This window comes from Stenotrophomonas sp. 05L413 (genome assembly GCF_056397945.1).
In genome coordinates, this window is sequence record NZ_JBFTOL010000010.1 from 1 (window position 1) to 40,418 (window position 40,418).

The 40,418-nt window shown below is 67.4% G+C and carries 40 protein-coding genes; all 40 read left to right on the forward strand.

The genetic code is table 11. The annotated features are described in order from the left end of the window. The coding region (locus AC1DIQ_RS18420; protein WP_478050565.1) for a flagellin at window positions 1–942 on the forward strand (942 nt) is incomplete at its 5' end. Window positions 943–1,396: 454 nt separating this feature from the next. Further along, the gene (gene fliD / locus AC1DIQ_RS18425) at window positions 1,397–2,779 is read left to right on the forward strand and encodes a flagellar filament capping protein FliD (RefSeq protein ID WP_121036753.1); all 1,383 of its coding nucleotides are present in this window, start codon (window positions 1,397–1,399) and stop codon (window positions 2,777–2,779) included. Between the two features lie 128 nt (window positions 2,780–2,907). After that, complete coding sequence (gene fliS / locus AC1DIQ_RS18430; RefSeq protein ID WP_121036752.1) at window positions 2,908–3,324, forward strand: flagellar export chaperone FliS; 417 nt, start codon at window positions 2,908–2,910, stop codon at window positions 3,322–3,324. Then, window positions 3,321–3,617: a hypothetical protein gene (locus AC1DIQ_RS18435; protein WP_121036751.1), complete on the forward strand. Its 297-nt coding sequence runs from the start codon at window positions 3,321–3,323 to the stop codon at window positions 3,615–3,617. The genes fliS and AC1DIQ_RS18435 overlap by 4 nt, the downstream gene beginning before the upstream one ends. Continuing rightward, window positions 3,614–4,195 carry a PilZ domain-containing protein gene (locus AC1DIQ_RS18440; protein ID WP_478050566.1) on the forward strand — a complete coding sequence of 194 codons (582 nt, stop codon included), beginning with the start codon at window positions 3,614–3,616 and terminating at the stop codon, window positions 4,193–4,195. The genes AC1DIQ_RS18435 and AC1DIQ_RS18440 overlap by 4 nt, the downstream gene beginning before the upstream one ends. Before the next feature lie 87 nt (window positions 4,196–4,282). Beyond that, entirely contained in the window at window positions 4,283–4,915 is a 633-nt protein-coding gene (locus tag AC1DIQ_RS18445) for a response regulator (protein WP_121036749.1), read from the forward strand. 263 nt (window positions 4,916–5,178) lie between these two features. Next, the gene (rpoN, locus tag AC1DIQ_RS18450) at window positions 5,179–6,591 is read left to right on the forward strand and encodes an RNA polymerase factor sigma-54 (protein ID WP_121036748.1); all 1,413 of its coding nucleotides are present in this window, start codon (window positions 5,179–5,181) and stop codon (window positions 6,589–6,591) included. 14 nt (window positions 6,592–6,605) lie between these two features. After that, window positions 6,606–6,983: a response regulator gene (locus AC1DIQ_RS18455; RefSeq protein ID WP_026070040.1), complete on the forward strand. Its 378-nt coding sequence runs from the start codon at window positions 6,606–6,608 to the stop codon at window positions 6,981–6,983. Then, the gene (locus AC1DIQ_RS18460) at window positions 6,980–8,476 is read left to right on the forward strand and encodes a sigma-54 dependent transcriptional regulator (protein WP_121036747.1); all 1,497 of its coding nucleotides are present in this window, start codon (window positions 6,980–6,982) and stop codon (window positions 8,474–8,476) included. Before AC1DIQ_RS18455 ends, AC1DIQ_RS18460 begins: the two co-directional genes overlap by 4 nt. Before the next feature lie 295 nt (window positions 8,477–8,771). Continuing rightward, complete coding sequence (gene fliE / locus AC1DIQ_RS18465; RefSeq protein WP_121036746.1) at window positions 8,772–9,134, forward strand: flagellar hook-basal body complex protein FliE; 363 nt, start codon at window positions 8,772–8,774, stop codon at window positions 9,132–9,134. A 12-nt stretch (window positions 9,135–9,146) separates the two neighbouring features. Beyond that, on the forward strand, window positions 9,147–10,787 hold the full coding sequence (gene fliF / locus AC1DIQ_RS18470) for a flagellar basal-body MS-ring/collar protein FliF (protein ID WP_478050567.1): 1,641 nt from the start codon (window positions 9,147–9,149) through the stop codon (window positions 10,785–10,787). 13 nt (window positions 10,788–10,800) lie between these two features. Continuing rightward, on the forward strand, window positions 10,801–11,787 hold the full coding sequence (fliG, locus tag AC1DIQ_RS18475; protein WP_026070041.1) for a flagellar motor switch protein FliG: 987 nt from the start codon (window positions 10,801–10,803) through the stop codon (window positions 11,785–11,787). Next, window positions 11,784–12,419, forward strand: a complete 636-nt coding sequence (locus AC1DIQ_RS18480) for a FliH/SctL family protein (RefSeq protein ID WP_282259446.1) — start codon at window positions 11,784–11,786, stop codon at window positions 12,417–12,419. Before fliG ends, AC1DIQ_RS18480 begins: the two co-directional genes overlap by 4 nt. Continuing rightward, window positions 12,416–13,795, forward strand: coding sequence for a FliI/YscN family ATPase (locus AC1DIQ_RS18485; protein WP_121036743.1), 1,380 nt, complete (start codon window positions 12,416–12,418; stop codon window positions 13,793–13,795). Before AC1DIQ_RS18480 ends, AC1DIQ_RS18485 begins: the two co-directional genes overlap by 4 nt. Window positions 13,796–13,798: 3 nt before the next feature. Further along, on the forward strand, window positions 13,799–14,257 hold the full coding sequence (gene fliJ / locus AC1DIQ_RS18490) for a flagellar export protein FliJ (protein ID WP_179458999.1): 459 nt from the start codon (window positions 13,799–13,801) through the stop codon (window positions 14,255–14,257). Then, window positions 14,257–15,423, forward strand: a complete 1,167-nt coding sequence (locus tag AC1DIQ_RS18495) for a flagellar hook-length control protein FliK (RefSeq protein ID WP_478050573.1) — start codon at window positions 14,257–14,259, stop codon at window positions 15,421–15,423. Before fliJ ends, AC1DIQ_RS18495 begins: the two co-directional genes overlap by 1 nt. 116 nt (window positions 15,424–15,539) lie before the next feature. Continuing rightward, window positions 15,540–16,058, forward strand: coding sequence for a flagellar basal body-associated FliL family protein (locus AC1DIQ_RS18500; protein ID WP_121036740.1), 519 nt, complete (start codon window positions 15,540–15,542; stop codon window positions 16,056–16,058). Window positions 16,059–16,066: 8 nt separating this feature from the next. Continuing rightward, window positions 16,067–17,074 (forward strand): flagellar motor switch protein FliM, encoded by a 1,008-nt coding sequence (fliM, locus tag AC1DIQ_RS18505; protein ID WP_121036739.1) that lies wholly within the window; start codon window positions 16,067–16,069, stop codon window positions 17,072–17,074. Then, window positions 17,071–17,409 (forward strand): flagellar motor switch protein FliN, encoded by a 339-nt coding sequence (fliN, locus tag AC1DIQ_RS18510; protein ID WP_121036738.1) that lies wholly within the window; start codon window positions 17,071–17,073, stop codon window positions 17,407–17,409. Before fliM ends, fliN begins: the two co-directional genes overlap by 4 nt. Continuing rightward, entirely contained in the window at window positions 17,406–17,807 is a 402-nt protein-coding gene (gene fliO, locus AC1DIQ_RS18515) for a flagellar biosynthetic protein FliO (protein WP_461769785.1), read from the forward strand. The genes fliN and fliO overlap by 4 nt, the downstream gene beginning before the upstream one ends. A gap of 2 nt (window positions 17,808–17,809) precedes the next feature. Then, window positions 17,810–18,592 carry a flagellar type III secretion system pore protein FliP gene (gene fliP / locus AC1DIQ_RS18520; protein ID WP_461769784.1) on the forward strand — a complete coding sequence of 261 codons (783 nt, stop codon included), beginning with the start codon at window positions 17,810–17,812 and terminating at the stop codon, window positions 18,590–18,592. A gap of 39 nt (window positions 18,593–18,631) precedes the next feature. Beyond that, window positions 18,632–18,901 carry a flagellar biosynthetic protein FliQ gene (locus tag AC1DIQ_RS18525; RefSeq protein WP_019184809.1) on the forward strand — a complete coding sequence of 90 codons (270 nt, stop codon included), beginning with the start codon at window positions 18,632–18,634 and terminating at the stop codon, window positions 18,899–18,901. 10 nt (window positions 18,902–18,911) lie between these two features. Next, window positions 18,912–19,703 carry a flagellar biosynthetic protein FliR gene (fliR, locus tag AC1DIQ_RS18530; RefSeq protein WP_478050568.1) on the forward strand — a complete coding sequence of 264 codons (792 nt, stop codon included), beginning with the start codon at window positions 18,912–18,914 and terminating at the stop codon, window positions 19,701–19,703. Window positions 19,704–19,909: 206 nt separating this feature from the next. Next, window positions 19,910–22,003, forward strand: coding sequence for a putative bifunctional diguanylate cyclase/phosphodiesterase (locus AC1DIQ_RS18535; RefSeq protein WP_478050574.1), 2,094 nt, complete (start codon window positions 19,910–19,912; stop codon window positions 22,001–22,003). Window positions 22,004–22,129: 126 nt separating this feature from the next. Further along, window positions 22,130–23,260: a flagellar biosynthesis protein FlhB gene (gene flhB, locus AC1DIQ_RS18540; protein ID WP_461769783.1), complete on the forward strand. Its 1,131-nt coding sequence runs from the start codon at window positions 22,130–22,132 to the stop codon at window positions 23,258–23,260. Then, complete coding sequence (gene flhA / locus AC1DIQ_RS18545) at window positions 23,257–25,359, forward strand: flagellar biosynthesis protein FlhA (protein ID WP_478050569.1); 2,103 nt, start codon at window positions 23,257–23,259, stop codon at window positions 25,357–25,359. Before flhB ends, flhA begins: the two co-directional genes overlap by 4 nt. Before the next feature lie 149 nt (window positions 25,360–25,508). Then, a complete protein-coding gene (gene flhF / locus AC1DIQ_RS18550; protein WP_478050570.1) occupies window positions 25,509–27,161 on the forward strand; it encodes a flagellar biosynthesis protein FlhF in 1,653 nt (550 codons plus the stop codon). Then, window positions 27,148–28,035 (forward strand): MinD/ParA family ATP-binding protein, encoded by an 888-nt coding sequence (locus AC1DIQ_RS18555; protein ID WP_019182906.1) that lies wholly within the window; start codon window positions 27,148–27,150, stop codon window positions 28,033–28,035. The genes flhF and AC1DIQ_RS18555 overlap by 14 nt, the downstream gene beginning before the upstream one ends. Continuing rightward, entirely contained in the window at window positions 28,032–28,778 is a 747-nt protein-coding gene (locus tag AC1DIQ_RS18560) for an RNA polymerase sigma factor FliA (protein WP_019182907.1), read from the forward strand. The genes AC1DIQ_RS18555 and AC1DIQ_RS18560 overlap by 4 nt, the downstream gene beginning before the upstream one ends. A 16-nt stretch (window positions 28,779–28,794) precedes the next feature. Beyond that, window positions 28,795–29,187 carry a chemotaxis response regulator CheY gene (gene cheY, locus AC1DIQ_RS18565; protein WP_179459007.1) on the forward strand — a complete coding sequence of 131 codons (393 nt, stop codon included), beginning with the start codon at window positions 28,795–28,797 and terminating at the stop codon, window positions 29,185–29,187. Continuing rightward, the gene (locus AC1DIQ_RS18570) at window positions 29,187–29,801 is read left to right on the forward strand and encodes a protein phosphatase CheZ (protein WP_121036727.1); all 615 of its coding nucleotides are present in this window, start codon (window positions 29,187–29,189) and stop codon (window positions 29,799–29,801) included. Before cheY ends, AC1DIQ_RS18570 begins: the two co-directional genes overlap by 1 nt. Before the next feature lie 5 nt (window positions 29,802–29,806). Next, complete coding sequence (locus AC1DIQ_RS18575; protein ID WP_478050571.1) at window positions 29,807–31,639, forward strand: chemotaxis protein CheA; 1,833 nt, start codon at window positions 29,807–29,809, stop codon at window positions 31,637–31,639. Window positions 31,640–31,718: 79 nt separating this feature from the next. Then, on the forward strand, window positions 31,719–32,459 hold the full coding sequence (locus tag AC1DIQ_RS18580; protein ID WP_121036725.1) for a flagellar motor protein: 741 nt from the start codon (window positions 31,719–31,721) through the stop codon (window positions 32,457–32,459). 1 nt (window position 32,460) lies between these two features. Further along, window positions 32,461–33,462: a flagellar motor protein MotD gene (gene motD, locus AC1DIQ_RS18585; protein WP_121036724.1), complete on the forward strand. Its 1,002-nt coding sequence runs from the start codon at window positions 32,461–32,463 to the stop codon at window positions 33,460–33,462. 5 nt (window positions 33,463–33,467) lie between these two features. Then, window positions 33,468–34,250 carry a ParA family protein gene (locus tag AC1DIQ_RS18590; protein WP_088435041.1) on the forward strand — a complete coding sequence of 261 codons (783 nt, stop codon included), beginning with the start codon at window positions 33,468–33,470 and terminating at the stop codon, window positions 34,248–34,250. Further along, a complete protein-coding gene (locus AC1DIQ_RS18595; protein WP_121036723.1) occupies window positions 34,247–35,260 on the forward strand; it encodes a chemotaxis protein CheW in 1,014 nt (337 codons plus the stop codon). The genes AC1DIQ_RS18590 and AC1DIQ_RS18595 overlap by 4 nt, the downstream gene beginning before the upstream one ends. Window positions 35,261–35,330: 70 nt before the next feature. After that, window positions 35,331–35,639, forward strand: a complete 309-nt coding sequence (locus AC1DIQ_RS18600) for an STAS domain-containing protein (RefSeq protein WP_121036722.1) — start codon at window positions 35,331–35,333, stop codon at window positions 35,637–35,639. Continuing rightward, a complete protein-coding gene (locus AC1DIQ_RS18605; protein WP_088435039.1) occupies window positions 35,636–36,001 on the forward strand; it encodes a response regulator in 366 nt (121 codons plus the stop codon). The genes AC1DIQ_RS18600 and AC1DIQ_RS18605 overlap by 4 nt, the downstream gene beginning before the upstream one ends. Before the next feature lie 45 nt (window positions 36,002–36,046). Then, complete coding sequence (locus AC1DIQ_RS18610) at window positions 36,047–38,014, forward strand: chemotaxis protein CheA (protein WP_282259418.1); 1,968 nt, start codon at window positions 36,047–36,049, stop codon at window positions 38,012–38,014. Between the two features lie 392 nt (window positions 38,015–38,406). Then, window positions 38,407–40,418, forward strand: a 2,012-nt coding sequence (locus AC1DIQ_RS18615; RefSeq protein WP_478050572.1) for a methyl-accepting chemotaxis protein, incomplete at its 3' end; no start/stop codon positions are given.

The window sequence follows — 40,418 nt, forward strand, 5'->3', positions numbered from 1 at the left end:
GCGACCAACTCCGCCAGCGATCGCAAGGCCCTGCAGGCCGAAGTGACCCAGCTGGTCAGCGAAATCGACCGCGTTGCCAAGCAGTCGGAGTTCAACGGCACCAAGCTGCTTGATGGTTCGTTCTCGAGCCAGCTGTTCCAGGTGGGTGCGAATTCCGGCCAAGCCATTGCAATCGACAAGGTAGTCGACGCCAAGGCGAATGCTTTGGGCGGAAGCGTTTTCGACAGCGCCACCCTGACGCTCACCGCCGGCACGGCAGGCGTGGCGGGCCAGGAAGTGACCATCAAGGGTCCCACGCTCACGGGCGGCGGCCTGCCGACCGCAGGCGTGGCAATCGGTGACATCACGTTCGTCAGCACTGGCGTTGCTGCAGATGACTTGGCAGCAGCCAACAAGGCAACCATCGCCGCAATCAACGGCAAGATCGGCGAGACGGGCATCTATGCTGAGCTCTTGCCGGCAGACGCCGCCGCGACTCCGGCCCGACCGACTGACTCGATCAAGCTCACCTCGGTGAAGGAGAGCGTGGACAGCGATGGCAAGTTCAGCGCGATCAAGGCAGCCGTAACGACTGGGGGTAACTTCACCACCAGCGCCATCGCCGGCACCGCAACTGCGCCTGCTGCTAAGCAGCTCAGCGATGTCAACATCAGTGACGTCGACAGTGCTCAGCAGGCCATCACAATCGTTGATAAGGCTCTTGGTTCCATCAACAGCACCCGTGCAGACCTCGGCGCCATCCAGAACCGCTTCACCTCGGTGGTGGCCAACCTGCAGACCTCGACCGAAAACCTGTCCGCGTCGCGCAGCCGCATCAAGGACACGGATTTCGCCAAGGAAACCGCAGAGCTGACCCGCACCCAGATCCTGCAGCAGGCCGGTACGGCCATGCTGGCCCAGGCCAACCAGGTGCCGCAGAACGTGCTCAGCCTGCTGCGCTGATCCACGGCTGCATCGTCCCGCCGCCGGCTCCGGCCGGCGGCGCGGGCAACACGAGGCATCGCAAAGCATGCGCAGGAACGGGCCATGGCCATGGACCGGACTCTCTCTCCCGGTCGCCACATCGTCGTGGCCATGGCCCGCCCCTGCGGCAGAACTGTTATCAGCGCTGTTTGTTTGACTGAACACCCCGGGTGGCTTCGTCTCCCCCCGCTTTTCAGTAGCCTGACCCCTCCTCTGCATTGGAGGAGGGTTTTTTACAGACCACCTATCAGAGGCGCGGACCGCCGCCCCTGCCCCAGGGCTCCTGCAACCGGCGTGCCAAACCCGCCCTTGCCCTGGCTGGCACAACTCCTGCATCAACGTGGTTCTAAAGACCCGGCGGCTACGGCCGCTACTTTCGTTGATGGCATCGCCCTGCGACTTCACGGCAGCGGCTACAAACAGGAGATACAACGTGGCGGACTTCGGTTACGGCGGCATCGGTTCAGGACTGGATATTTCCGGCATGGTCAGCAGCCTGGTGGCGGCCGATCGCAAGCCGGCGGACAACGCACTGAACCTGCAGCAGTCCAAGGCCAAGATGCAGCTCTCGGCAATCGGCACGGTCAAATCCGCGTTCGACACGCTGAATACGGCACTGAAGGCACTGAAGGCCAATACGGCGTTCGACGCACGCACGTTCACGGCCAGCAAAGCCGGTACCGACGAGATCTTGACGGTCAGCGGCACCAACTCCGCTGCGGCTGGCACGCACCTGATCAATGTGGAAAAGCTTGCTACCGCACACAAGCTGATTTCGGACACCGCGATACCGAAGACAGACACCTTCGGCGCCGGAACCCTGACGCTCACCGTAGGCGTCGGCGACAAGCAGAAGACGCTGGACATCAACGTCGAAGCCGACGACACGCTCAGCTCGATCCGGACGAAGATCGAGAAAGCCGGCCGCGCCTCGGGCGTACAGGCCACGCTCATCGCGTCGGGCGATAACCAGATTCTGTCCCTCTCGCAGGAGAAGTCGGGCGCCGCCAACGCCATTACGCTGACTGCCTCACCAGGCAACACCAAGCTGGCCGACCTCGCTGCCAGCCTGAAGGAGCGTACACCGGCCGCAGACGCCAAGCTGACCATCGACGGCGTGGCCATCACCAGCAGCGAAAACACCGTCACTGACGTGGTGCCCGGCCTCACCCTGAACCTGAAAAAGGAAGGCGAAAGCACCGTCACCATCACCACCGACGTTGCCGCGGCACGCAAGGTGATGCAGGACTTCGTCACGGCGTACAACGGCGCGATCGCGGCAATCAACACCGCGACCAAGTACGACATCGAGAACAAGGAGCCCTCCTCGCTGACCGGCGATGCGCAGATGCGCGGCGCCTCCAGCCAGCTGCGCAGCATGATGGGCGGCATTCTCAAGGACCTCTCGGCCGCCGGCCTGGATCCCAAGAAGATCGGTCTGCAGACCCGTGCCTATCCCAACGCTGATGGCAGCCTGGTGCTGGATACCGCCAAGTTCGACGCGGCCCTGGTCAATCAGGGCGGCGCCGTGCGTGAGGCGTTCACCGGCGATGACGGTGCGGCGGCGAAGTTGTTTGCGATGGTGGATGGCTACGTCAGCACCACCGTCGGCAAGGAAGGCGCGTTCGTTTCGCGCACCAAGAGCATCAACACCACGCTGACCGATATCGACAAGCGCCGCAAGGCGCTGGATGTCCGCATGGAAGGCGTGTCCGAACGTTACAAAAAGCAGTTCCTCGCGCTCGATGCCCTGATGAGCAAGATGAGCCAGACCATGAGCAGCCTCACCTCGCAGCTCTCCCAGCTCAGCGGCTGATGCATGCCGGCCGCGGACTCAAGTTGAACCGGTCCGCGGCCGATATCACTGGCAGGACACCCCGCAGGCTCCACCCGGTGCCGACGATGTCGCGAACCTCGCGGCCCCGCATGAAGGAGACATGATTGATGTACGGTTCCAACCGTCAATTCACCGAGCAGTACCGCAAGGTCGGCGTGCAGAGTTCGGTTACCGATGCCGACCCGCACAAGCTGGTCGCGTTGCTGCTGGCCGGTGCCTGCGAACGCCTTCGGCTTGCCCTGGCCTGCATGGAACGCGGCGACCAGGCACGCAAAGGCAAGGCGATCGGCGAGGTCTGCGCGATCGTCGGCCACCTCAATGGCTCGCTGGACCATGAGGCCGGCGGCGAGATCGCCGGCAACCTGTCCTCGCTGTATGACTACGTGATGCAACGGTTGACCGAAGCCAATCTGCACAACGATCCGGCCGCATTGTCCGAAGCCCTTGAACTGCTGGGCGAGATCGATGCGGCCTGGAATGCCATCCCGCAGCAGCAGCGCCAGACCGCGCAGGTCGCCCCGTGACCTCGCTTGGCGCGCTGAACGCCCGTCTGGATGCGCTGGAAACCGCGCTGCACGCCGAGAACTTCGACGAAGCGGGCCTGCAGCTGGATGCGCTCGACGCGGCCCAGCGTGACTACCTGGCCGGCCCCTCTGCCGGCTTCGATGTTCCTGGTCTGTCCTCGCTGCAGGCACGCCAGCAGCGCATCATGCTGTTCATGATGCGGCAGCGCGAAGAGGCCAGCCGGCACATCCACAACGGCCACCAGTCCCTTCGCGCCGCGCAGGCGTACCTGACCGCAGAATCCCTGTCATGACCGAGCTTCGCACCAGCGCCATCCATCACCCGGCCGAAAGCGAGCTGTTCGATGAGACGCTGAGCTGCGAACTGGCGCTGCCGGCCGAATTCCGCATCGGCAGCGCGGTGATCCGCCCCGGCACCGCCGAAACCCTGCTGCGCAGTGTGGCGCTGGTTGAAGACGCCCGCGGCGACGACGGCCATGACGACCGCAGCGATGCCACGCTGCAGGTGCAGCGGCTGGAGGCCAAGCTGGATCTGGTCATGGTGCTGCTGGGCCGGCTGGTGCGGCAAAGCAGCCAGGACCTGCCGCTGCGCCCCCTGCGCTGGTCGCGCCGTGGCATCCGCCTGGAACAGGGCGCGCGCAGTGGCGCCGCACCAGGCAGCATGGGCGTGATCCGCCTGCAGCCCTGCGACTGGCTGCCCGACCACATCGACCTGCCCGTGGTGATCGTGGCCGAAGCCGCCAATGGCGCCGGCGCGCATTACCTGTGGCTGCGTTTTGAAGGGCTCAGCGATGCGCTGGAGATGGCCCTGGAGCGGCATCTGTTCCGCCTGCACCGCCGCCAGATCGCCGAAGCACGACGATTGCGCTGACCGTACGCTCGCGACTGTGACGCATTCGGCTTGGCGGTGGGCCTTCACTCCGTTAAGGTGACGGCCTCCCCGCTCCCCTAGCAGCCTGTGCGCGTTCTCATCGTCGATGATCACACCCTGGTCCGTGCCGGCCTCAGCCGCCTGCTGCAGGGCTTTGCCGACGTCGAGGTCATCGCCGAGGCCAGCAACGCCGAACAGGCGCTGCAACTGAGCGTGCAGCATTCCCCGGACGTCGTCCTGATGGACCTGTCCCTGCCGGGCCGCACCGGCCTGGAAGCCCTGAGCGACATCCTGCTGCGTACGCCCGGCTCGCGCGTGGTGATGATGACCATGCACGACGACGCGGTGCACGTGCGTGATGCGCTGGACCGGGGCGCGGTCGGTTTCGTGGTCAAGGATGCCGCCCCGCAGGAGCTCGAACTGGCGCTGCGCGCCGCGCATGCCGGCCAGGTGTTCCTGAGCCCGCAGATCTCGGCCAAGATGCTTGCCCCGATGCTGGGCAGGGAAAAGCCGGTGGGCGTGGCAGCCCTCTCGCCGCGCCAGCGCGAGATCCTGCGCCAGATCGGCAAGGGCGAGAGCAACAAGGAAATCGCCGCGGACCTGGGCATCAGCGTCAAGACGGTGGAGACCCATCGCGCCCGCATGATGGAGTCGCTGGGCTGCCGCCGTGCCAATGATCTGGTGCTGCTCGCCGCCCGTCACCAGCACGAGCTGGAGTGATCTGCGCCGGTTCTCCGGCACACAGGCCTTGCCCGCCGCGCATGGCGACGGATTTTTGAAGCCCGACCCGACCGGCGGCACGGAAGGACAAGGTCTCGCCCCCGGACACCCGTCAAAATACCGCGCCGATGTAGGGGTTCCCCCTACACACTGTCAGGGATTTGACGACCCGACTCAGGAACCCCCTGATTCCCGGCGTACGGGAAGAGAAGCAAGATGTGTTCCATAACGCACCGGGGAGTCGGTGCGAACGGGACATCACTTTGAAAGCCTCCATGTCGACCCAGATGGGTCAGCAGCTTCACCTCACCCCGCAACTGCTGCAGTCGATCCGGCTGCTCCAGCTCGACGGCATGCAGCTGGAGCTGGAAATCCGCCGCGCGCTTGAGACCAACCCGCTGCTCGAGATTGAAGAAGCCCCGGAGCCGGCGGCCGCCGAGACTGCCGAAGCCACCACCACCCAGGACGTGGCCGCCTTCGACGAACTGCCCGAAAGCACTATGTGGGATGTGGCCGGTGCCGGTTGGCAGGACGGTGACGATGACCGCATGCAGCGCGTGGCGGCCGGGGAATCCTCCGATCCGCAGCTGCGTGCCCTGCAGCGCCTGGCGATGGAGCTGGATGACCGCGAACTGACCGTGGCCGGTTTCTGGCTGGAGCACTGCGACGACGCCGGCTATCTGGATGCCCCGCTTGCCCAGCTGACCCTGCTCGCCAGTGCGCGCTGCGATGTGGACGCTGCCGGTGTGGAAGCGGTCCGCCAGCAGATCCTGCACGGCGATCCAATCGGCCTGGCCGCGCAGGACCTGTACGAATGCCTGAGCGTGCAGCTGCGCGCCCTGCCCGGCCGCGTGCCGGCCCGCCACCTCGCCCAGCGTGTGCTCGACGACGGCCTGACCGCGCTGGCCGCACACGATTACCCGGCCCTGGCCCAGCAGCTGGACGCCGAGGTCGCCGACATCCATGAGGCCGTCCGGCTGATCCTGTCGCTGCAGCCGCGCCCGGGCGAGAGCCTGTTGCCGGACAGCAATGGCGTGGTGATTCCGGACGTGGTCGCCTGGCATGCCGATGGCCAGTGGCGCGTCGCGCTGAATCCGGCCACCAGCCGCCGCCTCAGCATCAACCCGCAGTACGAACAGGCCCTGGCCGAGACCAGCGAAGCTGCACAGCCACTGCGCGACATGCTGCAGGAAGCGCGCTGGCTGACCCGCGGCCTGTCGATGCGTTACGACACGCTGCTGCGCACGGCCCGCGTGATCATCGAACGCCAGGCCGGCTTCCTGACCCGTGGCGAAGAAGCCATGGCGCCGCTCACCCTGAAGGAAGTGGCCGACGAGATCGGCATGCACGAGTCCACCGTTTCGCGCATCACCACCGGCAAGTACCTGCAGACCCCGCGCGGCACGCTGGAGCTGAAGCACTTCTTCGCGGTGCGCCTGGAAGGTGCCAGCGTCTCCGGCCAGGCCGTCAAGGCCATGGTGCGCCGTCTCATCGAATCCGAACCGGCGGCGCGCCCGCTCGCCGATGAAGCCATCGCCGGCCTGCTTTCGCGCCAAGGGGTGAACATCGCCCGCCGTACCGTTGCAAAATACCGCGAACAACTGGACATCGCCCCGGCGCGCGAACGCCGCCGCAGCCATGCCAGCACCCCGCACCTCCTGGCCCGGGTGGGCTGAAGGAAATGGAAGACATGAACAAGCTCACCGTCCTGCTGGTCGACGACCACGAGGGTTTCATCAACGCCGCCATGCGCCACTTCCGCAAGGTCGATTGGCTCGATGTGATCGGCAGCGCCGCCAATGGCCTGGAAGCGATCGAACGCTCCGAGTCGCTGCGCCCGAAGGTGGTGCTGATGGATCTGGCCATGCCGGAGATGGGCGGCCTGCAGGCGACCCGCCTGATCAAATCCCAGGATGACGCGCCGTACATCGTCATCGCCAGCCACTTCGATGACGCCGAACACCGCGAGCATGCCCTGCGCGCCGGGGCCGACAACTTCGTCAGCAAGCTGTCCTACATCCAGGAAGTGATGCCGATCCTGGAAGGCCTGAAGGGGAACGGATCATGAGCGAATCACGCATCCTGGTACTGGACAACGACGCCGTCCGCGCCGAGCGCACCGTCGCCCTGCTGGAGTTCATGGATTTCAACCCGCGCTGGGTGGCCGATGCCAACGATTTCGACATCACCCGCCACCGCCCGAACGACTGGATGGCCGCGATCATCGGTGGGCTGGACACTTCCGAGCGCAGCGACGCGCTGTTTGCCTGGCTGGGCAAGGGTGCCCTGCCCCCGCCGGTGATGCTGATCGACGGCGACACCACTGCCTTCGCCCAGCAGTTCGGCCTGCACGAGGCCAATGTGTGGCCATTGGAAGCGCCGCTGCGCCACGCGCAGATGGAAGGCCTGCTGCGCCGTGCCAGCCTCAAGCGCCTGGATGCCGAGCACCAGGCCGGCGCCGTGCAGGACCAGGGGCCAACCGGCGATGGCGCGGCCGTCACCCAGCTGCGCCGGATGATCGAACAGGTCGCCGCGTTCGACACCACCGTGCTGGTGCTGGGCGAATCGGGCACCGGCAAAGAAGTGGTCTCGCGCTCGATCCACCAGCGCTCGCCGCGCCGCGACGGCCCGTTCGTGGCGATCAACTGCGGCGCCATTCCGGCCGACCTGCTGGAAAGCGAATTGTTCGGTCACGAAAAGGGCGCCTTCACCGGCGCACTGAGCGCCCGCAAGGGTCGTTTCGAAATGGCCGAGGGCGGCACCCTGCTGCTGGATGAAATCGGCGACATGAGCCTGCCGATGCAGGTCAAGCTGCTGCGCGTGCTGCAGGAGCGCAGCTTCGAGCGCGTCGGTGGCAACCAGACCATCCGTTGCAACGTGCGCGTGATCGCCGCCACCCACCGCGATCTCGAATCGCGCATCGCCGACGGAAAGTTCCGCGAGGATCTGTTCTATCGCCTCAACGTGTTCCCGATCGATGTGCCGGCCCTGCGCGAGCGCAGCGAAGACCTGCCTGCACTGGTCACCACCATCGCCGGCCAGCTGGCCCGTACCGGGCGTGGCGAAGTGCGGTTCACCGGCGAAGCGCTGCAGGCCCTGGCCGCCTACGAGTGGCCCGGCAACGTGCGCGAGCTGACCAACCTGGTCGAGCGCCTCGCCGTGCTGCACCCCAGTGGCAACGTGCGCGTGCAGGACCTGCCGGCCCGCTACCGCGGTGACTTCGCTGCCGCCGCGCCGGTGGCCGTCGCTGCGCCAGCCGCCGTGGCCGACGAACGCCTCGACCTGCGCAGCTTCTCCTTCCACACTCCGGGCGCCCAGAGCACCCCGGCCCTGGACAGCGGCATCGGCCCCGTCAGCCGCGCGCCGGCCCTGCCCGACGATGGCCTGGACCTGCGCAACCACATGGCCAACATCGAGTTGAACCTGATCAACGAAGCGCTGGAACGCACCCAGGGCGTCGTCGCCCACGCCGCCCAGCTGCTCGGCCTGCGCCGCACCACCCTGGTGGAAAAGCTGCGCAAGTACGGCATCGAACGCGACCAGACCGAACTGGCTGGCTGAGCCGATCAACACATGGAAACCAGACGCCCGGGCATGTCCCGGGCTTTTTTGTGGTTCTGCTCGCACGTATCGCGCAACCTCCGCCGGTTTTCCGGCGTCGACTCTCCGGCACGCCAGCGCGTCACACCGCCGCTCGGCCGCTCCCCGGCGCCTCACGAACATCACGGCCGCGCCTGCAGGCGCCGCTGAATACGCAAACCCGCGCCACCCCTACAAAACTGAACCACCCATCCGTTTCGGCACAGCACTTGCAACGTATTCCCGTGTAACCCACCCCTGCTTCGGAACGTTCCAGATGTCGCACTCCGTCACCTCGATCCTTTCTCAGATCCGCACCTTCCAGACCCAGATGGGCCAGCCCACCGTCAGCCCGCTGACGGAGGTGCCGCGCAGCAATGCCATCCAGGGCCTGGTATCCCCCCAGGAGATCCAGGGCCCCAGCTTCACCGAAACCCTGCGGGGCGCCATCGCCGGCGTCAACGATGCGCAACAGAAATCCGGCGCCCTGGCCAAGTCCTTCGAACTGGGTGAACCCGGTGCGGACCTGGCCAAGGTCATGGTCGCCTCGCAGCAGTCCCAGATCGCCTTCCGCGCCACCGTGGAAGTCCGTAACCGTCTCGTCCAGGCTTATCAGGACGTGATGAACATGCCGCTGTAAGGATAGAAACGCATGGCCCTGTCGCTCTCCAAAGAATCGCTGAACACCGAAAAGGCTGGGCAGTGGTTCGACCGGCTGCAAAGCCTGCAGATCACCCGTCGGCTCGGCCTGATGGCGATGATCGCCGTGGCCGTGGCGGCAGGGCTGTTCGTGTTCTTCTGGTCGCAGAAGCCGGGCATGGTGCCCCTGTACACCGGTCTGGACCAGAAGGCCACGGCCGAGGCCACCGACCTGCTGCGCGCGGCACAGATTCCCTTCCAGCTGGATCCCGCCACCGGCGGCATCACCGTGCCGGAAAAGAACCTGCACGATGCCCGCCTGAAGCTGGCCGGCTCCGGCCTGACCGACAGCGGCCGCCTGGGCTTTGAACTGATGGAGCGTGACCCCGGCTTCGGCGTCAGCCAGTTCATGGAAAACGCCCGCTACCAGCACTCGCTGGAAACCGAGCTTTCCCGCACCATCAACACGCTGCGCCCGGTCCGCGATTCGCGCGTGCATCTGGCCATTCCCAAGCCCAGCGCCTTCACCCGCCAGCGTGACGTGGCCAGCGCCTCGGTGGTGCTGGAGCTGCGCGGTGGCCAGCAGCTTGAACGCGGCCAGATCGATGCGATCGTGCACATGGTCGCGGCCAGCATTCCGGACCTGGCGCCCGAGCGCGTCACCGTGGTCGACCAGAGCGGGCGCATGCTCAGCGTCTCCGACCCGAACAGCGAAGCGGCCATGAACGCCGCGCAGTTCGAGCAGGTGCGCCGCCAGGAAACCTCGTTCAACCAGCGCATCCGCGAGCTGCTCGAGCCGATGACCGGTCCCGGCCGCGTCAACCCGGAAGTCAGCGTGGACATGGACTTCTCGGTGATGGAAGAAGCCCGTGAGCTCTACAACGGCGAGCCGCAGAAGCTGCGCAGCGAGCAGATGAGCGAAAACAGCAGCAACGTGCCCGGTCCGCAGGGCGTGCCCGGCGCGGCCAGCAATACCCCGCCCGGCCCGGCCGCCGCGCCGGCCACGGCGCAGGCGCCGACGGAATCCTCCAAGAACGCGACCCGCAACTACGAGCTGGACCGCACCCTGCAGCACACCCGCCAGCCAGCCGGCCGCATCAAGCGCGTCTCGGTGGCGGTACTGGTGGACAACGTGCCGCGCGCCGGTGCCAACGGCAAGATGGCCGACCAGGCCCTCTCGGCGGCCGAGCTGACCCGCATCGAAGCGCTGGTCAAGCAGGCGGTCGGCTTCGATGCCGAGCGTGGCGACACGGTCTCGGTCATGAATGCCCCGTTCGTGCGCGAAGTCACCCCGGTCGAAGGGCCGAAGTGGTGGGAGCTGCCGCAGGTGCAGGACGCATTGCGCCTGCTGCTCGGCGCGATCGTGGTGCTGGCCCTGGTGTTCGGTGTGCTGCGCCCGGCGCTGCGCTCGATCACCGGCCAGACCAAGTCCAACGATGACGAGCTGGAACCCCATAGTGCCGATGTGCAGCTGGTCGACGATGGCGAAGGGCTGCCGGCGATCGGCAGCGAGCGCCTGCACGCGGCCGGACATGAACCGCTGGCGCTGCCGGTGGACTCTTACGAGGAACGACTGCGCATGGCGCGTGAAGCTGTAAAGACCGATTCCAAGCGCGTGGCCCAGGTGGTCAAGGGCTGGGTGGCCAATGATTGATGCACCTCCCCCGCTGACCGGCGTTCAGCGCGCCGCCGTCCTGCTGCTTTCGCTGGGTGAACTGGACGCGGCCGAAGTGCTGCGCCACATGGAGCCCAAGGAAGTCCAGAAGATCGGCATCGCCATGGCGACCATGACCGACATCACCCGCGAGCAGGTCGAGCGGGTCATGGACCAGTTCGGCAGCGAGCTGGGCTCCAAGACCTCGCTGGGCGTGGGCTCGGACGACTACATCCGCAACATGCTGGTGCAGGCGCTGGGCACCGAAAAAGCCGGCAGCCTGATCGACCGCATCCTGCTGGGGCGCAACACCACCGGCCTGGACGCGCTGAAGTGGATGGATCCGCGTGCCGTGGCTGACCTGGTGCGCAACGAGCACCCGCAGATCATCGCCATCGTGATGGCCCACCTGGAAACCGACCAGGCCGCCGACGCGCTCAAGCTGCTGCCCGAACGCACCCGCGTGGACGTGCTGCTGCGTATCGCCACGCTGGATGGCATTCCGCCGAACGCGCTCAATGAGCTCAACGAGATCATGGAGCGCCAGTTCGCCGGCAACCAGAACCTGAAGTCATCCAACGTGGGCGGCGTGCAGTGTGCGGCCAACATCCTGAACTTCATGGACAGCGGCCAGGACCAGGCAATCCTCGGTGAGATCGCCCGCATCGATGCCCCGCTGAGCGGCCGCATCCAGGACCTGATGTTCGTGTTCGACGATCTGGTGGACCTGGACGACCGCGAACTGCAGCTGGTGCTGCGCGAAGTCAGCGGCGAGCGCCTCGGCCTGGCCCTGCGCGGCGCCGACATCAAGGTGCGCGACAAGATCACCCGCAACATGTCCCAGCGTGCCGCTGAAATCCTGCTCGAAGACATGGAGGCCCGCGGCCCGGTGCGCCTGTCCGATGTGGAAGTGGCGCAGCGCGAGATCCTGGCGATCGTCAAGCGGATGGCCGATGAAGGCACCGTCACCATTGGCGGCAACGCGGAGGCCATGCTGTGAACAACGCCGTGCGCTGGCTTGCCCCGGACCTGCTGGCGGTGCCCGAGCCGCCGCCGGAACAGCAGTTCGAACTCACCGAACCGGATCCGGACCACGAGCCGGAACCGCTGCTGCAGCTGCCGACCCTGGAAGAAATCCAGGCGATCCAGGACAACGCCGAGAAAGACGGCTTTGATCACGGTCACGCCGAAGGCCTGGCCCAGGGCCAAGCGGAAGTGCGCCGGCTGATCGCCCAGATCGAAGGCATCCTGGACAACTTCAGCCGGCCACTGGTGCGGCTGGAGAACGAGGTGGTCGCCGCACTGGGCGAGCTGGCGGTGCGGGTGGCCGGCAACCTGGTCGGGCGTGCCTACGAGGCCGAACCGGAACTGCTGGCGCAGCTGGTCAACGAGGCCCTGGATGCCGTCGGTGGCGCGAGCCGCGACGTGGAAGTCCGCCTGCATCCGGACGACATCGCTGCGCTGGCGCCGGTGCTCAACCTGGCCCCGAACCAGCGCCTGACGCCGGATCTGAGCCTGAGCCGCGGCGACCTGCGCGTGCATGCCGAGGCCGTGCGCATCGACGGCACGCTCGACGCTCGCCTGCGCGGCGCCCTGGATGCGGTCATCCGCAAAGCCGGAACCACCCCATGAACACCGAGACCCTGCCCCCGCCCGCCGATTGGACTGCCGCACGCAACCTGCGGCTGGCTTCGCGGCTGGACAACATCCGCCCCGATACCGCCCATGGCCGCGGCCTGATCCGCGAAGGCGTGCTGCGCCGTGCGGTCGGCCTGACGCTGGAAGCAGTCGGCTGTGAAGCGCCGATGGGCGCCAGCTGCAAGGTCGAAGTGGCCGACGGTGGCTGGGTCGATGCCGAAGTGGTCGGCTTCGCCGGCGAACGCACCTACCTGATGCCCAGCGCCGAACTGCACGGCCTGCTGCCCAATGCGCGGGTGGTGCCCTCGCTCGGCCGGGGCGGTGTGGAAGTGGGCGAAGGCCTGCTCGGGCGCGTGATCGACAGCGACGGCGTGCCGCTGGATGGCAAGGGCCCGATCCGCGCCGAAGGTACCGTCGGCATGGCCGGCGTCTCGATCAACCCGCTCGCACGCGAGCCGATCACCCAGCCGCTGGACGTGGGCGTGCGCGCGATCAACGCCCTGCTGCCGATCGGCCGTGGCCAACGTGTCGGCCTGTTCGCAGGCTCCGGTGTCGGTAAATCGACCCTGCTGGGCATGATGACCCGCTACACCGCCGCCGATGTCATCGTGGTCGGCCTGATCGGCGAGCGTGGCCGCGAAGTCCGCGATTTCGTGGAAAGCACGCTGGGCGAAGAAGGCCTGCGCCGCGCCGTGGTGGTGGCCAGCCCGGCCGACCGCCCGCCCTTGGCCCGCCTGCACGGTGCCTACCGCGCGACCGCGATCGCCGAGTGGTTCCGCGACCAGGGCTTGAACGTCCTGCTGCTGATGGATTCGCTGACCCGCTTCGCGCAGGCCCAGCGCGAAATCGGCCTGTCGGTCGGTGAGCCGCCGACCACGCGCGGCTATCCGCCGTCCGTGTTCGCCAAGCTGCCGGCCCTGGTCGAGCGCGCCGGCAACGGTGCCAAGGGCCGCGGCTCGATCACCGCGTTCTACACCGTGCTGACCGAAGGCGATGATCCGCAGGATCCGATCGCCGATGCCGCACGCGCGATTCTTGACGGCCACATCCTGCTCTCGCGCCGCGTCGCCGACAGCGGTCTGTACCCGGCCATCGACGTGGAATCCTCGGTCAGCCGCGTGGTCACGGAAATCGCCGACGAGCCGTGGCGGCTGCGCATCCGCAAGCTCAAGCGGCTGGTCTCGGCGTATTCGTCCAACCGCGACCTGATCGCGATCGGTGCGTATCAGCGCGGCAACGACCCGGCGACCGACGAGGCGCTGGAGCGCTGGTCGGACATTGTTGAATTCCTCGGCCAGGACGTCGGCAAAGCCGCCGACCTGCCGCACAGTCAGGCCGCCCTCAAGCGGCTGGTGGAACCAGAGAGTTAAGCCATGATCCAATCCAAGCGCTTCGACCCCTTGCTGAAACGAGCCCAGGACCACGAAGACGAGGTCGCCCGCGACCTGGCCGAGCGCCAGCGTGCGCTCGACACGCATGTGTCGCGCCTGGATGAGCTGCGCCGTTATGCCGAGGAGTACGCCGGTGCCCAGATGTCGGCCACCAGCCCGGCCCAGCTGATGAACCGCCGCGCCTTCCTGGATCGCCTGGACAGTGCGGTCGCCCAGCAGCGCCAGACCGTGGACAACAACCGCGAGAAGGTGGACGCCGAGCGCGCCCGCCTGTTGCTGGCCAGCCGTGACAAGCAGGTGCTGGAACAGCTCGCCGCCAGCTACCGCGCGCAGGAGAAGGTGGTCACCGACCGCCGCGACCAGCGCGAGATGGACGACCTCGGCGCCCGCCGCTCGCGCCAGGCGCAGCGCGAAGACAGCGAGAACGGAGGCACCCCGTGATGCCCCCCGCCCTGCTCGGCGGCGCCGCATCCGCACAGAATGCGGGCGGCACCTCGGCCAGCCCCCGCGCGGACAGCGCCAGCGGCACCGACCGTCGGGACTTTGACGCGCTGCTCAAGCCGGGCAATGAGGCACCGCGCAACGACACGCCGCGCAGGTCGGGCAGCAGCCGCGATGCGGCCAAGAGCACCACCACTACCACCACTCCGCCCGGCCAGGACAAGGACGCAGCGACGCGCCCGGCCACGCCCGGCGCCAAGAAGGCCGACGACAAGGTCGCCACCACCGATGCCACTGCCACAGCACCGGCCACGGCGGAGAAGCCGGCCGCCGAACCGGCCGACGACACCGAAGCCGCATGGCCACCGCTGGGGCTGGCCGGGCTGGCATTGAACGGTCTGCCGGTACCGGCGCCCCCGCCGGTCACGCCCGTCACACCCGTGGCGACCGGTGCCGCCGCGGGCGCCAATGCGGCCCTGCCGGCCTTGGCCACCGCAGCCCCGGACGCCAACACCACCACCCCGGCGCTGGCCGCCGCGCCATCCACCGACGGCAGCATCGCCCTGCCCGCCTTGGCCACCGACGCCGCGCCGGCCGACGATGCCCCGCTGCTCAAGACCTTCACGGACGCCTTGAACGCGGCCACCAACGACGGCCCCGATGCCCCTGCCAGCCCGCTGCTGCATGCGCTGCAGGGCATGACCGAGGCCAAGCCCACGGTGGCCAGCCTGTTCACCGGCTCGCCTACCGCCACCCCGCACCTGGGGGGTGAGGATTTCGACGATGCCGTCGGCGCGCGCGTCGGTTGGCTGGCGGACCAGAAGATCGGCCACGCCCACATCAAGATCACCCCGAACGACCTCGGTCCGATCGAGGTGCGCCTGCAGCTGGACGGCGACAAGGTCCATGCGACCTTCACCAGCGCCCACGCCGACGTGCGCCATGCACTGGAAAGCAGCCTGCCGCGCCTGCGCGACCTGCTTGGCGAGCAGGGCTTCCAGCTTGGCAATGCCGATGTAGGCCACGAGCAGAACGCGCCCGATGGCGGACGTGGCGATGGCCGCGGCGGAATGAACGGCGACGACGGAGAACCGGCGCTGGCCGACACCACGCTGTCGCCTTCGCAGTTGATCCGCCAGCGCGGCCTGGTCGACGCCTACGCGTGATCGCACGCGGCGGCGCGGGCCCAACCGCGCCGCCAGAAACCCGACACGCGTCATCTTCAGCATTCAGGCACGACCTTTGCATGTAGGCAGGAAGCAATCCTCTGGAGCTTCCCCTCGTGGCCGCAGCCGCCGATAAAACCAAGAAATCCGCCGACAAGGACAAGACCGCCAAGCCGCGCAGTCCGCTCCTGGTCACCGCCCTGGTCGCGGTGCTCGCCGCTGGCGCCGCCGGCGGCGGGGTCTGGTACTTCACCCAGTCCAAGCACGATGACAAGGCCGCCAAGCCGGCCGCCAGCAAATCCGCGGTGCCTGCCCCGGCCCAGTACTTCGGCCTTGAGCCACCGTTCGTGGTCAACCTCAACAGCAGCTTCGACGGCCCGCGCTACCTGCAGGTCGAAGTGCAGCTGATGAGCCGCGACCCGGCCGCGATGGAGGCGATCAAGCTGCATGCGCCGGCCATCCGCGCCAAGCTGCTGATGCTGTTCTCCCAGGTCGAGCCGAGCGACATCGCCGACCGCGCCGGCAAAGAGCGCCTGCAGGCCAGTTCGCTGGCTGAAGTGCAGAAGCTGCTCAAGGCCGAGACCGGCAAGCCCGGTGCCGACGAATTGCTGTTCACCAGTTTCGTGACCCAGTAAGGGCGACCATGAATGACCTGCTTTCCCAGGACGAGATCGATGCCCTGCTGCATGGCGTGGACTCCGGTGCGGTCGAGACCGACATCGATGCGCCCACGCCCGGCGAGGCGCGCTCGTACGATTTCGCCAGTCAGGACCGCATCATCCGCGGCCGCATGCCAACCCTGGAAATGGTCAACGAGCGCTTCGCGCGCCTGTGGCGCATCGGCCTGTTCAACCTGATCCGCCGCTCGGCCGAGCTCTCCGTGCGGGGCATCGAGCTGATCAAGTTCAACGACTACATGCACTCGCTGTACGTGCCGACCAACCTCAACCTGATCCGCTTCAAGCCGCTGCGCGGGACCGGGCTGATCGTGTTCGAGCCGACGCTGGTGTTCGCGATCGTGGACAACTTCTTCGGCGGTGATGGGCGCTACCCGACCCGCATCGAAGGCCGCGAGTTCACCGCCACCGAGATGCGCGTGATCCACCTGCTACTCAAGCAGACCTTCGCCGATCTGCAGGAAGCCTGGGCACCGGTGATGGATGTGGAGCTGGAGTACATCAACTCCGAGATCAATCCGCACTTCGCCAACATCGTGACGCCGCGCGAGTACGTAGTGGTGTGCCGCCTGCATGTCGAGCTTGACGGGGGTGGCGGCGACATCCACGTCACCCTGCCCTACTCGATGCTCGAACCGATCCGCGAGCTGCTTGATGCGGGCATCCAGAGCGACCGCAACGACCGCGACGCCAGCTGGGGCGTGATGCTGCGCGAGCAACTCAACATCGCCGAGGTCACGCTCTCCACCGTCCTGGCCACCAAGCGCATGAGCCTGCGCGACCTGACCAAGCTGAAGATCGGCGACGTGCTGCCCATCGAGCTGCCCAAGCAGGTGCCGGTGTGCGTGGAAAACGTGCCGGTGTTCACCGGCGAGTTCGGCGTCGCCAACGGCTTCAACGCGGTGAAGATCACCGCCACCCATCCCCCGGGCACCCGCCCACGCGTTCCCGTACTGCAGGAAGACCCGCAATGAACGATATCGAATCCAACGCGCCGGCACCGGCGCAGTTCACCCAGCTGCAGTCCGATGACACCACGGTCGGCGACGAGCTCAACCTGGATGTGATCCTGGATGTGCCAGTGACGCTGTCGCTGGAAGTGGGCCGCGCCCGCCTGCCGATCCGCAACCTGCTGCAGCTCAACCAGGGCTCGGTGGTGGAACTGGAGCGCGGTGCCGGCGAATCGCTGGACGTGTTCGTCAACGGCACCCTGATCGCCCATGGCGAGGTGGTGGTAATCAACGACCGCTTCGGCGTGCGCCTGACCGACGTGGTCAGCCCGAGCGAACGGATCCGGAGACTGCGTTGAGTGCCGGGCTGCTGATCGCGGCCGGCGCCTCGACCGTCAAGGTCGGCCAGCATGCCGCCACTGCACCGGGCATGTTCGGTGCGGTGCTGGCACTGCTCGGCGTGCTGGCGTTGATCATCGGGCTGGGCTGGCTGCTCAAGCGCATGCCCGGCAGCGGCTTCCGCCCGGCCGAAGGGCTGCGCGTGGTCGCCAGCCTGACCGTCGGCGCGAAAGAGCGCGTGGTGGTGGTCGAGGTCAATGGCACCCAGCTGCTGCTGGGTGTCACTGCCGGCGGCATCAACACGCTGCATCAGCTACCCGAACCCCTGCCGGCCCCGACGCCGGCACGCCTTCCCGATTTCAAACACCTCCCGAATTTCGCCCAGCTGCTGCAACAGCGGCTGCGCAAGGAACCCTGACCATGCGTGGCCCCCGTACTTCCTGGACCCGATACCTGCCGCTGTTGCTCATCGCCCTGCTGTGCGCGCTGCCGGCCCTGGCCTGGGCCGCACCCGGCGTACCGGGTGTGCCGGCGCTGCCGGATGTGAATGTCGGCAAGATCGGCGGGCAGCCGGTCAGCCTGCCGCTGCAGACGTTGCTGCTGATGACGGCGATCACCCTGATTCCGTCGATGCTGCTGGTGCTGACCGCGTTCACCCGCATCATCATCGTGCTGGGCCTGCTGCGCCAGGCGCTGGGCACCGGCCAGACCCCGTCCAACCAGGTGCTGCTCGGCCTGGCGCTGTTCCTCACCGCGATGGTGATGCTGCCGGTGTGGCAGAAGGCGTGGGGCAGCGGCATGGCGCCGTACCTCAACGGCGAGATCGATTTCCAGACCGCCTGGACCCTGACTACCCAGCCGCTGCGCGCCTTCATGCTGGCGCAGATCCGCGAGACCGATCTGATGACCTTTGCCGGCATGGCCGGCCACGGCACCTACGACAGCCCGGATGCCATCCCGTTCCCGATCCTGGTCGCCTCGTTCGTCACCAGCGAGCTCAAGACCGCCTTCGAAATCGGCTTCCTGATCTTCATTCCGTTCGTGATCATCGATCTGGTCGTGGCCAGCGTACTGATGTCGATGGGCATGATGATGCTCTCGCCGATGCTGGTCTCCGCCCCGTTCAAGATCCTGTTGTTCGTGCTGGTGGATGGCTGGGTTCTGGTGGTGGGCACGTTGGCCGCCAGCTTCAATGCGGTCTGACCGCCCCGCCCTGTTGATCGATACGGACCCGAGACTGACATGACGCCCGAACTTGCCCTGACCGAACTGCGTGGTGGCCTGATCACCGTGCTGTGGGTTGCCGGCCCGCTGCTGCTCACCGTGCTGATCGTCGGCGTGGTGGTTGGCGTGGTCCAGGCCGCGACCCAGCTCAACGAACCCACCATCGCCTTCGTCGCCAAGGCCGCGGCATTGACCGTGGTGCTGTTCGCCCTCGGCAGCCTGCTGATCGGCCACCTGGTCGAATACACCACGCTGCTGTTCCAGCGCATTCCGCATCTGATCGGCTGAGGCAGCCGCCGTGGATTCCGCGACCCAGATGGCCGCCGATGGCCTGCAGGCCTTCGGCATGATCGGCACGATCCTGTGGACCATGCTGCGCATCGGCGCGATGCTGATGGCCATGCCGCTGATCGGTACGCGCGCGGTGCCGTCACGGATCCGCGTGCTGCTTGCCGGCGCATTGGCGATCGCGCTGTCGCCGATGCTGCCGCCGGTGCCCGAATGGACCGGCTTCGATGCGGCTGCGGTGCTGACCATTGCCCGCGAACTGGCGATCGGTGTCTCGATCGGCTTCGTGCTGCGCCTGGTCTTCGAGGCCGGTGCCATGGCTGGCGAGCTGGTCGCCCAGGGCACCGGCCTGGCCTTTGCACAGATGAGCGATCCGCTGCGCGGCGGCAGTTCCGGCGTGATCGGGCAGTGGTTCTATCTGCTGTTCGGCCTGCTGTTCTTCACCGTCAACGGCCACCTGGCGCTGATCTCGCTGTTGATGGACAGCTACAAGGCCTTGCCGATCGGCACCTCGCTGCCCGATCCGCAGGCATTCCTGAGCATCGCCCCGACCTTCCTGCTGCAGGTGTTCCGTGGCGCGCTCACGCTGGCACTGCCGCTGACCGTGGCGATGCTCGCGATCAACCTGGCCTTCGGCGTGCTGGCCCGTGCAGCGCCTGCGTTGAACCCTATCCAGCTCGGCCTGCCGGTCGCGCTGTTGCTGGGGCTGTTCCTGCTGACCGTGCTGGCCGGTGAGATGGGCCCGCCCGTGCAACGCCTGTTCGATGCGGCGTTCGATGCCGCCGACAGCGTCAGTCGCTGACCCGGGACACGCGGCGGGACACCGCGTGCCGCCATGGGTTGGGGGCACCAACGCCACTTGCGGGGCACCGGGGGCCTGACGGTAGTCTTGACCGCTCGGCCGCAAACGCCTTTGCAACGCAATGACAGAATCTTCACCGTGTCTTTGCGGTGATGGCCGGGTGTCCTGTCGTATCGCTCAGATGTTGACCAGGGAGAGTGTCTTCCATGCTGATCGGCAGCTATACCCCGTGGTTGGTGGTGATTTCGTTTCTTGTCGCAGTACTGGCCTCCTTCACCGCACTGGATATGTCCAGCCGGGTGACGACCGCCACCACGCGCCGCACCACCTGGTTGTGGTTGGTCGGCGGCGGCTGCGCGATGGGGCTGGGCATCTGGTCGATGCACTTCATCGGCATGCTCGCCTTCCAGTTGCCGATCCCGCTCGGCTATGCGCTTGGCCTGACCACCGTCTCGCTGCTGGCCGCCATGGCCTCCTCCATCTTCGCGCTGTGGCTGGTCTCGCAGCCGACCCTGCCGCACGGGCGGCTGGCACTTGGCGCCGTGCTGATGGGCAGTGGCATCGCCTCGATGCATTACCTGGGCATGGCCGCGCTGCACATGCAGCCCGGGATCGACTACCACGCCGGCTGGGTGGCGCTGTCGCTGCTGATCGCAGTGGCGGCCTCGTGGACGGCCCTGTTCATTGCCTTCCGCCTGCGCAGCACCCACCGGCGCCTGCGCGACCGCGCCGCACCTGCACTGGTGCTGGGCACCGCGATCGTGGGCATGCATTACACCGGCATGGCCGCCGCCCGCTTTCCGGCGGGCAGCATCTGCGGTGCTGCGGCCGGTGATGGCCTGCAGGCGCAATGGCTGGCACTGGTGGTGCTGGCCCTGACCATCGCGATCCTGGCGGTGGTCTTGATCGTGTCCTGGCTGGACCAGCGCATGGAGGCGCAGCTGCTGCGGCTGCGCAATACCGACCTGAGCAGCTCGCTGGATGATGCGCAGGCGGAGTTGACCCAGGCCGCCCTGCACGACCCCCTGACCCGCCTGCCGAACCGCCGGCTGCTGCAGCAGCGCATCGAGCAGGCCTTGGCCGAGGCCGAACAGCGCGGCAGCCGCTTCGCGGTCATGTTCATGGATCTGGACGGCTTCAAGCAGGTCAACGATGCCTACGGCCACCAGACCGGCGATGCGCTGCTGGTGGCCGTCGCCGACCGCACCCGCAAGCTGCTGCGGCCGGCGGACATGCTGGCGCGGCTGGGCGGCGATGAGTTCGTGCTGGTGGTGCCGATCGAGAACGACGAGGACGTGGCGACACTGGCCAGTCGGCTCATCCAGACCGTCGGCAACGAGCCACTGCTGCCGCGCCACGACCTGCAGGTGACCGCCAGCATCGGCATCGCGATCTGCCCGGACCACGCCGCCAGCGAGCGCCAGCTGATGGCCTTCGCCGATGCGGCGATGTACCAGGCCAAGGAAGCCGGTCGCAACGCCTACGTGCTGTTTGCGGACTGGATGAATGACAGCGCCGAGCAGCAGTTCCAGCTGCTGGCCGACCTGCGCCGCGCCATCGGCAGCGAGCAGCTGTTCCTGCACTACCAGCCCAAGACCCGCGTCGCCGGGCAATCCATCAGCGGCGCCGAAGCGTTGATCCGCTGGCGGCATCCGCAACAGGGCCTGATTCCGCCGGACCGTTTCATCCGGCTGGCCGAGCGCAGTGGCGTGATCAACGAGATCGGGCGCTGGGCACTGGATGAAGCCTGCCGCCAGCTGCGCGTGTGGCACGACGCCGGGCATGACGGCTGGACGGTGTCGGTGAATCTCTCGCCGATCCAGTTCGCCTCGCCCAACCTGCTGAAGGAAGTGCGCGAGGCGCTGCAGACCCATCGTATCGAGCCGCGCCGGCTGATCCTGGAGATCACCGAAAACACGGTGATGCGCGATACCGAGGCCAGCCTGACCCTGTTGCAGGCCATGGCGGCGTTGGGGGTGGGCATCTCCATCGATGACTTCGGTACCGGCTACTCGAGCCTGTTGTATCTCAAACGCCTGCCCGCCACCGAGATCAAGATCGACCATGCGTTCGTGCGCGACCTGGAAAACAGCTCCGAGGATGTGGTGATCGTCTCGGCGATCGTGGCCCTGGGGCATGCGCTGGACATGGATATCGTCGCCGAGGGGGTCGAGACCGTCGGTCAGCGCGCCTACCTGGAACGGTTGGGCTGCGATTACCTGCAGGGCTATCTGCTGGGTAGACCGGTAGACGCCCAGCGCTTCATGCAGCTGCATGATCTGCCCCGCCCACGGGTGTAAGTGGCGGCAGGCTGGAAGGCGCCCCAACGGCCGGACGCCGCAGCCGGGTGATGCCGGCCCGGTAACCGGCTGGTCACGGAACGGTTCTTGCACGGACCCGGGTATCTCCTCCCGTGTCGTGCCCTGATGTCCGAGAACGAACAAGCCGGCGAAAAGACCGAATTACCCACCGAAAAACGCCTGCGCGATGCCCGGGAACAGGGCAACATCCCGCGCTCGCGGGAGCTGGCGACGGCGGCCGTGTTCGGTGCCGGCGTGCTGGCGCTGATGGCGTTCTCCGGCACCATCGCCCGCAACGCCAAGACCTGGATGCAGTTCGCGCTCAGCCCCGAGCCGGGCCTGCGCCTGCATCCCCAGGCGCTGTTCGGCCACTTCGGCGAGCTGCTGCTGCGCCTGCTGCTGGGCATGTGGCCGCTCGTGGTGATCTGCCTGTTGGCCAGTTTCCTGTCGCCGGTGGTGATGGGCGGGCTGCGCTGGTCGAACAAGTCGCTGATGCCCGATTTCAAGCGGCTCAGCCCGATGGCCGGCATGAAGCGCCTCTACGGGCCTGAAGCGATCGCCGAGTTCACCAAGTCGCTGCTGCGCATCGCCTTCGTCGGCACCGCGGCGGGGCTGGTGGTGTGGCACGGCGTGCGACCGCTGCGCGACCTGCTCAACCAGCCCCTGGAAGCGGCGATGGTGCACGGCCTGGGCTTCACCCTGAAGCTGATGCTGGCCACCGGCGGCGCGATGATGCTGCTGGCCGCCATCGATGCGCCGTACCAGCGCTGGAACTGGATGCGCAAGCTGAAGATGACCCGTGAAGAGCTGCGCCGGGAAATGAAGGAAAGCGAGGGCAGCCCCGAGGTCAAGGGCCGTATCCGCCAGCTGCAGCAGCAGATGTCCAACCGCCGGATGATGGAAGCGGTGCCCACGGCCGATGTCGTGGTGGTCAACCCCACCCACTACGCGGTCGCCCTGAAGTACGAAGGCGGAAAGATGGGCGCGCCTACCGTGGTCGCCCTGGGCGTGGATGAAACCGCCCTGCGCATCCGTGAAGTGGCCGACGGCAACAAGGTCGCCATCGTCTCCGCCCCGCCTTTGGCACGCGCCTTGTATCGGGAAGGTCAACTTGGAAAGGAAATTCCCGTGAGACTGTATTCGGCCGTGGCCCAGGTGCTCTCCTACGTCTACCAGCTGCGCAGTTGGGGGACCGGCCCGATGCCGGCGGCACCGAGCATCGACATCGATGAATTCGGCAAGGGAGGCCGCCCATGAGCGCGCAACCTGCCGGGATGAACGTGCGCCGCGCGCTGGACATGATCCGCCACGGGCTGGGTGCCCCGCTGATCGTGCTGGCCCTGCTGGCCATGGTGGTGGTGCCGCTGGCACCGCCGGTGCTCGATGCGCTGTTCACCTTCAACATCGCCATCTCGCTGATGGTGCTGCTGGCGGTGGTCTACGTGAAGCGCCCGCTGGACTTCACCATCTTCCCGATCGTGCTGCTGGTCACCACGATGCTGCGGCTGGCCTTGAACGTGGCCTCCACCCGTGTGATCCTGCTCAATGGTCAGAACGGCCACGAAGCGGCCGGCAAGGTGATCGCCTCGTTCGGTGAGTTCGTGATCGGCGGCAACTACGCGGTCGGCATCGTGGTGTTCGCGATCCTGACCATCATCAACTTCGTGGTGATCACCAAGGGGGCCGGGCGCGTCTCCGAAGTGACCGCACGCTTCATCCTCGATGCCATGCCCGGCAAGCAGATGGCGATCGACGCCGATCTCAACGCCGGTTTGCTGACGCGTGAAGAGGCCAAGGCCCGTCGTGAGGAGGTCCGCGAGGAAGCCGACTTCTACGGTGCGATGGACGGTGCCAGCAAGTTCATCCGCGGCGATGCGATCGCCGGCATCCTGATCCTGTTCATCAACCTGGTCGGTGGCCTGGCGGTCGGCGTGCTCCAGCACGGCATGCCGTTCGGTGATGCCGCCGCGACCTACACCCTGCTCTCCATCGGTGACGGCCTGGTCGCCCAGCTCCCGGCGCTGCTGGTGTCCTCGGCGGTCGCCATGCTGGTCACCCGCGCCTCGCGCTCGCAGGACATGGCCCAGGCCATGATGGGCCAGGTGTTCGGCCAGTACCGCGCGCTGACCATCGCCGCCGCGATTCTGGCGGTGGTCGGCCTGGTGCCGGGCATGCCCAACGTCGCCTTCTTGACGCTGGCCGCGATCCTCTTCTTCATCGCCTGGAAGGCCTGGAAGAAGAGCACGGCCGAAGCCCGCGCCGCCGAATCTCCCGCCGCCAACCGTTCCGATACCCTCGGCCTGCCCGGCGCGGCGCCCTCGCCCACCGCCGAGCTGACCTGGGATGAGCTGCGCCCGGTCGATCCGCTCGGCCTGGAAGTCGGCTACCGGTTGATTCCGCTGGTGGACAAGAACCAGGGCGGCGAGCTGATGGCGCGGATCAAGGGCGTGCGCCGCAAGCTCACCCACGACATCGGCTTCCTGATTCCCTCCGTGCATATCCGCGACAACCTGGAACTGCCGGCCACCGCGTATCGCCTGCTGATCCACGGCGTGCCGGTGGCCACCGCCGAGATCCACCCCGACCGCGAACTCGCGTTGGACCCGGGCAGCGCCCTGGGCACGCTGGAGGGCATCGCCGGCAAGGATCCTGCCTTCGGGCTGGATGCGACCTGGATCCAGCCACACCAGCGTGCCAATGCCGAATCGATGGGCTACACCGTGGTCGACCCGGCCACCGTGGTCGCCACCCATCTGTCGCACCTGATCCGCGAGCACGCCCCGGAGCTGCTTGGCCATGAAGAAGTGCAGCAGTTGCTGGCCAACCTGGCCAAGAGCGCGCCGAAGCTGGTCGAAGATCTGACACCCAAGTCGCTGCCGCTGTCGGCCGTGGTGCGCGTGCTGCAGAACCTGCTGATCGAGCGCATTCCGATCCGCCAGCTGCGCAAGATCGTTGAATCGCTGGTGGAAAGCGCGCCGACCAGCCAGGACCCGGCCGTGCTCACCGCTGCCGTGCGCAATGCGCTGGGCCGTTTCATCGTGCAGGAGATCGCCGGGATGTCGCCGGAGCTGCCGGTCTTCACCCTCAACCCGCAACTGGAACGCGTCTTGCAGGAGTCCACACAGGGCAACGGCGCCGCGCTGGAACCCGGACTCGCCGAGCGACTGCATCAAAGCCTGGCCGAATGTGTCGGCAAGCAGGAAGCGAAGAACGAGCCGGCGGTCGTGCTGGTGCCCGGCCCGGTACGTGCCGCGCTGGCACGGCTGGTACGCCACAGCGTCCCCTCGCTGTCCGTACTCGCCTACAGCGAGGTGCCCGAGGACAAACGGTTGAAGCTGGTCGGCACGATCAGTTGAGCCGGACACCCGACGGCACCGCGACAGAAAACAGACACCTCATTCGATTTCACCGCAGCAGGAAATAAAGGGACTCCCTGACCGTGCAGACCACCGACAACCAGCGTTTCCCTTCCACCACTCCGCCGCCCCAGTCCCGGTACCACAGCATGAAAATCAAACGCTTCGTCGCCTCCGATATGCGCTCGGCCATGAACCTGGTGCGCAAGGAACACGGGCCGGACGCAGTGATCCTGTCCAACCGCCGGATCGCCGAAGGTGTCGAAATCGTGGCGGCGGCCAACTACGACGAAAGCGCCGTGCAGCGTGCGCTGGAAGCGGCCCGCAAGGATGTCGCGCCGCCGGCACCGCGCCCGCGCAGCGCCGCCGATGCCGTGATTGCCGCGGTGACCCGCCGCAAGGCCCCGGTCGCCACGCCCGAGCCGGTGGCCGCAACCACCTCGGCCGTGGCCGCACTGGCCCGCGCCGCCGTCGGCGCGACCGGTCGCACCCTGGATACCGCCAACGAAATCGTGCCGCCGCCGGGCAGCGACGGTTTCGCTGCCACCCTGGCCCGCGCCAGCGTCAGCCCTGCCGTCAATGAACCGTCGCTGCCGGAGCAGATCTTCGCGCCGTTCAACGTCGAGCAGGCCGCCGCCGCCTCGCCTGCCGCACCGGTAGAGGCCATCGCCGCACCCGCCCCGATCAACCGCGCCCGCTTCGTGATCGATCCGCCACTGGAGGAGACGGACGAGACCGTGCTGCCGGTCGCCGCTGCGCTCGCGCCCTTGCCGATCGTCGCTGCTGCCCTGCCGCCGGCCCTCCCGTTGCCGATCGCCGAGACCGTCATCGCCGCCGCCAATGAACCGGCACCGGTCGTGGCCAGCGTGCCGGAACTGACGGTCATCCAGCGCGATGACGAAGAAATCCGCCAGCTGCGCCATGAAGTGGCCGGCATGCGCCATGTCATCGAGCGCGAGATGCACCGCTTCACCGATGAGCGCCTGCGCGGCTCGCCGGTGCGCGCCGCCGCACTGGACCTGATGGACGAATACGGCTTCGACGCCGGCATCAGCCGCGACGTGGCCATGCAGATTCCGCTGGATACCGAGGCCCACCGTGGCCGCGGCCTGATGCTCGGCCTGCTCTCCAAGAAGCTGCCGATCGCCCCGGTCGATCCGCTGGAAGCCGGCGGCGTGATCGCCCTGGTCGGCCCCACCGGCGCCGGCAAGACCACCACCATCGCCAAGCTGGCCTCGCGTTTCGCCGAGGCGCATGCCGCCCGCGATGTCGCCCTGGTCACCACCGATACCGGCCGCATCGGCGCCCGCGAGCAGCTGTACGGCTTCGGCCGCCAGCTCGGCATCGCCGTCCACGAGGCCAGCAGCGGCAGCGATCTGAACCAGCTGCTGGAACGCCTGAAGGACTACAAGCTGGTCCTGATCGACACCGCCGGCCTGGGCCCGCGCGACCGCGCCCTGGCGGCCCAGCTGCAGTGGCTGCGTGCCGCCGAGCAGATCCGCACCCTGCTGGTGCTGCCGGCCAACACCAGCTTCGGCGACATGGACGAGGTGGTCCGCCGCTTCAGCGCCGCCAACCCGCAGGGCGTGGTGCTGAGCAAGCTGGACGAAACCGGCCGCTTCGGTACCGCCCTGTCGGTGGCCGTGGATCACCGCCTGCCGATCACCTGGGTCACCGATGGCCAGGACGTTCCTGAAGACCTGCACCGTGCCAGTGCGGCCAATCTTGCACTTCGCCTTGAAGATTTGCGCCGCGCGGCCGATATGCCCTGCAACCCGGAGTTGAACCATGCCGTCGCGTGAGTACGCCAAGCTGACCAAGACCTTCCCGTTGTCGGCTACCCGAAGCCAGCCGCTGGGCCCGGTCCGCACCATCGCCGTCACCGGCGGCAAGGGCGGCGTGGGCAAAACGAACGTTTCGGCCAATCTGGCCGTGGCGCTGGCGGACATGGGCAAGCGCACGCTGCTGCTGGATGCCGACCTCGGCCTGGCCAACATCGACGTGATCCTCGGCCTGCAGCCGAAGGTGACCCTGGCCGACCTCGTCGCCGGGCGCTGCACGCTGGAAGAAGTGATCATGGAAGGCCCCGGCGGCGTGCTGGTGGTCCCGGCCGCCTCCGGTCGCCGCCACATGGCCGAGCTGCAGCCGGCCGAGCACGTCGGCCTGGTCAACGTGTTCTCCGAGCTCGAGCGCGAGCTGGACATCATGATCGTGGATACCGCCGCCGGCATCACCGATGGCGTGCTGACCTTCTGCCAGGCCGCACAGGACACCGTGGTGGTGGTCTGCGATGAGCCGGCCTCGATCACCGACGCCTACGCGCTGATCAAGGTCCTCTCGCGCGAGCGCGGCGTGGACCGGATCCAGGTGGTGGCCAACATGGTGCGCGACCCGAACGAAGGCCGCGTGCTGTACGAAAAGCTGAGCCGCGTCTGCGAGAAGTTCCTCGCCGATGTCTCGCTGAACTACCTGGGCTGCGTGCCGCAGGATGACTGGCTGCGCCTGTCGGTGCAGCGCCAGCAGCCGGTGGTGAAGGCCTACCCGTCCAGCCCGGCCGCCCTGGCGCTGACCGAGATCGCGCGCCGCACCGCCCGCTGGCAGGCCCCGACCGAGCCGCGTGGCGGGGTCGAATTCTTCCTGGAACGCATCCTCAAGCAACGCGGGGTGACGGTATGAAGGGCGCAGCACAATACAAAGAAGTCCAGCGGACCGCGGCCAACGAGTGCATTGCCCAGCACTCGGATCTGGTCCGCCGCATCGCCCATCATCTGGCAGCACGTCTGCCAGCCAGCGTGGAGGTCGACGACCTGATCCAGGCCGGCATGATGGGCCTGATCGAGGCCTCGCGCAGCTACGACGCCGACCAGGGCGCCTCGTTCGAAACCTACGCCTCGATCCGCATCCGCGGTTCGATGATCGATGAAATCCGCCGTGGCGACTGGGTGCCGCGCTCGGTGCACCGCCGCGCCCGGGATGCCGCCGCGACCATCCGTCGCCTGGAGCAGAGCACCGGCCGTGCCGCCAGCGCCACCGAAGTGGCCGCCGCGATGGACATGCCGCTGCCGGATTACCTGCGCCTGATGGAAGACGCCTCGCGGGGCCAGGTGCTGAGCCTGGAATCGCGGATCGAGGACCAGGGCGAGCTGGACACCGTCGCCCAGGGCGGCCCGACCCCGCAGCAGGTGCTGGAACGCGGCGAGTTCGGGCGTGAGCTGGGCAACGCGATCGGCCTGCTGCCCGAGCGCGAACAGCTGGTGCTGTCGCTGTACTACGAGCAGGAACTGAACCTGAAAGAGATCGGCGCCGTGTTGGGTGTCAGCGAATCGCGCGTGTGCCAGATCCATGGCCAGGCCGTGCTGCGCCTGCGGGGCCGGCTGAAGATCTTCGAGGCGGCAGACGCCGGCCTCGAGAACCATTGAAATCGAGGAAAGTGCTTTGAACAAGAACATGCGTATCCTGATCGTCGACGACTTCTCGACCATGCGTCGTATCGTCAAGAACCTGCTGGGCGATCTGGGCTTCACCAATACGGCCGAAGCCGAGGACGGGCATGCCGCGCTGGCGCTGTTGCAGAGCCAGCCGTTCGATTTCGTGGTCACCGACTGGAACATGCCGGTCATGACCGGCATCGACCTGCTCAAGGCCGTGCGTGCCGACGCCAAGCTCAAGACGCTGCCGGTGCTGATGGTGACCGCGGAAGCCAAGCGCGAGCAGATCATTGAAGCGGCGCAGGCCGGCGTGAACGGGTACATCATCAAGCCGTTCACCGCCCAGACCCTGGAAGAAAAGCTCGGCAAGATCTTCGAACGCCTGGCGGCGAGCGCCTGATGGAAACCCTGAGCGACAAATCCGCGCTGGTGCAGCGCCTGCAGGATGCCCTGGCCGCGCTGGAAAGCGGTGACGAAGCCGGTTGGCGCCGGGAAATCGACGCCCTCGCCGCGCTGCGCACGCAGCCGATGATGGCCGGCCTGAACCGCCTGGCCCGCGAGCTCGGCCAGGCCTTGGGCGAACTGCCCAGCCTGCCCAGCGAAGCCGGCGAGCTGGATGACGCCTGCGCGCGCCTGGACCACGTGGTGGCGATGACCGAACAGGCCACCCACCGCACGCTGGACCTGGCCGAAGAATGTCGCTCGCTCACCGAACAGCTGCGCGCCAACGGGTTGACGCCCGACCAGGGCCAGCAACTGGACCGGATCCGCCACAACCTCACCGAAATCGCGCTGACCCAGAGCTACCAGGACCTGACCGGGCAGATCATCCGCCGCGTGGTCGGGATCGTGCGTCGCGTGCATGAGGGCTTCGGTGCGCTCGGCCTGCCCCCGCAGGAAGACGAGAACAAGCGCGACAACAACGGCCTGGCCGGCCCGGCCCTGAAGGGCCTGGATCGCCATGCGGTGTCACAGAACGACGCCGACGACCTGCTCTCGGACCTGGGACTGTAACGATCATGAGTGCTGTGCCAGACGATATCGCTGCCGACTTCATCCTCGAGGCCCAGGAAATCCTGGATCGCCTCGGCGAACAGCTGGTGTCGCTGGAGCAGGCGCCCCAGGATGCCGACCAGCTCAACGCCGTGTTCCGTGGCTTCCACACGCTCAAGGGCGGTGCCGGCTTCCTCGGCATCCAGGCGATGGTCGAGCTGTGCCACGCCGCCGAGGAAACCCTCGGCATGGCCCGCTCCGGCCAGGCCACGCTGCAGGCCCACCACTTCGATGCGGCCCAGCAATCGCTGGATTACCTGCAGTCGATGCTGGATTCGGTCTCGGCCGGGACCGAGCCGGGCTACGCCCCGCCGGAGCTGATCGCCCAGTTCGACGTCAGCGGGCCGGCCACGCCGGCGCCGGCGGCTGCCACCACGGCCAGCGGCGGCGAGATGATCACCGATGATGAGTTCGAGGCGCTGCTCGACCAGTTGCATGGCGGTGCCGCACCGACCGCCATCGCGGCCCCGAAGAAAGATGACGGCCTGATCGGCGAGGACGAGTTCGAAGCCCTGCTGGACCAGCTGCACGGTGGCGCTGTTCCCGGCGCCAAGGCCGGTGCCGCCGCGCCGGTGGCTGCACCGCGCGCCGTGGCTGCGCCGGCCGCACCGGGCGCCAAGCTGGCCCCGGCCAAACCGGTCGCCGAAGCCGAACACACCGTGCGCGTGGACACCAAGCGCCTGGATGCGATCGTCAACCTGATCGGCGAGCTGGTGCTCTCACGCAACCGGCTCAAGACCCTGCGTGCGCGCCTGCACGATGAAGAGCTCGACCGTGCGGTCTCCACGTTGGACATCGCCACCGCCCGCCTGCAGTCGGCGGTCATGCGCACCCGCATGCAGCCGGTCGGCAAGGTGTTCTCGCGCTTCCCCAAGGTGGCGCGCGATGTCGCGCGCTCGCTGAAGAAGGAGGTCGAACTTGAGCTGATCGGTGCGGAAACCGAGCTGGACCGCAACCTGGTCGAAGCGCTGGCCGATCCTCTGGTCCATCTGGTCCGCAACGCGATCGACCACGGCGTGGAAATGCCGGACCTGCGCGAGGCCCAGGGCAAGCCGCGCAGTGGCCACGTGCGCCTGTCCGCGCAGCAGGAAGGCGACTACGTCAGCATCGAAGTGCAGGACGACGGCGCGGGTATCGACCCCGAACGCCTGCGCCAGAAGGCACGCGAGAAGGGCTTGATCGATCCGGAAGCCGCTGCCCGCCTGAGCAGCGAGGAATGCCTGCACCTGGTGTTCCTGCCCGGTTTCTCGACCAAGCAGCAGGTCACCGACATCTCCGGCCGCGGCGTGGGCATGGACGTGGTCCAGTCCCGCATCCGCGAGCTCAGCGGCCAGATCCAGATCCAATCCGAGCTGGGCCGCGGCAGCCGCTTCATGATCCGCGTGCCGCTGACCCTGGCGATCCTGCCGACCCTGCTGGTGCAGGCCGGCGAAGACGTCTACGCCCTGCCCCTGGCCCGCGTGATGGAGGTGCTGCATGCCCCCAACACCTCCCTGGGCTGGTTCGACGGCCGCGCCGTGCTGGACCGCAAATCGCACACGCTGGCGCTGGTCGATCTGCGCCACTGGCTCGATGTCGAGCCGATGCCGTCCTCGCTGCTGACCATCGTCGTACTGCAGGCCGGTGAAGCCCGCTTCGGCCTGGTGGTGGACCAGGTGCGCGGCCGCGAGGAGGTCGTGATCAAGCCGCTTCCGAAAGCCCTGCGCGGGTTGCGTGGCTATGCCGGCGCCACCCTCATCGGTGACGGCCGCATGGCGCTGATCCTGGACGTGGACGGGCTGCGTACCCACCACGATTGACCGCGTGAAAGTGTGACCGCCGCATCACTGGATTCCTTCGGCGTCTCAAGTCCCATTCACACAAGCCGATAACGGACCCATGGACAGACTCAGCCTCATTGGACTTTTCCTCGCGTTGGCCTCACTGGTCGGCGGCAGCATCCTCAAGGGGGCCGGTCTGGCGTCGCTGTGGTCGCCGGCCGCCTTCGTGATCGTCATCGTCGGTACCATCGCCTCGATCCTGCTGCATACCTCGCCGGCCGTGTTCAAGCACGCCTTCAAGATCGTGAAGTGGGTGATCCTGCCGCCGAGCAGCGACCGCCGCCACCTGATCCAGCAGATCGTGGAGTGGAGCAACATCGCCCGCCGCCAGGGCCTGCTCGGTCTGGAAGCGCAGGTCGACGCCCAGGACGATCCGTTCCTGCGCAAGGGGCTGCAGTTGCTGGTGGACGGCGTGGAGCCGGAGACCATCCGGCACATGATGGAGATCGAGCTGAGCAGCCAGGAGAGCCAGGACCTGGCCGCGTCCAAAGTGTTCGAGGGCATGGGCATCTATGCGCCGACGCTGGGCATCATCGGCGCGGTGCTCGGCCTGATCGCGGTGATGAAGAATCTTGCCGACCCGAGCAAGCTCGGCCACGGCATCGCGGCGGCGTTCACCGCCACCATCTACGGCATCGCCTCGGCCAACCTGCTGTTCCTGCCGGTCTCGGCCAAGCTCAAGAGCGTGATCCACCACAACAGCCGCGACCGCGAAATGATCATCGAAGGGCTGATCTCCATCGCCCAGGGTGAGAACCCGCGCAACATCGAAACCAACCTGTCCGGGTTCCTGCACTGACATGGCCCGCCGCAAGCACCACGAAGAACATGCCAACCATGAGGCCTGGGCGATCCCTTACGCCGACCTCATGACGCTGCTGCTCGCCTTCTTCGTGGTGATGTACGCCATCTCCTCGCTCAACGAGGGCAAATACCGGATCATGGCCGACGCGCTGACCACCGCCTTCGGTGGCGCGCCGCGCACCATCAACCCGGTGCAGGTCGGCAACCAGCAGGTCCAGGGGGGCGGCTGGGACAGCCCCTCGGTGATCAGGGCCGGGACCAAGATCGGCCCCTCCGCCCCCGCCCCCAGCAACGACCCGACCCTGCTGCCGGCGATGGCCTCGCAGATGCGCATGCCGGTCTCGATCCGCAACCAGGAACAGCTGCAGCGCGCCGAGCGCCAGCTCAACGGCATCGCCGACAAGCTCACCGCCACGCTGGCGCCGCTGATCGAACGCGGCATGATCACCGTGCGTCGCACCGAGCTGTGGATCGAAGTGGAGATCAACAGCGACATCCTGTTCCCGACCGGCTCGGCCACGCTGGATGTGCACGCGCGCGACACCCTCTCCAAGCTGGCCGTAGTGCTGCGTGATGCACCCAACGGCGTGCGCGTGGAAGGCCACACCGACAACATCCCGATCGCCACCTCGCTGTTCCCCTCCAACTGGGAGCTGTCGGCTGGGCGCGCGGCCAGCGTGGTGCACCTGTTCGCCGATCAGGGCCTGCAGCCGGCACGGCTGGCGATGGTTGGCTATGGCCAGTTCCGCCCGCGCGAAGACAATGCCAGCGCCGAAGGCCGCAACCGCAACCGGCGGGTGATGGTGATCATCCTGGCCGATACCGCGCAGAGCATCGATCCGATCACCGACCGGCTCAGCGCCGATGCCGACGCCGCCGATGCGGCCAAGGCACCGGCCGCCAGCACCCCTGTTACCCCCATCGCACCGGTGCAGTTGCCACCGGTGCCGGCCGGCAGCCGCGTTGGCGCCGCCGTTCCGCCCGCAATGAAGGAGTGAACCGCATGCGTATCTGGGCTGTTGCCAATCAGAAAGGCGGGGTGGGCAAGACCACCACAACGCTCGCGCTCGGCCGCGGCTTGGCTACGCAGGGCCACCGCGTGCTGTTGATCGATCTGGATCCGCATTCGTCGCTGACCCGCGCCTTCGGCGTGCCGCTGGATCCGCCGCCGCAGGGCGTGCTGGAACTGTTCGCCGCGCCACCGGCCGAGCTCTCCACCCTCGCCCACCACAGCGACATCCCGGGCTTGGACTACGTCTGCGCGCAGGCCGCGCTGGCCACGCTGGAGCGCCGCAGCGCGAACCAGCCCGGCCTCGGCCTGGCCCTGCAGAATGCGTTGGGCCGCCATCAGGGACAGCACGATTACATCCTGCTCGACTGCGCGCCCACCCTGGGCCTGTTGATGATCAACGCACTGGCCGCAGCCGACCGCCTGATCATCCCCACCCAGGCCGAGCCGCTGGCCCTGCACGGCCTGGATGGCATGGTCCGCACCGGCGAAATGGTCGAGCGCTCGCGCCGCCGCCCGCTGCCGATGTCGATCCTGCCGACCCTGTTCGACCGGCGCACCCGCGCTGGCAACGAAACCGTCAAGCTGATGCAGGACAAGCACGGCCACCGCGTCTGGGAAGACGCGATCCCGGTCGACACCCGGATCTGCAACGCCGCCAGCCTCACCGTGCCACCGCAATCGGAGGACTACCCCGGGCGTGGCCTGGCCGCCTACCGCCGCGCCCTGGAATGGATCCTGGCCGACGATGCGCAGCAGATGGAGCGCGCGGCATGAACACCGCCGGCGTCCTGGACGACTACCTGGAGCAGCTGCTCGGCGACGCGATGCCGGCGCCGACAGAGGCGCCGGTGCCGGTCGCAGTGGCCGAGGTGGTGGATGCTCTCGCCGCAACCGAAGCCATCGAAGCAGTGGACGCCGGGTCTGCCACCGTCGACGTGGGCGTCACCGAAGCAGCTTCGGCGGCCGAATCAATTGCTGTCGCGCCGGGCTTCGACGACCTGCTCGATGAACTGCGCAACGACCCCCTCCTCAGCGGCGCGATGCCTGCACCCGTGGACGAAGCCCGCCCCAGCTGGGACGACCTGCCGCCCGAGGTCGTCTACGAAATAGATCCCGTGGCCACAGGTGCCGACGCGCCCGCAACAGCCCCCGCCCCGGCACCGATCGCGGCGGTGCCAAGCGCCCGCGCACCGATCGCCCGGCCGATGCCCTCCATGACGCCGATGCCGCCGATGCCGGCCGCCACCAGCGTCCGCGCCGGCAGCCCTTCGCTGGCACAGAGCCGCCCCGGCAGCTGGGAGGAACTACAACGCCAGGCACGTGACCCGGCCTCCAGCCCGCGCGAGAACCGTCGCGCCAGCGAACGCACCTCCCGCTGGCTGCGCCTGCGCTGCGGCGCCCAGGCCTACGCGCTGGAACTGCTCAAGGTCCAGGAAGTGGTCCTGCCGGTGCCGTTGCTGCCGCTGCGCGGCACCTCGCCGGCAATGCTGGGCATCATGAACCTGCGCGGCCAGGTGGTGCCGGTGATGGACCTGGGCATCCACCTGGGCAGCAGCGCCGCCGGTAACGACGCCAATACCCGCATCGTGGTGCTGGAAGAGAACGGCGAGACCATGGGCCTGCGCGTCTCGGCCGTGGAGGATGTCGCCAACCTCACCGATTCGCAGATCGAGCCCCCCGATACCGCCCGCATCTGCCAGATCTCCAACGACCTCTTCCGCGGCGTGGCCCGCGGTGGCGCCCAGCCGATGATCCTGCTGGATGCGACGCAGCTGCTGAACTGACCGCCGGAACGGCTAAAGCTTCCCGGGTTATTGCCGTTATAGACCACGGAACCGTTTGTCCGGAGCAATGATGAGCACTGTGGCCCTGGGTGATGATCTCGGCATCGAGACCAGCACCGAGCTGAAAACACGTTTGGCCCCCCTGGTGGATCAGGCCGGCGATCTGACGCTGGATGCCAGCCAGGTCGGCCGTATCCATACCGCCTCGGTGCAGGTGCTGTGCGCATTCGTCGAGGCCCGCCGCAAGGCCGGGCATCCCACCGGATTCCACGGTTGCACCGCAACCTTCCGTGATGCCGCGCGTCTGCTCGGCGTCACCCAGGCCCTCGGCCTGGATGCACCCCATGACAACCTGAAATCTGTGGAGAACGCTGCATGAGCGCACGTATCTTGGTGGTGGACGATTCGGCGTCGATGCGCCAGATGGTCTCTTTCGCCCTCACCTCGGCCGGCTTTTCCGTCGAGGAAGCCGAAGACGGCGCGGTCGCCCTCGGTCGTGCCAAGGGCCAACGCTTCAACGCGGTGGTCACCGACGTCAACATGCCCAACATGGATGGCATCGCGCTGATCCGTGAGCTGCGCCAGCTGCCGGACTACAAGTTCACGCCGATGCTGATGCTGACCACCGAATCGGCCGCGGACAAGAAGTCCGAAGGCAAGGCCGCCGGCGCGACCGGCTGGCTGGTCAAGCCGTTCAACCCGGAACAGCTGGTCGCCACCGTCCAGAAAGTCCTGGGCTGATCCCGCTTCACCCTTCCCTCCCCTCGCACCTGGACACCCCGCACCATGAGCATGGATCTGCAACGTTTCCACGCCACCTTCTTCGAAGAAAGCCGCGAGGGGCTGGATGCGATGGAAGCTGGCCTGCTGGCGCTCGAATCGGGCCAGCAGGACCCGGAGATCATCAACTCGGTGTTCCGTGCCGCGCATTCGATCAAGGGCGGCGCCGGCACCTTCGGCTTCGACGCGATCGCCGCGTTGACCCACGTACTGGAAACGCTGCTGGACGAACTGCGTGCCGGCAAGCGGGCGCTGGAGCCGGCCGCGGTTGATGCGATGCTGGCGTCGGTGGACGTGCTGCGCGCCCTGCTGCGCGAAGCCGAACACGGCCAGGCCGCAGATCCGCACGCGGTCGCCGAGGTCAAGGCGCGCCTGGAAGCGGTGCTGTCCGGCCAGGCCGCTGCTGCGGCACCGGTCGCCGCCGCCAAGGTCGATGACACCCCGGAGGCGTGGCAGATCGGTTTCGTGCCGGCGCCGTCGCTGTTCATGAGCGGCAACGACCCGCTGCGCATCATCCGCGAGCTCGAGCACCTGGGCTCGCTGCAGGTCGCCGCACGCCTGGATCGCCTGCCCGGCTTCGACCAGCTCGATCCGCTCGAAGCGCACCTGGCGTGGGACCTCGGCCTGGTCGGCAAGGTACCGCGCAGCAAGATCGAAGATACCTTCGCCTGGGTCGTGGACGACTGCGAACTGGACATCCGTCCGGCCGCACCGCCGAGCCTGGCCACCAGCGCGCCGGTCGAGGCCAAACCCGCCGTCGTCGCCCCCGCGGCTGCGGCCGCACCGCCCGCCGCCGCTCATGAAGCCGAGACCTCGATCCGCGTCAGCGTGGACAAGGTCGATGCGCTGATCAATCTGGTCGGCGAACTGGTCATCACCCAGGCCATGCTCAAGCAGGTCTCGCACGCGCTGGATCCGGCGCAGGCCGAGCAGCTGCTGACCGGCCTGGATCTGCTGGAACGCAATACACGCGATCTGCAGGAAGCGGTCATCGGCGTGCGCATGCTGCCGGTGGACGCGGTGTTCCGCCGCTTCCCGCGCCTGGTCCGCGATCTGTCCTCGCGCCTGGGCAAGCACGTGCGCCTGCGCACCATCGGCGAAGGCACCGAGCTGGACAAGGGCCTGATCGAGAAGATCGCCGATCCGCTCGTGCACCTGGTCCGCAACTCGATCGACCACGGCCTGGAGATGCCGGACGTGCGTCGCGAAGCGGGCAAGGACGAAACCGGTACGATCACCTTGGCGGCCTCGCATCAGGGCGGCCACATCGTGATCGAAGTCAGCGATGACGGCCGCGGCCTGAACCGCGACAAGATCCTGTCCAAGGCGCTCGAACGCGGCCTGAGCGTGCCGGACAACCCCACCGACGCGCAGGTCTGGGATCTCATCTTCCAGCCGGGCTTCTCCACCGCCGATGCCGTCACGGATCTGTCCGGTCGTGGCGTCGGCATGGATGTGGTCCGCCGCAACATCCAGGCGCTGGGTGGCGAAGTACAGCTGGAAAGCCAGGCCGGCAACGGCACCCGCGTGCTGATCCGCCTGCCGCTGACGTTGGCGATCCTGGATGGCATGACCGTCTCGGTGGCCGGCGAAACGTTGATCCTGCCCCTGGCCTATGTGCTCGAAGCCCTGCAGCCGCAGGCCGACGATGTGCGCACCATGGCTGGCGAAGGCCGGGTGCTGCGGGTGCGTGGCGAATACCTGCCGATCCTCTCGCTCAGCGAGTACTACGGCTACGGTGGCCGTGCCATGGACGATCCGCTGGTGGTGGTCGTCGAGGGCGACGGCCAGAAGATCGCGCTGGAAGTAGACGAACTGGTCGGCCAGCAGCAGGTCGTGGTCAAGAACATCGAGAACAACTACCGCCGTATCAGCGGGGTTTCCGGTGCGACCATCCTCGGCGACGGCCGGGTCGCGCTGATCGTCGACATCGGCGGCCTGGTGCGGTCGCTCAAGGTGCCACAGGCCGCATAACGCGCCTACAGCATGCTGTCCCCGACGCCGCCGCTCCCCCGGGAGCGGCGGCGTTCGTTTGTGGGCGTGCGTGGGCGTCGGTGATCACGGTGCGCGGAACTGTGAACTCCATCAGCGGACGATGGCAGCGAGCATCCCCTCCCACCGTCCGCTTGCGTACGGACGAGCCCGCTCAAACCCTTGCAACAGCAACCATCGCCGCCCGCTGAACCGTGATGGCAAACGTGAAAAAAATGTGACGCAGCACTATCAAGTTGCGGTCGATCAGCGCCGCTATCCGAAGTAGCGACCACGGCAACCGTCGCGCTCCTCCGCTCCACTCTCTCCCATCCCCGCTGATTCCGCCCAGCACCCCACGGCTGTGCGTCACTGCCCTGCCCGGAGTTCCAATCATGAAGTGGTTCCACGACCTGCCCATCGCCCGCAAGCTGGCGGTAGGCTTCACCCTCACCACGTTGATGACACTGGCCCTGGGCAGCTTCGCCCTGCTCCGCCTGGGCGAAGCCAACGCCCAGCTGCGCGCGATGAGCACCAACGACATTCCCTCCGTGCAGCACCTGGGCGAAGTGCGTGCGCAGCTCGGCGAGTTCCGCACCTACGAAATGGCCCAGCTGACCGTGCTGGACAAGCCGGAGTCGGTCGCCGACTACGACAAGCGCATGGCCGACACCGGCAAGATCGTCAACGCCGAGCTGGCCGCCTACGCGCTGCTGCCGGCCGGCGACAAGGAACGTCAGTTGTACGAAGTGGTTGCCGCCCGCACCGCCGATTACTTCAAGGCCAACGGCCTGATCAAGGATGCCATCGCCGCCGGCGACGGCGTCACTGCCCAGCAGATTTCCGATGAACAATCGCGCCCGGCGCGCCGTGCGCTGTTCGCCGCGCTCAAGGACCTGGGTGAGTTCAGCAACGGCGTGATGGCCAGCCGCATCGAGAGCGCCAACGCCACGCACCAGAACAGCGTTTACGCGATCATCGGCTGCATCGTGCTGCTGTCGCTGCTGGCTGCCGTGATGGGCGTCGTGATCTCGCGCGCCATCACCCGCCCGCTCGGCCAGGCCGTGCACGCCATCCAGTCGGTCGCCCGTGGCGATCTGTCGGTCAACATCCAGGCCACCAGCAAGGATGAAGCCGGCAAGATGCTGACCGCCACCCGCGACATGACCGTGATGCTGCGCCGCTTCTCCGAGCAGACCCAGCAGATGGTGGAAATGCACGCCGGCCCGGACATCAGCCACCGTATTCCGGAAGATTTTCCGGGCGTGTATGGCCAGCTGGCCGTTGGCATCAACACGGTGATCTTCGAGCACCTGGATTCAATCAAGGACGCGATCAACGTCCTGAACCAGTACGCCGCCGGCGACCTCTCGCCGAACGCCCGCCGCCTGCCCGGCACCCGCGCGATCCTGCACGAATCAATGGATGCGGCCAAGGCGAGCCTGCTGGCGATCAACACCCAAATCCAGTCGCTGGCCCAGGCCGCTGCTGCAGGTGACTTCACCCAGCGTGGCGATGCGACGCGCTTCGACCACGACTTCCGGGTCATGATCGAGCACCTCAACACGATGATGCAGGTCGCCGACGGCAATCTGTCCCAGCTCTCGCACCTGCTGCAGTCCATCGCCAACGGCGACCTCACCGCGCGCATGCAGGGCGAGTTCCACGGCGTGTTCGCCTCGATGCGCGACGACGCCAACACCACCGTCGCCCAGCTGACCCAGATCGTCGGCCGCATCCAGCAGGCGTCCTCCAGCATCAGCACCGCGGCCGGCGAGATCGCCTCGGGCAACAACGATCTGTCGCGCCGTACCGAGCAGCAGGCCGCCAATCTGGAAGAAACCGCGGCTTCGATGGAGGAACTGACCTCCACCGTGCGCCAGAACGCCGAACACGCCCGTCAGGCCAACCAGCTTGCCATCGGCGCGCACTCGGTCGCGTCGCAGGGCGGTGATGTGGTGGGCCGCGTGGTCAGCACCATGCACGAGATCGACGCCTCCTCGCGCCGCATCGCCGACATCATCACCGTGATCGACGGCATCGCCTTCCAGACCAACATCCTGGCGCTGAACGCCGCGGTGGAAGCCGCCCGTGCCGGTGAGCAGGGTCGTGGGTTCGCGGTCGTCGCCTCCGAAGTGCGCACCCTGGCCCAGCGCTCGGCCGGCGCGGCCAAGGAGATCAAGGGCCTGATCGACGAATCGGTCGGCAAGGTCGCCGAAGGCTCGCAACTGGTCAACCAGGCCGGCGCTACCATGGGTGAGATCGTCGCCTCGGTGCAGCGCGTGACCGACATCATGGCCGAGATCTCCGCGGCCTCGCAGGAGCAGTCCGCCGGCATCGAGCAGGTCAACCAGACCGTGGTGCAGATGGATGAGACCACCCAGCAGAACGCCGCGCTGGTGGAAGA

Coding starts and splice junctions, on each gene's coding strand:
- fliS (WP_121036752.1), top strand. CDS start 2,908: ATGTACGGTTCCAACCGTCAATTCACCGAGCAGTACCGCAAGGTCGGC.
- AC1DIQ_RS18440 (WP_478050566.1), top strand. CDS start 3,614: ATGACCGAGCTTCGCACCAGCGCCATCCATCACCCGGCCGAAAGCGAG.
- AC1DIQ_RS18455 (WP_026070040.1), top strand. CDS start 6,606: ATGAACAAGCTCACCGTCCTGCTGGTCGACGACCACGAGGGTTTCATC.
- AC1DIQ_RS18460 (WP_121036747.1), top strand. CDS start 6,980: ATGAGCGAATCACGCATCCTGGTACTGGACAACGACGCCGTCCGCGCC.
- fliE (WP_121036746.1), top strand. CDS start 8,772: ATGTCGCACTCCGTCACCTCGATCCTTTCTCAGATCCGCACCTTCCAG.
- fliF (WP_478050567.1), top strand. CDS start 9,147: ATGGCCCTGTCGCTCTCCAAAGAATCGCTGAACACCGAAAAGGCTGGG.
- AC1DIQ_RS18485 (WP_121036743.1), top strand. CDS start 12,416: ATGAACACCGAGACCCTGCCCCCGCCCGCCGATTGGACTGCCGCACGC.
- fliJ (WP_179458999.1), top strand. CDS start 13,799: ATGATCCAATCCAAGCGCTTCGACCCCTTGCTGAAACGAGCCCAGGAC.
- AC1DIQ_RS18495 (WP_478050573.1), top strand. CDS start 14,257: ATGCCCCCCGCCCTGCTCGGCGGCGCCGCATCCGCACAGAATGCGGGC.
- fliM (WP_121036739.1), top strand. CDS start 16,067: ATGAATGACCTGCTTTCCCAGGACGAGATCGATGCCCTGCTGCATGGC.
- fliN (WP_121036738.1), top strand. CDS start 17,071: ATGAACGATATCGAATCCAACGCGCCGGCACCGGCGCAGTTCACCCAG.
- fliP (WP_461769784.1), top strand. CDS start 17,810: ATGCGTGGCCCCCGTACTTCCTGGACCCGATACCTGCCGCTGTTGCTC.
- AC1DIQ_RS18525 (WP_019184809.1), top strand. CDS start 18,632: ATGACGCCCGAACTTGCCCTGACCGAACTGCGTGGTGGCCTGATCACC.
- AC1DIQ_RS18535 (WP_478050574.1), top strand. CDS start 19,910: ATGCTGATCGGCAGCTATACCCCGTGGTTGGTGGTGATTTCGTTTCTT.
- flhB (WP_461769783.1), top strand. CDS start 22,130: ATGTCCGAGAACGAACAAGCCGGCGAAAAGACCGAATTACCCACCGAA.
- flhA (WP_478050569.1), top strand. CDS start 23,257: ATGAGCGCGCAACCTGCCGGGATGAACGTGCGCCGCGCGCTGGACATG.
- flhF (WP_478050570.1), top strand. CDS start 25,509: ATGAAAATCAAACGCTTCGTCGCCTCCGATATGCGCTCGGCCATGAAC.
- AC1DIQ_RS18555 (WP_019182906.1), top strand. CDS start 27,148: ATGCCGTCGCGTGAGTACGCCAAGCTGACCAAGACCTTCCCGTTGTCG.
- AC1DIQ_RS18560 (WP_019182907.1), top strand. CDS start 28,032: ATGAAGGGCGCAGCACAATACAAAGAAGTCCAGCGGACCGCGGCCAAC.
- AC1DIQ_RS18570 (WP_121036727.1), top strand. CDS start 29,187: ATGGAAACCCTGAGCGACAAATCCGCGCTGGTGCAGCGCCTGCAGGAT.
- AC1DIQ_RS18575 (WP_478050571.1), top strand. CDS start 29,807: ATGAGTGCTGTGCCAGACGATATCGCTGCCGACTTCATCCTCGAGGCC.
- AC1DIQ_RS18580 (WP_121036725.1), top strand. CDS start 31,719: ATGGACAGACTCAGCCTCATTGGACTTTTCCTCGCGTTGGCCTCACTG.
- motD (WP_121036724.1), top strand. CDS start 32,461: ATGGCCCGCCGCAAGCACCACGAAGAACATGCCAACCATGAGGCCTGG.
- AC1DIQ_RS18590 (WP_088435041.1), top strand. CDS start 33,468: ATGCGTATCTGGGCTGTTGCCAATCAGAAAGGCGGGGTGGGCAAGACC.
- AC1DIQ_RS18595 (WP_121036723.1), top strand. CDS start 34,247: ATGAACACCGCCGGCGTCCTGGACGACTACCTGGAGCAGCTGCTCGGC.
- AC1DIQ_RS18600 (WP_121036722.1), top strand. CDS start 35,331: ATGAGCACTGTGGCCCTGGGTGATGATCTCGGCATCGAGACCAGCACC.
- AC1DIQ_RS18605 (WP_088435039.1), top strand. CDS start 35,636: ATGAGCGCACGTATCTTGGTGGTGGACGATTCGGCGTCGATGCGCCAG.
- AC1DIQ_RS18610 (WP_282259418.1), top strand. CDS start 36,047: ATGAGCATGGATCTGCAACGTTTCCACGCCACCTTCTTCGAAGAAAGC.